Origin of the sequence: Streptomyces sp. NPDC058157, assembly GCF_042884105.1 — a bacterium.
GTDB lineage: Bacteria > Actinomycetota > Actinomycetes > Streptomycetales > Streptomycetaceae > Streptomyces.
Genome location: NZ_JBHVUQ010000048.1, coordinates 1 through 48,465, shown reverse-complemented (window position 1 = coordinate 48,465; position 48,465 = coordinate 1). Strand labels below are relative to the sequence as shown.

General features: G+C 72.7%; 49 protein-coding genes. 19 read left to right on the top strand and 30 right to left on the bottom strand.

The window, feature by feature from the left end; translation table 11 throughout:
- Nucleotides 1-510: 510 nt before the first annotated feature.
- Nucleotides 511-2,379 carry an AMP-dependent synthetase/ligase gene (locus ACFVXK_RS15045; RefSeq protein ID WP_389611948.1) on the bottom strand — a complete coding sequence of 623 codons (1,869 nt, stop codon included), beginning with the start codon at nt 2,377-2,379 and terminating at the stop codon, nt 511-513.
- Between the two features lie 236 nt (nt 2,380-2,615).
- On the opposite strand from ACFVXK_RS15045, the gene ACFVXK_RS15040 reads away from it, so the two are divergent.
- Nucleotides 2,616-3,389, top strand: coding sequence for a hypothetical protein (locus ACFVXK_RS15040; RefSeq protein ID WP_389611947.1), 774 nt, complete (start codon nt 2,616-2,618; stop codon nt 3,387-3,389).
- Here the strand turns inward: ACFVXK_RS15040 and ACFVXK_RS15035 are convergent.
- Together ACFVXK_RS15035 and ACFVXK_RS15030 are read right to left on the bottom strand one after the other, a co-directional pair.
- Entirely contained in the window at nt 3,374-4,330 is a 957-nt protein-coding gene (locus ACFVXK_RS15035) for a DUF1648 domain-containing protein (RefSeq protein ID WP_389611946.1), read from the bottom strand. The genes ACFVXK_RS15040 and ACFVXK_RS15035 overlap by 16 nt on opposite strands.
- Nucleotides 4,327-4,674, bottom strand: a complete 348-nt coding sequence (locus ACFVXK_RS15030) for a GntR family transcriptional regulator (RefSeq protein ID WP_389611945.1) — start codon at nt 4,672-4,674, stop codon at nt 4,327-4,329. Before ACFVXK_RS15030 ends, ACFVXK_RS15035 begins: the two co-directional genes overlap by 4 nt.
- Nucleotides 4,675-4,802: 128 nt before the next feature.
- On the opposite strand from ACFVXK_RS15030, the gene ACFVXK_RS15025 reads away from it, so the two are divergent.
- Nucleotides 4,803-6,872, top strand: coding sequence for a WD40 repeat domain-containing serine/threonine protein kinase (locus ACFVXK_RS15025; protein ID WP_389611944.1), 2,070 nt, complete (start codon nt 4,803-4,805; stop codon nt 6,870-6,872).
- 25 nt (nt 6,873-6,897) lie between these two features.
- A complete protein-coding gene (locus tag ACFVXK_RS15020) occupies nt 6,898-7,224 on the top strand; it encodes a hypothetical protein (protein ID WP_389611943.1) in 327 nt (108 codons plus the stop codon).
- A gap of 17 nt (nt 7,225-7,241) precedes the next feature.
- Here the strand turns inward: ACFVXK_RS15020 and ACFVXK_RS15015 are convergent, their stop codons facing one another.
- Nucleotides 7,242-7,676, bottom strand: a complete 435-nt coding sequence (locus ACFVXK_RS15015; protein ID WP_389611942.1) for a MarR family winged helix-turn-helix transcriptional regulator — start codon at nt 7,674-7,676, stop codon at nt 7,242-7,244.
- Between the two features lie 111 nt (nt 7,677-7,787).
- Here ACFVXK_RS15015 and ACFVXK_RS15010 point away from each other — a divergent pair, with 111 nt between their 5' ends.
- Entirely contained in the window at nt 7,788-8,639 is an 852-nt protein-coding gene (locus ACFVXK_RS15010) for an MBL fold metallo-hydrolase (protein ID WP_389611941.1), read from the top strand.
- Here ACFVXK_RS15010 and ACFVXK_RS15005 read toward each other — a convergent pair.
- Complete coding sequence (locus ACFVXK_RS15005; RefSeq protein ID WP_389611940.1) at nt 8,636-9,484, bottom strand: helix-turn-helix domain-containing protein; 849 nt, start codon at nt 9,482-9,484, stop codon at nt 8,636-8,638. The two genes, ACFVXK_RS15010 and ACFVXK_RS15005, sit on opposite strands and share 4 nt — an antisense overlap.
- A 411-nt stretch (nt 9,485-9,895) precedes the next feature.
- Between ACFVXK_RS15005 and ACFVXK_RS15000 the strand changes: the two genes are divergently transcribed.
- Together ACFVXK_RS15000 and ACFVXK_RS14995 are read left to right on the top strand one after the other, a co-directional pair.
- On the top strand, nt 9,896-12,022 hold the full coding sequence (locus tag ACFVXK_RS15000) for a WD40 repeat domain-containing serine/threonine protein kinase (RefSeq protein WP_389611939.1): 2,127 nt from the start codon (nt 9,896-9,898) through the stop codon (nt 12,020-12,022).
- A 66-nt stretch (nt 12,023-12,088) separates the two neighbouring features.
- Nucleotides 12,089-13,291 (top strand): hypothetical protein, encoded by a 1,203-nt coding sequence (locus tag ACFVXK_RS14995; RefSeq protein WP_389611938.1) that lies wholly within the window; start codon nt 12,089-12,091, stop codon nt 13,289-13,291.
- Nucleotides 13,292-13,300: 9 nt separating this feature from the next.
- Here the strand turns inward: ACFVXK_RS14995 and ACFVXK_RS14990 are convergent, their stop codons facing one another.
- From ACFVXK_RS14990 to ACFVXK_RS14965, 6 genes are all read right to left on the bottom strand, one after another.
- The gene (locus ACFVXK_RS14990) at nt 13,301-14,266 is read right to left on the bottom strand and encodes a glycosyltransferase family 2 protein (protein WP_389611953.1); all 966 of its coding nucleotides are present in this window, start codon (nt 14,264-14,266) and stop codon (nt 13,301-13,303) included.
- 116 nt (nt 14,267-14,382) lie between these two features.
- Complete coding sequence (locus tag ACFVXK_RS14985; RefSeq protein ID WP_389611952.1) at nt 14,383-15,708, bottom strand: dicarboxylate/amino acid:cation symporter; 1,326 nt, start codon at nt 15,706-15,708, stop codon at nt 14,383-14,385.
- A gap of 372 nt (nt 15,709-16,080) precedes the next feature.
- On the bottom strand, nt 16,081-16,389 hold the full coding sequence (locus ACFVXK_RS14980) for a DUF4229 domain-containing protein (RefSeq protein WP_389611951.1): 309 nt from the start codon (nt 16,387-16,389) through the stop codon (nt 16,081-16,083).
- A gap of 93 nt (nt 16,390-16,482) precedes the next feature.
- Nucleotides 16,483-17,007 carry a GNAT family N-acetyltransferase gene (locus tag ACFVXK_RS14975; protein WP_389611937.1) on the bottom strand — a complete coding sequence of 175 codons (525 nt, stop codon included), beginning with the start codon at nt 17,005-17,007 and terminating at the stop codon, nt 16,483-16,485.
- Nucleotides 17,008-17,122: 115 nt separating this feature from the next.
- On the bottom strand, nt 17,123-18,286 hold the full coding sequence (gene mqnE / locus ACFVXK_RS14970; RefSeq protein ID WP_389611936.1) for an aminofutalosine synthase MqnE: 1,164 nt from the start codon (nt 18,284-18,286) through the stop codon (nt 17,123-17,125).
- Nucleotides 18,287-18,346: 60 nt separating this feature from the next.
- Nucleotides 18,347-18,802, bottom strand: coding sequence for an Lrp/AsnC family transcriptional regulator (locus ACFVXK_RS14965; RefSeq protein ID WP_042811055.1), 456 nt, complete (start codon nt 18,800-18,802; stop codon nt 18,347-18,349).
- Nucleotides 18,803-18,923: 121 nt separating this feature from the next.
- Here ACFVXK_RS14965 and ACFVXK_RS14960 point away from each other — a divergent pair, with 121 nt between their 5' ends.
- Nucleotides 18,924-19,058 carry a hypothetical protein gene (locus ACFVXK_RS14960; protein ID WP_385528340.1) on the top strand — a complete coding sequence of 45 codons (135 nt, stop codon included), beginning with the start codon at nt 18,924-18,926 and terminating at the stop codon, nt 19,056-19,058.
- Here ACFVXK_RS14960 and ACFVXK_RS14955 read toward each other — a convergent pair.
- The gene (locus ACFVXK_RS14955) at nt 19,055-19,726 is read right to left on the bottom strand and encodes a UbiX family flavin prenyltransferase (RefSeq protein ID WP_389611934.1); all 672 of its coding nucleotides are present in this window, start codon (nt 19,724-19,726) and stop codon (nt 19,055-19,057) included. The two genes, ACFVXK_RS14960 and ACFVXK_RS14955, sit on opposite strands and share 4 nt — an antisense overlap.
- 82 nt (nt 19,727-19,808) lie before the next feature.
- On the opposite strand from ACFVXK_RS14955, the gene ACFVXK_RS14950 reads away from it, so the two are divergent.
- Nucleotides 19,809-20,417, top strand: coding sequence for a rhomboid family intramembrane serine protease (locus ACFVXK_RS14950; RefSeq protein ID WP_389611933.1), 609 nt, complete (start codon nt 19,809-19,811; stop codon nt 20,415-20,417).
- Here ACFVXK_RS14950 and ACFVXK_RS14945 read toward each other — a convergent pair.
- From ACFVXK_RS14945 to ACFVXK_RS14930, 4 genes are all read right to left on the bottom strand, one after another.
- A complete protein-coding gene (locus ACFVXK_RS14945) occupies nt 20,410-20,907 on the bottom strand; it encodes a Uma2 family endonuclease (RefSeq protein WP_389611932.1) in 498 nt (165 codons plus the stop codon). The genes ACFVXK_RS14950 and ACFVXK_RS14945 overlap by 8 nt on opposite strands.
- Before the next feature lie 64 nt (nt 20,908-20,971).
- The gene (gene mqnP, locus ACFVXK_RS14940; protein WP_389611931.1) at nt 20,972-21,895 is read right to left on the bottom strand and encodes a menaquinone biosynthesis prenyltransferase MqnP; all 924 of its coding nucleotides are present in this window, start codon (nt 21,893-21,895) and stop codon (nt 20,972-20,974) included.
- On the bottom strand, nt 21,892-22,362 hold the full coding sequence (locus ACFVXK_RS14935; RefSeq protein WP_389611930.1) for a hypothetical protein: 471 nt from the start codon (nt 22,360-22,362) through the stop codon (nt 21,892-21,894). The genes mqnP and ACFVXK_RS14935 overlap by 4 nt, the downstream gene beginning before the upstream one ends.
- Nucleotides 22,359-23,816 carry a menaquinone biosynthesis decarboxylase gene (locus ACFVXK_RS14930; RefSeq protein WP_389611929.1) on the bottom strand — a complete coding sequence of 486 codons (1,458 nt, stop codon included), beginning with the start codon at nt 23,814-23,816 and terminating at the stop codon, nt 22,359-22,361. Before ACFVXK_RS14930 ends, ACFVXK_RS14935 begins: the two co-directional genes overlap by 4 nt.
- Nucleotides 23,817-23,906: 90 nt before the next feature.
- On the opposite strand from ACFVXK_RS14930, the gene ACFVXK_RS14925 reads away from it, so the two are divergent.
- On the top strand, nt 23,907-24,266 hold the full coding sequence (locus tag ACFVXK_RS14925) for a PLD nuclease N-terminal domain-containing protein (protein WP_389611928.1): 360 nt from the start codon (nt 23,907-23,909) through the stop codon (nt 24,264-24,266).
- Here the strand turns inward: ACFVXK_RS14925 and ACFVXK_RS14920 are convergent.
- The 7 genes from ACFVXK_RS14920 to hemL are packed head-to-tail and all read right to left on the bottom strand — an operon-like array spanning nt 24,263 to nt 31,056.
- Nucleotides 24,263-24,754: an SRPBCC domain-containing protein gene (locus tag ACFVXK_RS14920; RefSeq protein ID WP_389611927.1), complete on the bottom strand. Its 492-nt coding sequence runs from the start codon at nt 24,752-24,754 to the stop codon at nt 24,263-24,265. The two genes, ACFVXK_RS14925 and ACFVXK_RS14920, sit on opposite strands and share 4 nt — an antisense overlap.
- Before the next feature lie 25 nt (nt 24,755-24,779).
- Nucleotides 24,780-25,865 (bottom strand): c-type cytochrome biogenesis protein CcsB, encoded by a 1,086-nt coding sequence (ccsB, locus tag ACFVXK_RS14915; RefSeq protein ID WP_389611926.1) that lies wholly within the window; start codon nt 25,863-25,865, stop codon nt 24,780-24,782.
- Nucleotides 25,862-27,577 (bottom strand): cytochrome c biogenesis protein ResB, encoded by a 1,716-nt coding sequence (locus ACFVXK_RS14910; protein ID WP_389611925.1) that lies wholly within the window; start codon nt 27,575-27,577, stop codon nt 25,862-25,864. The genes ccsB and ACFVXK_RS14910 overlap by 4 nt, the downstream gene beginning before the upstream one ends.
- A gap of 14 nt (nt 27,578-27,591) precedes the next feature.
- Nucleotides 27,592-28,368, bottom strand: coding sequence for a cytochrome c biogenesis CcdA family protein (locus ACFVXK_RS14905; RefSeq protein ID WP_389611924.1), 777 nt, complete (start codon nt 28,366-28,368; stop codon nt 27,592-27,594).
- A 4-nt stretch (nt 28,369-28,372) separates the two neighbouring features.
- Nucleotides 28,373-29,002: a TlpA family protein disulfide reductase gene (locus tag ACFVXK_RS14900; RefSeq protein ID WP_389611923.1), complete on the bottom strand. Its 630-nt coding sequence runs from the start codon at nt 29,000-29,002 to the stop codon at nt 28,373-28,375.
- 60 nt (nt 29,003-29,062) lie between these two features.
- Nucleotides 29,063-29,737, bottom strand: a complete 675-nt coding sequence (locus ACFVXK_RS14895) for a histidine phosphatase family protein (RefSeq protein WP_389611922.1) — start codon at nt 29,735-29,737, stop codon at nt 29,063-29,065.
- Nucleotides 29,734-31,056: a glutamate-1-semialdehyde 2,1-aminomutase gene (gene hemL / locus ACFVXK_RS14890; protein ID WP_389611921.1), complete on the bottom strand. Its 1,323-nt coding sequence runs from the start codon at nt 31,054-31,056 to the stop codon at nt 29,734-29,736. Before hemL ends, ACFVXK_RS14895 begins: the two co-directional genes overlap by 4 nt.
- A gap of 646 nt (nt 31,057-31,702) precedes the next feature.
- On the opposite strand from hemL, the gene ACFVXK_RS14885 reads away from it, so the two are divergent.
- Nucleotides 31,703-32,140, top strand: a complete 438-nt coding sequence (locus ACFVXK_RS14885; protein ID WP_045949392.1) for a hypothetical protein — start codon at nt 31,703-31,705, stop codon at nt 32,138-32,140.
- A gap of 234 nt (nt 32,141-32,374) precedes the next feature.
- On the opposite strand, the gene ACFVXK_RS14880 is transcribed toward ACFVXK_RS14885, so the two are convergent.
- Nucleotides 32,375-33,274, bottom strand: coding sequence for an NADP-dependent oxidoreductase (locus ACFVXK_RS14880; protein ID WP_389611950.1), 900 nt, complete (start codon nt 33,272-33,274; stop codon nt 32,375-32,377).
- 125 nt (nt 33,275-33,399) lie between these two features.
- Here ACFVXK_RS14880 and ACFVXK_RS14875 point away from each other — a divergent pair, with 125 nt between their 5' ends.
- Nucleotides 33,400-33,807: a winged helix-turn-helix transcriptional regulator gene (locus ACFVXK_RS14875; protein ID WP_389611920.1), complete on the top strand. Its 408-nt coding sequence runs from the start codon at nt 33,400-33,402 to the stop codon at nt 33,805-33,807.
- A gap of 41 nt (nt 33,808-33,848) precedes the next feature.
- On the top strand, nt 33,849-34,583 hold the full coding sequence (locus ACFVXK_RS14870) for a Mut7-C RNAse domain-containing protein (RefSeq protein WP_389611919.1): 735 nt from the start codon (nt 33,849-33,851) through the stop codon (nt 34,581-34,583).
- Between the two features lie 4 nt (nt 34,584-34,587).
- On the opposite strand, the gene ACFVXK_RS14865 is transcribed toward ACFVXK_RS14870, so the two are convergent.
- On the bottom strand, nt 34,588-35,037 hold the full coding sequence (locus ACFVXK_RS14865; protein WP_389611918.1) for a hypothetical protein: 450 nt from the start codon (nt 35,035-35,037) through the stop codon (nt 34,588-34,590).
- 248 nt (nt 35,038-35,285) lie between these two features.
- On the opposite strand from ACFVXK_RS14865, the gene ACFVXK_RS14860 reads away from it, so the two are divergent.
- A complete protein-coding gene (locus tag ACFVXK_RS14860) occupies nt 35,286-36,056 on the top strand; it encodes an SDR family NAD(P)-dependent oxidoreductase (protein WP_389611917.1) in 771 nt (256 codons plus the stop codon).
- On the opposite strand, the gene ACFVXK_RS14855 is transcribed toward ACFVXK_RS14860, so the two are convergent.
- Nucleotides 36,053-36,724, bottom strand: a complete 672-nt coding sequence (locus ACFVXK_RS14855; RefSeq protein WP_389611916.1) for a polysaccharide deacetylase family protein — start codon at nt 36,722-36,724, stop codon at nt 36,053-36,055. The genes ACFVXK_RS14860 and ACFVXK_RS14855 overlap by 4 nt on opposite strands.
- Before the next feature lie 146 nt (nt 36,725-36,870).
- Between ACFVXK_RS14855 and ACFVXK_RS14850 the strand changes: the two genes are divergently transcribed.
- On the top strand, nt 36,871-37,428 hold the full coding sequence (locus ACFVXK_RS14850; protein ID WP_389611915.1) for a Uma2 family endonuclease: 558 nt from the start codon (nt 36,871-36,873) through the stop codon (nt 37,426-37,428).
- Between the two features lie 60 nt (nt 37,429-37,488).
- On the opposite strand, the gene ACFVXK_RS14845 is transcribed toward ACFVXK_RS14850, so the two are convergent.
- Nucleotides 37,489-38,682, bottom strand: coding sequence for an RtcB family protein (locus ACFVXK_RS14845; protein WP_389611914.1), 1,194 nt, complete (start codon nt 38,680-38,682; stop codon nt 37,489-37,491).
- A gap of 190 nt (nt 38,683-38,872) precedes the next feature.
- Between ACFVXK_RS14845 and ACFVXK_RS14840 the strand changes: the two genes are divergently transcribed.
- The 3 genes from ACFVXK_RS14840 (at nt 38,873) to ACFVXK_RS14830 (ending at nt 42,296) form a co-directional block, all read left to right on the top strand.
- Complete coding sequence (locus ACFVXK_RS14840) at nt 38,873-39,739, top strand: DUF3558 domain-containing protein (RefSeq protein ID WP_389611913.1); 867 nt, start codon at nt 38,873-38,875, stop codon at nt 39,737-39,739.
- A 119-nt stretch (nt 39,740-39,858) separates the two neighbouring features.
- Entirely contained in the window at nt 39,859-40,671 is an 813-nt protein-coding gene (locus ACFVXK_RS14835) for a DUF3558 family protein (RefSeq protein WP_389611912.1), read from the top strand.
- A 77-nt stretch (nt 40,672-40,748) separates the two neighbouring features.
- Nucleotides 40,749-42,296 (top strand): DUF2637 domain-containing protein, encoded by a 1,548-nt coding sequence (locus tag ACFVXK_RS14830; RefSeq protein ID WP_389611911.1) that lies wholly within the window; start codon nt 40,749-40,751, stop codon nt 42,294-42,296.
- A gap of 70 nt (nt 42,297-42,366) precedes the next feature.
- Here ACFVXK_RS14830 and lysS read toward each other — a convergent pair whose 3' ends face one another.
- Nucleotides 42,367-44,106, bottom strand: a complete 1,740-nt coding sequence (gene lysS / locus ACFVXK_RS14825; protein WP_389611910.1) for a lysine--tRNA ligase — start codon at nt 44,104-44,106, stop codon at nt 42,367-42,369.
- 190 nt (nt 44,107-44,296) lie between these two features.
- Here lysS and argS point away from each other — a divergent pair, with 190 nt between their 5' ends.
- Nucleotides 44,297-46,060, top strand: a complete 1,764-nt coding sequence (gene argS, locus ACFVXK_RS14820) for an arginine--tRNA ligase (protein ID WP_389611949.1) — start codon at nt 44,297-44,299, stop codon at nt 46,058-46,060.
- A 57-nt stretch (nt 46,061-46,117) separates the two neighbouring features.
- On the opposite strand, the gene ACFVXK_RS14815 is transcribed toward argS, so the two are convergent.
- On the bottom strand, nt 46,118-46,516 hold the full coding sequence (locus ACFVXK_RS14815; RefSeq protein ID WP_389611908.1) for a type II toxin-antitoxin system VapC family toxin: 399 nt from the start codon (nt 46,514-46,516) through the stop codon (nt 46,118-46,120).
- Nucleotides 46,513-46,743, bottom strand: coding sequence for an antitoxin (locus ACFVXK_RS14810; RefSeq protein WP_385528273.1), 231 nt, complete (start codon nt 46,741-46,743; stop codon nt 46,513-46,515). Before ACFVXK_RS14810 ends, ACFVXK_RS14815 begins: the two co-directional genes overlap by 4 nt.
- A gap of 172 nt (nt 46,744-46,915) precedes the next feature.
- On the opposite strand from ACFVXK_RS14810, the gene ACFVXK_RS14805 reads away from it, so the two are divergent.
- Nucleotides 46,916-48,463, top strand: coding sequence for an alkaline phosphatase (locus ACFVXK_RS14805; protein ID WP_389611907.1), 1,548 nt, complete (start codon nt 46,916-46,918; stop codon nt 48,461-48,463).
- Nucleotides 48,464-48,465: the final 2 nt, after the last annotated feature.

The following is a 48,465-nucleotide window of genomic DNA, read 5'->3' as shown; positions in this document are numbered from 1 at the left end:
GCGCCTGCGGCTGCCGGGGCGGTCGCGCCTGCGGCTGCCGGGGCGGTCGCGCCTGCGGCTGCCGGGGCGGTCGCGCCTGCGGCTGCCGGGGCGGTGGAGATGGCGGCGGCCAGGGCTGCTGCGCAGGTGGCCGTACGTATGCGGGCGCGGGCAGGGCGCACGGCACGCTCCTCGGGTGGCCCCCCGAACCGGTCAGCCCACGATAAGCGGCCCGTGCCGACCCCGCCCGCCGGGCGGCATGCGCCGCTGCGCGGAGCCGTCTCCCCGCCCCGCCCTTCGCCCGTTCCCGCCTCAAGCGCCGGCGGGGCTGAAAGATCCGGGGCTCCGCCCCGGACCCCGTACGTGCGCTCCGCGCCCGTACGCTCGATCGCCGCGCGGGCTGGATTGCCCGCAGGGCAATTCCAGCCCCGCCGGCGTTTGAGGCGCGGGCGCGGTAGCGCCGTGCCTTGAGCCGCGCCCGGCGATTGAGGGCTGGGGGCATCTCCCAGCGGTAGCTGGGGGAGAACGGGGTCAGGAGGCGCGAGGGGCTCGGTACAGGGCCTCGATGTCGGACTCGTGGTCCCGCGCGACAGCGCCCCGCTTGAGCTTCATCGACGGCGTCAGATGCCCCCGCTCCTCCGTGAACTCCCCCGGCAGCACCGCGAAGCGCCGGATCGACTCGGCCCGCGACACCAGCTTGTTCGCCTCGTCCACCGCCCGCTGGAGCTCCGCCAGCAGCTCCGGGTCCGTGACCAGCTCACGCACCGGCACGCCCTGCTTCTTGTACATCTGCCGCCAGTGCGCGAGCCCCTCCGGCTCCAGGGTGATCAGGGCCGCGACGTAGGGCCGGTTGTCGCCGACGACCATGCACTGGCCGACCAGCGGATGGGCCCGCAGCCAGTCCTCCAGCGGGGCGGGGGCGACGTTCTTGCCGCCGGAGGTGATGATCAGGTCCTTCTTGCGGCCGGTGATGGTGAGGTAGCCGTCGGCGTCGAGTTCGCCGATGTCGCCCGTGGCCAGCCACTCCCCCGCCGGCTGCGCGGAGACGTTCCAGTACCCGGCGAACACGTGGCCGCCCCGCAGCAGCACCTCCCCGTCGTCGGCGATGCGCACCGCCGTCCCGGGCAGCGGCCAGCCGACCGTGCCCAGGCGGGGCCGCAGCGGCGGGGTGACGGTCGCGGCGGCCGTCGTCTCGGTGAGCCCGTACCCCTCGAAGACCTCGATGCCCGCGCCCGTGTAGAAGGCGGCGAGCCGGCGCCCGAGGGGCGAGCCGCCGCTCAGGACGTAGCGGACGCGGCCGCCGAGCGCGGCCCGGATGCGCCGGTAGACCAGCGGGTCGTACAGGGCGCGGGCGGCCCGCAGCGCCAGCCCCGGCGGGACTCCCTCGACCGCCGCCTCCCCCAGGCGCTGGGCGGCGCGGGCCGCACGGTCGAAGGAGGCGGCGCGGCCCATGCGTTCGGCGGTGGCACGGGCGGTGTTGTGGACCTTCTCCAGCACGTAGGGGATGGCGAGCAGGAAGGTCGGGCGGAAGCCGGCGAGGTCGGCGAGGAGCTCCTCGGTCGCGATGCTGGGGGCGTGCCCGAGCTTGACGCGGGCACGCATGCAGCCGACGGCGACCATCCGGCCGAAGACGTGCGACAGCGGCAGGAAGAGCAGGGTGGAGGCGGGGTCCTTGCTGACGGAGTCGAAGACGGGGTGCAGCAGGGCCACCGCGTTGTCGACCTCGGCGAAGAAGTTGCCGTGGGTGAGCGTGCACCCCTTGGGCTCGCCCGTGGTGCCGGAGGTGTAGACGAGGGTGGCGTAGGAGTCGGGCGTACGGGCGGCCCGGCGCGCCTGGACGACCGCGTCGGGGAGGTGTTCCCCGGCCTTGACCAGGCGGGCGACCGCTCCGGTGTCGAACTCCCACAGGTGGGCGAGGCCGGGCAGGTGGGTGCGTTCGGCGCTGATGAGGCGGGCCTGGACGGTGTCCTCGACGGCGCAGGCGACGGCCCCGGAGTCGTGGATGATCCAGCGGGCCTGGAGGGCGGAGGAGGTGGGGTAGATGGGGACGGTGACCAGCCCCGCGGCCCATCCCGCGAAGTCCAGCAGGGTCCACTCGTAGGTGGTCCGGGCCATGATGGCGAGCCGGTCCCCCTCCGCGAGGCCCTCGGCGATCAGGCCCTTGGCGACGGCGAGCACCTCGGCGGCGAACTCGGCGGCGGTGACGTCCCGCCAGGTCCCGTCGCGCTCCTTGCGGGCGAGCACGGGCTCGTCCGGCGCCTCCAGGGCGTTGAGGAAGGGCAGGTCCCCGAGCGATCCGCCGGCCGGCGGACCGGCGAGGGCGGGCACCGCCACCTCGCGCACCACTCCGGCGACGATCGTCTTGACGGGCTCGACCAGCTTCGGCTCGGCAGCGTCCACGGCTCGTTCTCCTCGGTCGATCGCGGGTTACCGCCGGTAATCTACGCACGCGCGCACTCCGCGAACACCCTTCGAACGAGCCCTCCTCCACAGCTCCACACCCCGCCGACGATCTCCACTCCTGGTCCGCACACCTCACGGACCGGTCCCGACGAGACGGAACGGCTGCGTCGGCGCGGGCGGAGGGGGAAGAATCCGGACGTCCGCCAGGGCACCGCCACCTTGAGGAGCAGCCGGTGTCGTCAGAGGAAATCCAGTTGACGCTCAGCCCCGCGCAGGCCGCCGCCGGAGCGACGGTCGACCTCCCCCTCCCTTCCGGAACCGTGCGGCTCCGGATACCGCCGGCCCGGGACGGCGACCTCGTCCGGGCCCGCATCGGCGATCAGGAGGTGCTGCTGCGCATACGGGTGGCGGGCCCCGCCGCGCACCCCGCCGCGCACCCCGCCGCGAACACGCCCGCCCCCGCCGGGAAGTCCGGCGCCCTCGGCTGCCTGCTGGCCCTCGGCGCCGTGGCCGCGCTGGTGGTCGGCATCCTGGTGGCGAGCAGCGACGACGACTCCCGCCCGGCCGTTTCCGCGTCCGCCTCGGCCTCCGCCTCCGCCTCCGCCTCCGTCACGCCTTCGTCGACGTACAGCCCGTACACACCGCCCACGCCGACGCCCGCCGACACCGGCACCGACGCCCCGGCCCCCGCACCGGCGTTCTCGCTCCCCCTGCCCGGCGCGACCACCGAAGCCCCCCGCCCCTTCGACGAAGGGACCTGCCTCAACGGCCGGTTGCCGGACTCCACGACGGCGACGCGCGTCACCGGCGTCCACGAGGTCTCCTGCGGGGCCGACGACGCCCACTACCGGGTGATCCAGCGCTTCCCCGGGACCTCGGACATGAGCCGCTGCGACGAGAACCCCGATACGCAGTACGGGTTCTCGTACCGCTACACGATCAACGGCAGCGTCCTCAACGAGTACGTCTACTGCCTGGTCGGCCTGGGCTCCTACGCCCGCGGCTGACCCGTTCCGACGGACAGCGAGTTGAGCAGGGCGGCGCCGCGTGCGGCGTCGTCCACGCTCACCGCGAAGTCGCGACCCTTCGCCCGGACGACCAGGCATTCCCCGCCGCGCAGCATCACCGTCGTGCCCAGCCCGTTGATCCGGTAGCCCCAGCCGCCCGCCCGGGCGGCCGTACGCACCTCCACGCGGGCCGACTCGACGTCCTCGGCGGCCCAGCGCCGCACCGGGTACCCGAGCGGGCCGAAGGCCACCTCCAGCCCCTGCCGCGTCACCCGCGCCCGGACCGAGGAGCAGCCCAGGACCGCCAGGGCGGCGAACGCGAGGCTCCCGGCGGCCGGCCACAGGCCCGCGGCCAGGCCCGCCAGCCCGGCGGCCAGGGCCCCCAGCGCGGCCAGTGCGAACAGGCCTGCCAGCAGCCGCAGCCAGGGGTTGGCGGCGCTCGACAGCCAGACGAGCCGCTCCCCGTCGGGGATCTCCATCCGGGGCCCCTCCGCGGCCGGCGGCTCCGCGGCCTCCTGCCGCCCCAGCAGCGCCGCCCCCGCGCCGGCCGACAGGGCCACCGCGACCATGACCGCCACGCCCCAGCCGGTCAGGTCCCCGGCCTGCCGCCAGTCGGCGACGTCCAGGTTGGCCCGGACGATCGAGGCCTGCGCCCCCGCGAGCATCACCCCGCCGAAGGCCAGCGCCGACCAGCCCCAGGCGCGCCGGGGTCCGCGCCGGGCCCCGATCAGCACGGCGGCCACCACGACCGACCACACCAGTGCCGGGAACGCCGCGGCCGCCCACAGCGGCGACGACCCGTCGGGCCCGTCCGCGTCCGCGCCCCAGTGGGTGGCCACCGGGTCCGGCAGCCGGCCGGCCGCCGCGAGCGGCAGCCCCACCAGCAGCGCCAGCACCCCGGCCCCCCAGCCGGCCGCTCCCCACACCCCGCGGTCCTTCACGGCATCCCCCTGATCATCTCGATGAGCTCGGCCCTGCCGTACCCCAGCCGCGCCCCGTCGGCGACCAGGGCGCGCACCCGCTCCAGCAGTTCCGAGCGTCCGTCGGCGCCACCGGCGACGGTCACCCCGCGGCCGCGCCGGAACTCCAGCAACCCCTCGTCGCGCAGGGCCCGCAGGGCGCGCAGCACGGTGTTGGCGTTGACCCCGAGCGCCTGCCCGAGCTCGCGCGCGGGCGGGATCCGGTCCCCCGGCGCGCATTCGCCGTCGGCGATGGCGCGCCGGATCGCACCGGCCACCTGCTCGTGCAGGGGGCGGGTGTCGGCGGTGTTCAGCCTCAGCAACATGGTGCCAATGACGCTAGCACCATTCACTCCACGGAGCCACCGGCCGTCGGCGGGGTGTTGCACAATGACCCCTGCCCCGGCGGCGGTTGACCGGGATCCGGCGACGGGCAGGGCGGGCAGGGGGAGCGATGCGGGAGGGAGAGGAGCTGGGCGGGCGGTACCGGCTCGACGTGCAGCTCGGGCAGGGCGGGGTCGGCGAGGTGTGGCGGGCCCGGGACCTGGAGCTGGGGCGGGCCGTCGCCGTGAAGGTGCTCCTGGAGTCCGACGCGTCCGGGGAGCAGCTGGGCCGGTTCCGGCGGGAGGCGGAGATCGGGGCGCGGCTGCGGCATCCGGGGATCACGGTCGTCCACGACACCGGACGGCACGGGAAGCGGCTGTTCATCGTGATGGAGCTGCTGGAGGGCATGGACCTCGCCCAGCGCCTCGCCGCGCACCCCGGGGGCGGCCTGCCGCTGCCGGAGGTGCTCGACCTGGGGCTCCAGGCGGCGGAGGCCCTCGCGGCGGCGCACGCGCAGCAGGTGGTGCACCGCGACCTCAAGCCCGCGAACCTGTTCCTGCTCACCGAAGGCCGCCTGAAGATCTGCGACTTCGGCATCGCCCGCACCGCCCACGCGACGGCCTCCCTGACCGCCACCGGCCATGTCTTCGGCACCCCCGCCTACATGGCGCCCGAGCAGTGGCGCGGCGAACGGGTCGGGGCGAGCTGCGACATGTACGCGCTCGGGGGCGTGCTGCACGCGCTGTCGACGGGTGCGCCGCCGTTCCCGGTCACCGAGGCCCCGTGGGTGCTGATGCGCCACCACCTGGACGAGACCGCGCCCGCGCTGGACGCCGTACGGGCGGACGTGCCGGGCCCGCTCGCGGAGCTGGTCGCCGGCCTGCTGGCCAAGGAGCCGGAGGCCCGCCCCGACGCCCCGGCCACCGCCGCCCGCCTGCGCGCCCTCCTGACCCCGACCCCGCCGTCGCCCCCACCGGACCCCCGCCCCGCCGCCCCGGCCGCACCGCCACCCGGCCCCCACGCCACGGGCCCGGCCGACCCCACACCGCCACCCGGCCCCCGCACCACGGACCCGGCCGCTCCGGGCCCGCCGCCCGGCTCCCGGACCACCGGCCCGGCCACTCCGGCCACTCCGGCCACTCCGGCCCCGCCATCCGCCCCCCGCACCACGGACGCCGCCGGCCCCCAGGACGCCCCCCGGGGCGGCGGTGGGCCGACGCGGCGGGGGGTGCTGCTCGGGGTGCTGGGCGCCGCCGGGGTCGCGGGCGGGGCCTACGCGGCACTGCGGCTGACCCGCTGGAACGGCGTCGGCGGCGGGACGGCCGGCCCCCGGGCGGGGGCGGTCGTCACCCACCACACCGGCGCCGTCGGGTCGGTGGCGTTCAGCCCGGACGGCCGCTTCCTCGCGAGCGGGGGCGGCGACCGCACGGTCCGGCTGTGGAACATGGCCGCGGACTCCGGCTCCTCCCCTTTCCCGGCCCGTTCCGCGACGGTGACGTGCGTGGCGTTCAGCCCCGACGGGAAGGTCCTCGCGAGCGCCGGCCTGGACCGCTCCATCACCCTGGCGGACGTCGAACGCCGCAGCGGCAAGGCCGAACTGAAGGCCGCGGCCGGGGTGTTGTCGGCCGCCTTCAGCCCGGACGGCACGCTGCTCGCCGACGCCGACGACCGCACCGTCCGCCTCTGGGACCTCGCCGCCGGCACGGTCGCCGCCACCCTCGACGCGCACGGCGGCACCGTCCGCTCCGTCGCGTTCAGCCCCGACGGCCGCACCCTGGCCGCCGGCGGCGAGGACGGCGCCGTCCGCCTGTGGGACGTCACGGCCCGCACCGTCGCCGCCACCCTCACCGGCCACACCGCGCACGTGGCCTCGGTGGCGTTCAGCCCGGACGGCCGCACCCTCGCCAGCGGCAGCGGCGACACCACCATCCGCCTCTGGGACCCCGCCACCGGCACCGCCGCCGCCACCCTCACCGGCAACAACAGCACGGTCCGGTCGGTGGCGTTCAGCCCCGACGGCCGCACCCTCGCGGGCGGCGGCGGGCGGACGGTCCGGCTGTGGGACGTCGCCACGCGCACCGCCGCCACCAAGCTCAACGGCCACACCGGCTCCGTCGCCGCCGTGGCGTTCAGCCCGGACGGCGTGCACCTGGCGAGCGGCAGCGAGGACACCACCGTCCGCGTGTGGCGGCTCGCCTGAGGGCGCCGACCGCGATGATGTGGGCATGACCTACCGCCGTCGCCGCGACAGCATCGACCTGCCCCAGGACCGGGGCTGCCTGCGGTGGGTCCTGGGCGCCCCCCTGGCCGCGTTCGTCTACCTGCCGGCCGGCTACCTCTGCTACGTCTCCCTGGCCCTGCGCCCGGACGGCGGCCCGTACGACCGGATCCGCGACGACGCCCTGTTCACGGCCCACGCCTGCGTCGCCCTGTGCTTCGCCGGGCTGCTGCTCACGGCCGTGCCCGTCTTCCACCGCACCCTGGGCCGCTGGTGGTACGCCGCACCCTTCACCCTGGCCTCGCTCGCCTTCCTGCGCGGCCAGACCCTCTGACGCCCGGCGGTCGGCCGTCAGGAACCGGTGACGGCCCGTTCCAGCAGGTCGCGCAGCACCCGCTGCTCCTCCGGCGCGAGGCAGGCCACCGGCGAATCCACGTGCAGGAGGTCGAGCAGCCGGGTCCGCAGCGCCTCGCCCCCGTCCGTCAGGACGAGGAGCTTGGCCCGCCGGTCGGTGGGGTGCGGATGGCGTCCGACCAGGCCCTGCTTCTCCAGCCGGTCCACGACGAAGGTGGCGTTGGAGGGCTCGCAGTTCATCCGCTCGGCGAGCTCCCGCATGGTCATCGCCCCGCTCAGCTCCCGCAGCGCGGTCGCCTGCGCGGCGGTCAGCCCCAAGGCGGCGGCCCGCTCCCGCACGTGCTCGGCGATCCGCTGGGCGAGCCCGTCGACCAGACCGCACAACTGCCGCTCGGCGACGGCCTGCGACTGCGGCTCGGGGGACTCGGTCATGGCGCCCACCCTAACAACTCCATCAAGCCGAAGCATTTACAGCTTGAATGATTCAAGCTTGATGCTTATCGTGATCGCCATCGCGCTCCGAAGGCCGCACCAAGGAGAAAAATGCCCGACTTGCCTGCTCCCACCCGCCTGAACCGCCCCTCGGGCATCCGCTCCCTCCGGCTGGGCGACACGAAGGTGTCCTACGCCCCGGACGGAGCCGTACGGCTGCGCCCGCTGCACCTGCTCCCCGACACCACCGACGCGACCTGGGCCGCGCACCCGGAGTACCTGGACGGGGCGGGCCTCCTCGCCGGCAGCGTCGGCGCCCTCCTCGTCGAGCACGGCGGCCGCGCCCTCCTCATCGACACCGGCATCGGCCCGCACGCCTTCGAGAGCCCGGACGGCCCCCTGCACTCGGCCCACGGCGGCGCCCTCCCCGACAGCCTGGCCGCACTCGGCCGCCGGCCCGAGGACATCGAGGCGGTGGCCTTCACCCACCTCCACCCCGACCACCTCGGCTGGGCCTGCGAACCCCTCCTCGGCCACGCCGAGTTCCTGATCTCCGAGCCGGAGTGGGCGGACCGCGACGCCCTGGACCCCCGTGCGGCGCAGGCCCTCGCGAAGAACGTCCGCACCATCGCCCACGACGAGGAGGTCTTCCCGGGCGTCCGCGTCCGCATCGCCCCCGGCCACACCGCCGGGCACGCCGAGTACGTCATCACCGGCGGCGGCCGCCGCCTGATCGCCTTCGGCGACGCGATGCACTCGCCGCTCCAGGCCTCCCACCCCTCCTGGTCCTCGGGCTTCGACCACGACCTCCCCGCCACCGCCGGCCACCGCCACCGCCTGGCCGCGGAACTCGCGGAGCCGGACACGATCGGCTTCGGCGTCCACTTCGCCGACGTGGTCTTCGGCCGGATCGGCGCGACCGCCGACGGCACGCCCCCGTCCTGGCGCCCGGTGGACGCCTAGGCTGCGGCGGCGGTGTGCGGCTCCTCCGGCGGGCAGGTGCTGCACCGGCCGGGCTCGGGGGCCCGGAAAGCCTTGTCGCAGCCGTCGCAGTTCTGGAGCGGATCGGGCCGCGACGGCACCGCCTTGGGCGCCTCGCGGGGCAGTTCGGGCGGGATCCCGACCCGCAGCCGGTAGCCGAGCACCCCGGCGGCGCTGCGCATGTCGTCCGGCAGCCCGGCGACGAGCGCCCGCCGCACGGCCTCGGGCTCGGCGCCCCGGTCCAGCCAGGCGGTCACCCCGAGCGCCAGCCGGAGCACGTCCCGCTCGCCGAGCAGCAGCCGGGCGTCGTCGACCCGCAGCCGGGCCAGCAGTTCCACGGCCTCCCGCCGCACGGGCCCCGACGGCCGCGCCCCCTCGGCCTGCGCCCCGACCTCCCCCACGGGAACGGGCCCCGCCACGGGAACGGGCGCCCGGCCGGCCGGGGGCCCGGGCGGCGCAGGGGGCGTGGGTGGCTCGGGCGGTGCAGGGGGCGCAGGCGGTGCAGGGGGCGTAGGCGGTACGGGTGGCGGCTCGGGCGGTGGCGGGGCGGTCCTCGGCCGGTTGTAGAACACCGTCCGGGTCAGCAGGCGCCCCTCCGGGCCCCGCACCCGGCTGCGCTCCAGGTACCCGGCCGCTTCCAGCTCCCGCAGCCCGGCGGCGATCCGGACCTCCCCCTCGGGGAAGCGGTCGGCCAGCACCTTGATGCGGATCGGGCTGCCGTCGGGGAGCGCGCGGATGTGCACCGCGAGGCCGATCGCCAGCAGCGACAGCCCGGGGTGCCGGGCGAGGTGTTCGCCCACCTCGACGGAGGGACCGGCGTCCTCCACGTTGACGTGGAGGACACCTGATGTGACGGTCCCGGCGGGAACACGGGACGCGGCGCGCGTGGGCGCGTTAGGCTGCGTAGGAGCCATTGGGAAGCGGATCTCTTCCTGGTTGGTCAGGCCCTCGGCCGGGATGCCAGTCCCGTCGGGGGCCGTCTCATGTCTGGAGTTGTCGCGGCGAGCATATGCCAGCCAACCACCCCGAAATCCAGTCGAGTTGGGATGGTTCACCCGTGTGAGTGACCAGCCGCCGAGCGGGGGGTCAGGGGGGGTGGTCGGTGGGTTTTCACCCACCGACCAACCTGGTTGGTTTTTACGTCGGGCGCCACCGGATCCCGGCGGGCCCGGTCCCCGCCGCACCCCGTGCTGAACAATGGCCCCTGCCACAGCTGTCGTTGGACAACGGGGGGAACGATGAGGGCGGGGGAACGCCTGGCCGGCCGGTACCGGCTGGACGCGCGGCTCGGGCAGGGCGGGATCGGCGAGGTCTGGCGGGGGTTCGACGCCGACCTCGGGCGGCCCGTGGCCGTGAAGGTGCTGCTGGAGTTCGACGCGTCGGACGAACTCCTGGGCCGGTTCCGGCGCGAGGCGGCCATCGGGGCGCGGCTCCAGCACCCCGGGATCACCGTCGTCCACGACATCGGGCAGCACGAGAACCGGCTGTTCATCGTCATGGAGCTGCTGGAGGGCGAGGACCTCGCCCACCGCCTGGCCCGCTCCCCCGGCACCGGACTACCGGTACCCGAGGCCCTCGATCTGGCGCTCCAGGCGGCGGAGGCCCTGGCCGCCGCGCACGCGCAGAAGGTGGTGCACCGGGACCTCAAGCCCGCGAACCTCTTCCTGCTCGGCGAAGGCCGCCTGAAGATCTGCGACTTCGGCATCGCCCGCACCGCCGACAGCACCGGCGGACTCACCGTCACCGGCCGGGTGTTCGGCACACCCGCCTACATGGCGCCCGAGCAGTGGCGCGGCGAACACGTCGACGCGCGGTGCGACCTGTACGCCCTGGGGTGCGTGCTGTTCGCCCTGCTGACCGGGGCCCCGCCGTTCCCGGGCGCGGAGCAGGTGTGGGTGCTGATGCGCCGCCACCTGGACGAGGCCCCGCCCGCGCTGGACTCCGTACGGCCGGACCTGCCGCCGGCCCTGGTGGAGCTGGTCGCCGCCCTCCTGTCCAAGGACCCCGCCGAACGCCCCGACGCCCAGGCCACCACGACCCGGCTCCGTACCCTGCTCATCCCGGCACCGCCCGCCCCGGCACAGCCCCCGGCACAGGTCCCGACCATGGCACCGACCCCGCCCGCGCCCCCGGCCCGGGATCCGGGACCCGGTGCCGTCCCCGCCCCGAGGCCCGAGCCCGCCCCGGCACCCGAGCCGGTACGCACACCGGCGCCGCATCCCGTGCCCGCAGCAGCCCCCGCCCCCGCCCCCACCGTCACCGCTGCCCCGACGGCGGGGCGGCACACCGGCTCCGCCCCCACCGGCCCCGGGCGGGGTCCGAGCCGGCGGGCGGTCGTCCTCGGCGGACTCGCCGCACTCACCGTGGCCGCGGGCGGGACGGCCGCCGTCCTCGCCCTCGACGGCGACGACGGAGCTCCCGCACTCCACCCCGCGGCCACGCTCACCGGGCACGAGGCCTCCGTCGAGTCCGTGGCGTTCAGCCCCGACGGCAAGACCCTCGCCACCGGCAGCCGCGACCGCACCATCCGGATCTGGGACCTCGCCAAGGGCACGGCCACCGCCGTCCTGCGCCACGACGCCCTCATCCGCTCGGTGGCCTGGGCCCCCGACGGCAAGACCCTCGCGAGCGGCGGCGAGGACGCGAACGTGCTGCTGTGGACGCCCTCCCAGCAGACCCCGCTCGCACGGCTGAAGGACCACACCGGCCCGGTCCGGTCCGTCGCCTTCGGCCCGGACGGCAAGACGCTCGCCAGCGGCGGCGAGGACATGGCCGTCCGGATCTGGGACCTCACCGCCGCACGTCATGCCTACACCCTCGCCGGACACACCTCCGGCGTCTGGTCGGTGGCGTTCGCTCCCGACGGGAAGACCCTCGCCAGCGGCGCCGGCGACCGTACCGTCCGCCTGTGGGACCTCGCCGCGCGATCCGCCGCCGTCCTCCCCGAGGCGACGGGGGACGTGATGTCGGTGGCGTTCAGCTCCGACGGCGGCCTCGTCGCCTGCGGGGTGAATGTCGGGTCCGGGGCCCCGCCGGGCAACGCCGGCAGCTTCGGGAACACCGCCATGGCCGGACCCCTCGGCGAGCTCCGGGTGTGGAACGCCCGCACCCGCGCCCAGACCACCTACCACCCCGACCTCCCCTACAACGTCGCCTCGGTCGCCTTCCGGCCCGGCAGCACCACCCTCCTCGCCACCGGCGGCTGGGACGACGCGGTACGCCTGTGGGACCTGGGCGGAAAGACCCTCCCGGGCCCGGCCAAGGGGCACACCAGCCCGGTGTGGTCGGTGGCGTTCAGCCCCGATGGCAAGACCCTCGCCAGCGGCGCGGGCGACGGCACGGTCCGCCTCTGGACGCTCGCCTGACCGGCTGAACCGTACGGCGGCCCTCCGGGTGCGGGCCGGCGGGGCCGTGCCCAGACTGACGGGGAGATGATCGAACTCCCCCGGCCCGGCCGGCTCCGCGCCGCGCTGCCGCCGGTCGTCGCCTGGCTGGTCTCCGGCCTGGTCACCTGGGCGGTGGCGAGCGCCTCCGTCGCCGGGGACGGCTCACGGGTGGCCTACTGGTCCACGGGCGCCCGCCGGCGCTGGGACTCCGAGCACTACCTCTCCATCGCGCGCGGCGGCTACGAGATGTTCCGCTGCCGCGACCGGTACGCGAACTTCCCCGACGTCATGTGCGGGAACGTGGCCTGGTTCCCGGGGTACCCCATGGTGGTGCGGGCGGTGTCGGGGACCGGGCTGTCCTACGAGCTCTCCGCCGTCGTCGTCACCGAGGCCGCGCTGCTCGGCGCGTTCGCGGTGCTGTGGTGGCTGCTCGGCGCCGTCCTCACCCGGGCCACCGCCCTGACCCTGGCCGTCGCGGCCGTCTTCCCGGGGGGCGTCTACTTCCACGCGGTGTTCCCGATCGCCCTCGCGACACTGGCCCTGCTCGTCTGCGTCGCCGGGGTGGGGCGCGGGTCCTGGTGGGCCGCCACGGCGGGCGGGTTCGTCGCGGTCGCCTGCCATCCGGTCGGGGCCGTCGCCGTCGTGCTGCTGCTGTCGAGCGCCCTGTTCGCCTGGCGCGGGGACGCATGGCCGCGGCGGTGCGCGAAGGCGGCGGCCTCGGCCGTCGTCGCCGGGTGCGGGGTGCTGTGGGCCAAGTGGCTGATGTGGCAGGCGACGGGCCGCTGGGACGCGTACGAGACCATCCAGCGCAGCAGCTACGGCCAGGGCGACCTGCACGAGCCCTTCGCCGAGATGGCCCGGGCCTACCGGGTGCCGTTCCGCGACTGGTACACGCCCGAGGGGGACCTGCCCTGGCTGGTGGGGCACGCCCTCGCCGCGCACCGTCCACAGCTGTGGGTGAACACCGCCTTCGTGCTGCTGGTGGTGGCGACGGCGGTCGTCCTGCTGGTCCGCGAGCGGCGGCTGTCGGTCGTGGAGTGGGCCGCTCTGGTGCTGACGGTGGCGGTGTTCCTGGTGCCGTTCGTCGCGGGGGCGCAGATGTCCTGGTACCGCAACCACGCGCAGATGTTCGTCGGGCTGGTCCTCGTCCGCCGCATGTCCCCGTGGGTGCAGGTGCCGCTGCTGGCGGTCTGCGCGGTCCAGTACGCCCTCCTGGGCGCGATGTTCTTCGCCGGGGTGCTGGTCTGACGACAGGGCCTAGGGCCCCTCCTCCCCGGTGTCGCGGGCCACGACGTACGTCGGCCGGGCCTGGACCGCCGTGTGGATGCGGGCCACGTACTCGCCGAGCATGCCCAGGCAGAACAGCTGGACGGCGCCGAAGAACAGCATGGTGATGATCAGCGAGCTCCAGCCGGGCAGCGGGTTCCCGGTGGCGTAGACGGTCAGGGCCCAGACGAGGAAGGCGAGGCAGACCACGGAACTGAGCGCGCCGACCGCCGTGGCCAGCCGCAGCGGGACGGCGGAGAAGCTGGTGACGCTGTCGAAGGCCAGCAGGACCATCTTGTGCAGGGGGTACTTGGAGGTGCCGGCCGCCCGCTCCGCGCGCCGGTAGGCGACCTGCCCGCTGGGGAAGCCCAGCCAGGGGATGAGCAGGCGGTAGATCTGCTGCTGGTCGGGGAGGGTCTTGAGGGTGTCGACGACGGCCCGGGACAGCAGCCGGAAGTCGCCCGCCTGGGCGGGCACGAAGGTGCCGGCCAGGCGGCGCATGAGCCGGTAGTAGACGCCGGCCGTGCGGCGTTTGAAGCCGCTGTCGGTGGAGCGGTCGGAGCGTACGCCGTAGACGATGTCGAGGCGCTCGGCCCGGGCGAGGGCGAGCATCTCGGGGATGACCTCGGGCGGGTCCTGGAGGTCCGCGTCGATGCTGACGACGTACGCGCCGCGGGCCCGGCGCAGCCCGGCGGTGAGGGCGGCCTGGTGGCCGCAGTTGCGGCGCAGGGTGACCACGCGCAGCTGCGGCCAGGCGGCGCGCAGCTCCTCCAGCAGGGCGGGGGTCCGGTCGGTGGAGCCGTCGTCGACGGCGAGGACCTCGTACGGTTCGCCGCACCCGTCCAGGACCGGCCGGAGCCGTGCCGCCAGGACGGGCAGCACTTCCTCCTCGTTGAAGACGGGGACCGCGACCGACAGGGCCGGCTCATCCCCGCGCTCGTCGTCCACAGCCCTCATCATGCGCGAAGCCCCCGCACCCGGCACGCGGAGGAGGAGCGGAGGGGAACGCGCCGCGGCCCCCGCCCGGACGGGGGCGGGGGCCGCGGTGTCGCGTTGCCTCGGACGGGGTCGCGTCAGGCGGCGACGGCGACCGGGGCCGGGGTGGCGGCGGGCTCGTCCAGCGGGGAGGACGAGGCGGCGGCGTAGGCCTCCTTGTCGAGGATCCCCTCACGGGCCGAGACGAGGACCGGGACGAGGGCCTGGCCGGCCACGTTGGTGGCGGTGCGCATCATGTCGAGGATCGGGTCGATCGCCATCAGCAGGCCGACGCCGGCGAGCGGCAGGCCCAGGGTGGAGAGGGTCAGGGTGAGCATGACCGTCGCACCGGTCAGACCGGCGGTGGCGGCGGAGCCGACGACCGAGACGAACGCGATGAGCAGGTACTCCTTGATGCCCAGCTGCACGTCGAAGATGTTGGCGATGAAGATCGCGGCGAGGGCCGGGTAGATCGCGGCGCAGCCGTCCATCTTGGTGGTGGCGCCGAACGGGACGGCGAAGGAGGCGTACTCCTTCGGGACGCCGAGGCGCTCGGTGACCTTCTGGGTGACCGGCATGGTGCCGACCGAGGAGCGGGAGACGAAGGCCAGCTGGATGGCGGGCCAGGCGCCCTTGAAGAACTGGACCGGGTTGACCTTGGCGACCGTGGCCAGGAGCAGCGGGTAGACGCCGAACATGACGAGCGCGCAGCCGATGTAGATGTCGGCGGTGAAGGTGGCGTACTTGCCGATCAGGTCCCAGCCGTAGCTGGCGATGGCGGTGCCGATGAGGCCGACGGTGCCGAGGGGCGCGAGGCGGATGACCCACCACAGGGCCTTCTGGAGGAGTTCCAGGACGGACTCGGCGAGGTTCAGGACCGGCTGGGCCTTGGCGCCGAGCTGGAGGGCGGCGATACCGGCGACGGCGGCGAGGAAGACGATCTGCAGGACGTTCAGCTCGGTGAACGGGGTGACGATGTCCTTCGGCACGATGCCGGTCAGGAAGTCGATCCAGGAGCCGTGCCGCTTGGGCTCCTTGCCGTCGGCCGGGGTGAGGCCGGTGCCGGCGCCCGGGTCGGTCAGCAGGCCGATCGCGAGGCCGATGCCCACCGCGATCAGCGAGGTGATCATGAACCAGAGCAGGGTGCGGGTGGCGAGGCGGGCGGCGTTGTTCACCTTCCGCAGGTTGGTGATGGACACCAGGATCGCGAAGAAGACGAGCGGGGCGACGGCCAGCTTGAGCAGCTGGATGAAAATGTCACCGACCTGTTCGAGGGTGGTCTTCAGCCAGCTGACGTCCTGGCTGCGGGCGATCCAGCCGAAGAGGACGCCGAGCGCGAGGCCGGCGACTATCTGGGCCCAGAAGGGGAACTTGAACGAGGCCTTGGCGGGAGCCTGGGCCTGGGGGGACGCGGACACGGCAATCTCCGGGGGACGCGCGGACGTACGGCGGAAGGTTTCTGCGGGGGATGCGGTACGGCGGCAGCCGGAAAGGGGCCGGGCCGGCCGGCGACCGCTGCTGCGGGCGCTTCAGCGGCAACAGCAACAGGCCGCGGACACGCGGCGGCAGAGGTCGACGTGCAGGCGCGCCACGAGCACGGGGCTCGGGCCCATCGGGTGCGCTGCGGAGGTCAACATGTTGAACACGCTAACACTTCTGCTTTGAGAAACCCAAAGAGATGCTTTGACCATGGAGCGCGAAGGGGTGGATCCGCGGGGCCCGCAGACCCCCGGGAACGCCGAAGCCCCAGCGTGGCGGGGGGTGTTCCCGTCGCTGGGGCTCGTGCGGAGGTGGGGTCAGGCGCGGGCGGCGTCGTCGGCCGCGTCCTCCTGGCTGCGGCTCGCGGCGAGCTTCTGCTTCGCACCCGCGACGCGTCCGGAGATCTGCTGGGACATCTCGTCACGCTGCTTGCGCAGCAGGACGAAGGAGAGCGGGGCGGAGAGCACCAGCGCGAGCAGCACGATCCAGGCCGGGTTGGCGGAGCCCAGGCCCTTGGGCACGACGCCGAAGTGGACCAGGAGGGCGACGAAGACCAGGCATCCGACGAAGATGCCCAGGCGCATCGCGGTGTAGCGGATCGTCGCACTCGGCTTGAGGGACACGATGACCCCTTCTTTCTCATCGGAAACGTCGGACACGTCGGGACGTACCCGTCCAGTGAAGCACGCCGGGCCTTCGCACACGGGCGTCGGGGGGCCTCAGTGCAGGGGGAGCAGCATCGTGATGCCGTCGCGGTCGTCACCGGGGGCCACGCGGATGGCGCCGGGGATGCGCCCGACCTCCTTGTAGCCGCAGGCCGCGTAGAAGTGCTCCAGGCCCATGCCGCCCCGGCACTCCAGGACGACGGCCTCGATGCCGTCGAGCGTGCGGGCCGCGTCGGCGAGGGCGGCCATCAGGGCGCGGCCGGCGCCACGGCCCTGGAGGGAGGGGCGGACCATGACCGTGTACGCGTAGACCCAGTGCTCCATCAGGCGGTGCGGGTTGAAGGCGAGGAAGCCGGCCGCGGCCACGGTTCCGTCCTCGTCGCGCCCGACCAGCAGCCGGTGGCGGCCCTCGGCCATCGCGACGAGGTGCTTGACGAGGGCGGGCCGGACGTCGTCGAGGGTGACGGGCGGGACGAAGCCGACGGCGCCGCCGGCGTTGGAGACCTCGGTCCACAACTCCGCGATGCCGTCGCGGAGGGCGGGGTCGACGACGGGATCGAAGGTAAAAGTAAGGGTCACCAGGCGAGGCTATCCATTACCCGCCCGCCGGGCAACGGGTTTCCGGCACGCAAGAGGCCCCGGTCCGCCGGGGATGCGGCGGACCGGGGCCTTCGCGGGGCCGGGCGGGGCGGCGTCAGACGCGCATCGCCTGCGGGGTCTCGCGCAGCGAGGCGTCCGGGCCGGGGTACTCGCGGATGATCTCGTAGCGCGTGTTGCGCTCGACGGGGCGGAAGCCCGCCTCGCGGATCAGTTCGAGGAGGTCGTCGCGGGTCAGCTTGTTCGGGGTGCCGTAGTTGTCCGCGTCGTGCGTGATCTTGTACTCGACCACCGAGCCGTCCATGTCGTCCGCGCCGTGCTGGAGCGCGAGCTGGGCGGTCTGCACGCCGTGCATCACCCAGAAGACCTTGACGTGGGGCACGTTGTCGAAGAGGAGGCGGGAGACCGCGAAGGTCTTGAGCGCCTCGGCGCCCGTCGCCATCGTCGTGCGCGCCTGGAGCTTGTTGCGGACCTTGCCGTCCTTCATGTCCACGAAGTCGTGCTGATAGCGCAGCGGGATGAAGACCTGGAAGCCGCCGGTCTCGTCCTGGAGCTCGCGCAGCCGCAGCACGTGGTCCACGCGGTGGCGCGGCTCCTCGATGTGGCCGTAGAGCATGGTCGCCGGGGTCTTGAGCCCCTTCTCGTGCGCCAGGCGGTGGATGCGCGACCAGTCCTCCCAGTGGGTGCGGTGGTCGACGATGTGCTGGCGCACCTCCCAGTCGAAGATCTCCGCGCCGCCGCCGGTCAGGGACTCCAGCCCCGCCTCGATCAGCTCGTCGAGGATCTCGGAGGCCGACAGGCCCGAGATGGTCTCGAAGTGGTGGATCTCCGTCGCCGTGAACGCCTTCAGCGAGACGCTCGGCAGCGCCTCCTTGAGGGCCGACAGCGAGCGCGGGTAGTAGCGCCACGGGAGGGAGGGGTGCAGGCCGTTGACGATGTGCAGCTCGGTGAGGTTCTCGTTCTCCATGGCCTTGGCCAGGCGGACGGCCTCCTCGATGCGCATCGTGTACGCGTCCTTCTCGCCCGGCTTGCGCTGGAACGAGCAGTACGCGCAGGAGGCGGTGCACACGTTCGTCATGTTGAGGTGGCGGTTGACGTTGAAGTGGACGACGTCGCCGTTCTTGCGGGTGCGCACCTCGTGGGCGAGACCGCCCAGCCACGCCAGGTCGTCCGACTCGTAGAGGGCGATGCCGTCCTCACGCGTCAGCCGCTCGCCGGAGCGGACCTTCTCCTCCAGCTCGCGCTTGAGCCCAGCGTCCATGCCGGTGTCTCCTCTGTCTTCCCTGTCCCAGCCTGCGTGCAACCGCCACCCACCGTACTCTCAGGCGTCCTCGGGCAGCTCGCCGACCCGGTTCTCCCACTTGGTGGAGAGCACGATCGTGGTGCGGGTGCGCGAGACGCCCTTGGTGCCGGAGAGCTTGCGGATGATCTTCTCCAGGCCGTCGACGTCGCTGGCGCGGACCTTGAGCATGAAGGAGTCGTCGCCGGCGATGAACCAGCAGTCCTCGATCTCGGCGAGGTCGCGCAGCCTGCGGGCCACGTCCTCGTGGTCGGCGGCGTCGGAGAGGGAGATGCCGATCAGCGCGGTGACGCCGAGGCCGAGCTCGGCGGCGGCGACGGTCGCGCGGTAACCGGTGATGACGCCGGCCGTCTCCAGACGGTTGATCCGGTCGGTGACGCTGGGGCCGGAGAGGCCCACGAGACGGCCCAGCTCCGCGTACGAGGCGCGGCCGTTCTCCCGAAGCGCCTGGATGAGCTGCCTGTCCACCGTGTCCATTACGTGGAGCCTTCCATTATTCGGCGATCCTGCAAGTTTAGGTATAGAATCAAAGGCACGCAGGGTCAACACCCTGTGAATCTTTCAACAGATCAAAGACGATCTTCAGGAGTGGTTCACCGTGTACACGATCGAGATGGCCTACGCGCACATGCGACAGCTCCAGGAGCTGGCCAACCGATCCCGCACCGACCAGCCCGCCGCCGCCCACCGCAACGACAAGTCCCGCCGGCCGATCCGCGCCAAGAAGCGCTAGTCACGGGGGCGGGCGCTGCCAAGCTCCCCCTCCCAACGGCGGTACAGACCGTGCGGGACACCCGCCGCGTCGAGCACCCGCCCGGCGACGAAGTCCACGAGGTCCTGGATGTGCGTCGCCCCCGCGTAGAACGCCGGAGAGGCGGGCAGCACGATCGCGCCCGCCTCGTCCAGCGCCACCAGATGCTTCAGCGTCTGCCCGTTCAGCGGGGTCTCCCGCACCGCGACCACCAGCCTGCGCCGCTCCTTCAGCGTCACGCTCGCGACCCGCTGGAGCAGGTCCTTCGACAGCCCGAGCGCCACGCCGGCCACGCAGGCCGTGGACGCGGGCACGATCAGCATCCCCTTGACCGGGTACGAACCCGAGCTCGGCCCGGCGGCCAGGTCCCCGGCCGCCCAGTACCGCACGTCGTCCAGCCCGGACACCGCGAAGGTCCCCGGCTTCCCGTCGGCGCCCCGCGCCAGCCACTCGGCCAGATCGTCCCGCCAGTGCGCGTCCCGGAAGGCGATCCCGGTCTCGTCCAGCAGGGTGAGCCGCGAGGCCCGGCTCACCACCAGGTCCACCGCCTCGCCCGCCGCGAGCAGCCCTCGGACCACCGAGGCCGCGTACGGCGTCCCGGACGCCCCGGAAACCCCCACCACCCAGGGGGTGCGCTTGCGCTCAGTCATACCTCCGAGACTATCCGGCCACCCCTGCGACCCACTCGTTAAGGTGTGCCGGACGCACGACACGCCCCGGGGGACATGGCACATGGGTACGAACACGCCGGACACGACCGTCCCGGAGTGGAGCCGGAGGGAACGCGCGCTGGCCGCCGCGAAGCTGATGCTGGGCTGGGTGGCGCTGCTGTGGGCGCTGGAAGCGGTCGACTACGCGACGGGCCACGCGCTGGACCAGTACGGGCTCCGGCCGCGCGACACCGACCATCTGATCGGCATCGTCGCGTGCCCGTTCCTGCACTTCGGCTTCGGCCACGTCGCCTCCAACAGCATCCCGCTGCTGGTCTTCGGCTTCGTCGCCGCCCTCGGCGGCATACGCCGGTTCCTCGCGGTCAGCGTGCTGATCATGCTGGCGGACGGGATCGGCTCCTGGCTGATCGCCCCGCCGAACACCATCGGGGCGGGTGCCTCCGGCCTGGTCTACGGCCTCTTCGGCTACGTGGTCGTCCGTGGCTTCGTGGAGCGCAAGCCGCTGAACGTGGTGGTGGGCCTCGTGATCGCCGCGTGGTGGGGTGGCTCGATGTTCCTCGGCATCCTGCCCACGGACTCCGGCGTCGCCTGGTACGCCCACCTCATCGGCCTCGCCGCAGGCGTGGCGACGGCCCTCTGGCACCGCCGCCCGGCACCCCGGCTCAGCTGACGGCCGAGGGGTCGACCCGCAGCCCGGCCGTGTCCACGGACAGCTTCCCGAGCCCGCTCTCCACGACGACCGTCCCGCCGTACGGGATCACGTCCCGGCCCCGGTAGCCGTCAGGGCCGGGGTTCCACAGGGTGGTGCACTGCGCCTTGTAGGGGTCGAAGATCAGGTAGTGCGGGATCCCGCGCCGGGCGTAGGCCCGGTCCTTGACCTCGTAGTCGTCCGTCTCCGAGCCGGGATCGATCACCTCCACCACGAGCGCGACCAGCTCGGCCGGGTAGGCGTCGCGGTTCTCGGCAGCCGCGGCCGCGGGGATGACGGCGAGGTCCGGCGCATGTTCGACGGGCTCCGTTCCGCAGGCAACGCCGCTCACGCAGCCCCATCCGCTCGGAAGACAGGCCTCCAGGGCGTCCCAGATGTCCATGCGGGTGTTCGCGTGGAAGGGCCGGGAGCCCTGTGGTTGCGGGGAGCCGGTCGCGGTCGGCGGGTTCATCGGCCAAACCAAGCAGGCAACGGCCCGGCCGGGACCCGGTCCGGGTACCGCCCACCCGTTCGGGCTACAGCGCGAGGCCCCGGATCAGCAGGTCCGCCAAGGCGCACACGAACAGGGCGATGCCGATGAAGCCGTTGACCGTGAAGAACGCCCGGTTCAGCCGCGACAGGTCGTGCGGCTTGACGATCGTGTGCTCGTACAGGAACGCCGCCGCGACGATGAGCAGGCCCAGCCACAGGAACGCGCCGCCGTCCGTGAGGAGGGCGTACCAGGCCAGCAGGGCCGTGGTGATCGCGTGGCAGGCGCGGGCGCCCCACAGGGCGCCCGGGACGCCGAAGCGGGCCGGGACCGACTTGACGCCCTCGGCTCGGTCCGAGTCCACGTCCTGGCAGGCGTAGATCAGGTCGAAGCCGCCGATCCAGAAGCCGATGGCCAGACCGAGGACGACGGCCTCCCAGGACCACTCCCCCGTGACCGCCAGCCAGGCGCCGACCGGGCCCATCGCCTGGGCCAGGCCCAGGATGGCCTGCGGGAAGTTCGTGAACCGCTTGCCGTACGGGTAGACCACCATCGGGACCACCGCGACCGGCGCCAGCGCCAGGCACAGCGGGTTCAGGAGGGCGGCCGACCCCAGGAAGACGACCAGCGCCATGCCCGCGCCCGTCCAGGCGGAGCGCACCGACACCGCGCCGGTGACCAGTTCGCGGCCGGCGGTGCGCGGGTTGCGGGCGTCGAGCTCGCGGTCGATGATCCGGTTCGCGGCCATCGCGAAGGTCCGCAGGCCCACCATGCAGACCGTGACCAGCAGCAGCTCCCGCCAGTGCATCCGCCCGTCCAGGCGGAACATGGCGGTGAGCGCGGCGATGTAGGCGAACGGCAGGGCGAAGACCGAGTGCTCGATCATCACCAGCCGCAGGAACGCCTTGACCTTGCCGGCGGGACGCGGCGCCTGTCCGGAGCCGAGCACGCCTTCGGCGGTGGTCATCATGCGAGGCTCCTGCGGAAGTCTTCGAGGTCGGCGCGGAGCACGTCGGCGTCCACGTCCGGGATGTCCAGGGTCAGCGGGGCCTGCTCCTCGCCCTCGGGCGGGGTGATCACGGAGACGAAGCGGCAGGCCTCACCGCCCGGGTAGGCCTGGATGCGGAGCACCTCGCCCGCCTCGACGGTGAACGGCCCGGACTCGAAGGACAGCTCGGCCAGCAGCCGGTCGGCGAAGTCCTCGGCCTCGGCGTCCCGCAGGGCCGGCAGCTCGAAGCCGCCGCCGTCCACCCCGTCCTGCTCCCACATCAGTGCCCAGACCGTGCCGGGACCGGCGAACTCCTCGGGGCTCACGCCCGCCTGCTCCGCCGCCTCCCGGACCTCCGGGTCGGCCGGGTCCAGGCGCGGGCGCACGAGCGCCACGTAGGTCTCGTCGGTGCCGATGAAGAGGGCGGGGCCGCCCATCGCCGTGCTCACAGGCCGTACTCCTTCCAGCGGCGGTCCACCAGGGCCGCCGTCGCCGGGTCGGACTCGACCATGTCGGGCCAGCCGCCGTCGCGGGTGTAGCCCTCCTCCGGCAGCTTCTTGGTCGCGTCGATGCCCGCCTTGCCTCCCCAGAACTGCTGGTAGGAGGCGTGGTCCAGGTGGTCCACCGGTCCCTCGACCACCGTGAGGTCGCGGGAGTAGTCGGTGTTGCCGAGGGCCCGCCAGGACACCTCGTGCAGGTCGTGGACGTCGCAGTCCTTGTCCACCACGATGATCAGCTTGGTCAGCGACATCATGTGCGCGCCCCAGATGGCGTGCATCACCTTCTGGGCGTGCTTGGGGTACTTCTTGTCGATCGAGACGATCGCGCAGTTGTGGAAGCCGCCGGACTCGGGCAGGTGGTAGTCCACGATGTCCGGGACGATGATCTTGAGGAGCGGCAGGAAGAAGCGTTCCGTCGCGCGGCCCAGCGGGCCGTCCTCCGTCGGCGGCCGGCCGACGACGATCGACTGGAGCAGCGGGCGCCTGCGCATCGTCACGCAGTCGATCTTCAGCGCGGGGAACGGCTCCTGCGGGGTGTAGAAGCCGGTGTGGTCGCCGAAGGGACCCTCCGGCAGCATCTCGCCCGGCTCCAGCCAGCCCTCGACCACGACCTCGGCGTTGGCCGGGACCTGGAGCGGGACCGTCTTGCAGTCGACCATCTCGATCCGCTTGCCCGCCACGAACCCGGCGAACAGGTACTCGTCGATGTCGCCCGGCAGCGGCGCGGTGGAGGCGTAGGTGACGGCCGGCGGGCAGCCGAAGGCGATCGCGACCGGCAGCCGCTCGCCGCGCGCGGCGGCGACGGCGTAGTGGTTGCGGCTGTCCTTGTGGATCTGCCAGTGCATGCCGATGGTGCGCTTGTCGTGCCGCTGGAGTCGGTAGAGGCCGAGGTTGCGGACCCCGGTCTCGGGGTGCTTGGTGTGGGTCAGGCCCAGGTTGAAGAAGGAGCCGCCGTCCTTCGGCCAGGTGAACAGGGCCGGCAGCTGGTCCAGGTCCACGTCGTCACCGGTGAGGACGACCTCCTGGACGGGCGCGGACTCGCCCTTCACCTTCTTCGGCGGCACGTGCACCATCGAGCCGAGCTTGCCGAAGGCCTCGCGGACGCCGATGAAGCCCTGCGGCAGCTCGGGCTTGAGGAGGCCGCCGATCTTCTCGCTGATCTCGCCGTACGACTTGAGGCCCAGGGCCTTCAGGAGGCGGCGGTCGGTACCGAAGACGTTCATGGCCAGCGGCATCGCCGAGCCCTTGACGTTCTCGAAGAGCAGCGCGGGGCCGCCCGCCTTGTTCACTCTGTCGACGATCTCCCCGACCTCCAGGTACGGGTCGACTTCGGCCTTGATGCGCTTGAGGTCGCCCTCCCGCTCCAGAGCCCGGAGCAGCGAGCGGAGATCGTCGTAAGCCATGGGCCCCAGTATCCGTCACCGAATACCCTGGGGACGTCACCGGGGCCCCGTGCGGGCCCGCCGCCACTGCCCGGGAGTCGGTCCCACACCGTGCTGCGCTATCTGCCGTTCCTGCTGATCATCGCGCTGACCATCTATGCCTTCATCGACTGCCTGAACACCCCGGAGGAGGAGGTCAAGAGCCTCCCGAAGGGGGTGTGGGTGATGATCATCCTGCTGTTCTCGATCGTCGGCCCGGTGGTGTGGCTGTTCGCCGGCAAGAAGCGCACGGCGGCCGGCGGCGCGGGCGGCTTCGGCGGGGGCTTCGCCGGGGGCGGCCGGACGCGCCGTACGCAGTGGGTGGCGCCCGACGACAACCCCGAGTTCCTGCGCTCGCTGCGCAAGGACGACGACGGGGACGGGGACGGGGAGAAGGACAAGGACGACAAGGGCCGCGACGGCCAGGGCTAGGCCGCGTACGAGGCCCTCAGCTCGGCCCAGCGGGCGTCGGTCCAGGACGGCCAGTCCGCCGGGTGCCCGGCGAGGGCGGCCTCCAGCAGTTCGAAGTGGTCGTGCCAGCCGGCCAGGCAGTCCAGGCGCTCGGCGTCGGAGCCCTCGCGCTCGTCCAGGAAGCGGATCACCGTCGAGTCGGTGCCGACGGGCTCCAGGTGGAAGCGCATCCGGCCGTGCTCGGAGACCGTGTACTCCACCACCCGCTCGGCGTCCCAGGCCGTGACCTCCCCCGACACCGTGGTGCCGGAGTTCAGCCAGCGCAGGGTGACGGCCCCGCCGAGCCTGCGTTCCAGCACGTCGGCGGCGGCCAGCCAGGTGCGCAGCCCGTCACCGGTGGTCAGTACGGGCCACAGGGCCTCGTAGGCGTAGGGGACGTGCAGCTCGAAGCGCAGCAGCCAGCGGCCGGGGCCGCGCGGCTCGCTGGTGGCATGGCTCACAGGAGACATACCACCAGCGTCCCACCGACCGGCGTCAGACGCCCGCGTAGGAGTGCTTGCCGCTGAGCAGGATGTTCACGCCGTAGTAGTTCCAGATCCAGCAGGCGAAGGCGAACAGCGCCAGGTAGGCGGCCTTGCGGCCCTTCCAGCCGGCGGTGGCGCGCGCGTGCAGGTAGCAGGCGTACGCCACCCAGGTCACGAACGACCAGACCTCCTTGGGGTCCCAGCCCCAGTAGCGGCCCCAGGCGTCTCCGGCCCAGATCGCGCCCGCGACGATGGTGAACGTCCACAGCGGGAAGACGGCCGCGTTGATGCGGTACGAGAACTTGTCGAGGGTGGCCGCCGACGGCATCCGCTCCAGCACCGAGGTGCGGAAACGGCCCGGGGTCTTCCCGGCCTCCAGGTCGCTCTCGTAGCTGTCGCGGAACAGGTAGAGGACCGCGCCGGCCGCACCGATGTAGAAGACGGCGCCGCAGAAGATGGCGGTGGAGACGTGGATCCACAGCCAGTACGAGTGCAGGGCCGGGACCAGCTGGTCGCTGGCGGTGTACAGCCAGGTGGTGGCGATGCCCAGGTCCAGCAGGACCGAGGTGACGAGGATCAGGCCGAGCCAGCGGACGTTCTTCTTCAGCGCCAGCAGCGCCAGGTAGGCGCCGACCGCGACCGTGGAGAACGTCAGGTTGAACTCGTACATGTTGCCCCAGGGGGCCCGCTCCACCGACAGCGCGCGCGAGACCACGCCCGAGGCCTCGATGAGGAAGCCGAGGACGGTCAGCGAGACCGCGATGCGCCCGTACAGGTCGCCCTTCTCGGTGCCGCCGGCCGCGCCGGGACCGTCCGGGACGTCACGGGCGCCGGAGGCGGCGCGGGTGACGACCTTCGGCTTGTCCAGGACGGCCGTGCCGCCGCCCTTGGTCCGCACCTGCACGGCGGGCGCCGAGGCGGCCGCGGCCGCCGGGGTCAGCGCGGCGGCCGTACGGCCCACCTTGCTGCGGCTGCCGAACACCCACTCCGTGATGTGCGCGAAGAAGGCGAGCATGTAGACCGCCATCGACGCGTAGACCAGCTTGTTGCTGAGATCGGCGAGGCTCTCGTTCGTGGCCGCCGCGAGCAGCGTCATGCGCGCTCCCCTTCTTCTTCTGTTGTGGTGTCGGCTTCCGCCGGCCCGTCTTGCGCCGGCCCGGCCTCCGCCGGGCTCGGCGCCGTCTCGTAGAGGGCGGCGGAGAGCGCCGAGAGCTCCTCGGGGAGCTTCGCGGACTCGCTGCGGCCCAGGCCCGCCATCTCGACGACGGTCACGCCGTCCGCACCGCGCACCGCACGGACCCAGATCCGGCGGCGCTGGACGAACAGGGACGCGGCCAGACCGCCGATGGCGATCACGGCGCCCCCGAGGGCCAGCCCGGAGGCGGGCTGGTGGGTGACGGAGAAGGTGGCCCAGCGCTCGATGCCCTCGAACTTCACCGTGCCGGCGCCGTCGGGGAGGGTCATCGTCTCGCCGGGGAGCAGCCGCTGCTTGAACAGCTGCCCCTCCGGGTCCTTGAACTCCTGCATCTTGGAGGTGTTCAGCTGGTACACGTTCTGCGGCAGACCCGAGTCCATGCCCAGGCTGCCGTGGTAGGCGCTGAGGGCGAGGACCGGGAAGTTCAGGTCCGGGAACTGGGAGAGCATCGTGCCCTTGCCGGCGCCCGCGAACGTCGGCACGAACATGGCGTTGAAGCCGAGCTGCTCCTTGTCGCCGTTCTTGTTGACGTAGCCGTCCGGCACCTTCACGGCGCCCGACGAGCTGAGGTTGCCGTCGAAGGGCAGCATCGGGACGGCGTCGCGGTAGACCACCTTGCCGGCCGGGTCGGTGACCGAGATGACCGGGGCGTAGCCGTGGCCGAGGAGGTAGACCTTCGAGCCGTCGACCTCCAGCGGCTTGTTGACCTCGATCTCCGCCTTCTTCGGCGCGCCCTCGGCGCCGTCGCGGTAGGTGACGTACGCCTTGAAGTCGCGGGCGGTGCCCTTCTGGGGGCCGGCCTTCTCGTAGCTGGCGTCGAACTTGTCCAGGGTGAACGAGAACGGCACGAGGTCGTCGGCGGAGAAGAGGCTGCCGGACTTGAAGTCGTCGTACTGGGTCAGCGTGTTCGAGAAGCCCTTGCCGCGCAGCACGAGCTTGCCGCCCTCGGACTTGAACAGCTGCCCGCACGCGAACGCCACGAGCATCACGATCAGGGCGATGTGGAAGGCCAGGTTCCCGGCCTCGCGCAGGTAGCCCTTCTCGGCGGCGACCGCGCCGCCGGAGGCCTCGGTACGGAAGCGGCGCCCGCCGAGCAGCCCCTTCGCGGACGCGAGGACCTCCTCCGGGTCCTTGTCCGTACGCCACGTCGCGTACGCCGGCAGCCGGTCCAGCCGGCGCGGCGCACCCGGCGGGCGGCCGGTGAGCTGGCCGACGAACTGCCAGGTGCGCGGCACGATGCAGCCGATCAGCGACACGAACAGCAGGATGTAGATCGCGGAGAACCACACCGAGCTGTAGACGTCGAACAGCTGGAGCTTCTCGGCGACCGGCACCCAGAACCCGTGGGTCTTCTTCCACTCCGCGACCTTCATCGCGTCGACCTGGGTCTGCGGGATGAGGGAGCCGGGGATGGAGCCGAGGGACAGCAGGAACAGCAGGATCAGCGCCACCCGCATGGAGGTGAGCTGCCGCCAGAACCATCGGGCCCAGCCGACGACCCCGAGGCCGACGGGGGCGGCGGGGCCGTCCTCGACGGGGGCCGTGGACAGCTGCGCGCGGGCGGCCTCGTCCTCGTTCGGCGCCTCGGCGGGCGCCTTGTCGGTCGTACTCATGTGCGTGTAGTCCCTCAGATCCCGACCGAGAAGCCGTCGGTCCAGCTCCGCATGTCGTCCACGATGCCGGCCCACATTCCTGTGACGAGCAGCAGACCGGTCAGGATCAGCATGCCGCCGCCGATGCGCATCACCCACGCATAGTGCTTCTTCACCCAGCCGAACGCGCCGAGCGCCTTGCGGAAGGCCAGCGCCGTGAAGATGAACGGCAGGCCCAGTCCCAGGCAGAACACCACGGTGAGCAGGGCCCCTCGGCCCGCGGTCGCCTGCTGCATCGACAGCGTGTTGACCGCCGCCAGCGTCGGCCCCATGCAGGGGCTCCAGCCGACGCCGAACAACACGCCGAGCAGCGGCGCCCCGACCAGTCCGGCGGCCGGCTTCCGGTGGAAGCGGAACTCGCGCATCGTCAGGCCGGGGATCCACCCCAGGAAGAAGAAACCCATCAGGATCACCACGCCGCCCAGCACCCGGGAGATGACCTCCCGGTTGTCGGCGAGGGAGTCCCCGAAGAAGCCGAACAGCGCGCCGGTGGAGGCGAAGACGGCCGTGAAACCGAGGACGAACAGGCTCGCGCCCGCCAGCATCCGCCCCCGCCGGGCCTCGGCGAGGTCGGCCCCGCCGACACCCGTCACGTAGGACAGGTAGCCGGGGACCAGCGGCAGGACGCAGGGGGAGAAGAAGGAGACCAGCCCGGCCAGCAGGGCCAGGGGCAGGGCCAGCAGCAGGGCGCCGTTGAGGACGGTGCCGTTCACGCCGGTCGACTCGGCGGCGAGGAGGTGCTCGACGACCACGAGGTCACTGCTCCGCGAGGAGCGGGTCGATCATCGAACGCAGCTGCTTGTCGTTGATCGCGGCCAGCGTGCGGGCCGCGATCCGGCCCTGCTTGTCGAGGACGATCGTGGACGGGATCGACTGCGCGTTCAGCGTGCCCTTGGGGAAGCGCAGCATCAGCTTGCCGTCCGGGTCGTACAGGCTCGGGTAGGTGATCCCGAAGTTCTGCTCGAAGGCCGCCGCGTTCTGTGTGCTGTTGTCGCGGGTGTTGATCCCGACGAACGCGACGTCCTTGCCGGCGTCGCCCAGCTCCTTGGACACCTGGGCGAAGTACGGGGCCTCGGCCCGGCAGGGCGGGCACCAGGAGCCCCAGACGTTGAGGACGACGACCTTGCCCTTGAGGGTGGTGGTGTCCAGCGTCTTGCCGTCGACGGTGGGACCGTCCAGCTTCGGCGCCTCGGTCCGGTCACCCGCGGCGACGGTGGAGATGCCGCTGGGACCCGTCACGTAGTTGCCGCCCGCGGACCCGGACGACTTGCTGCTGCTGTCGTCGCACGCCGTCAGGGTCAGGGCGCTCGCGAGGGTCACCGCAGTCAGCAGGAGGGCGCGGCCGCTGGTCGAGCGGCTGCGGCGGGGGGCGCGGCTAAGGCTCATGTGAAAAGTTTCGCATGAGCGATTTGCCGATCTTCGGCACCCCCCGCCGCCGACCGCGACCTAGGCCCCGAACGCCTTCGACTTCCCCTTCACCGGCTTCGCACCGGCCAGCAGGTGCGCCGGGACCAGGTCCCGCGCCGGCTCGCTGTAGCCCACCGACACCAGCTTGTCGTCCTGGTACGTGAACGAGGTCAGCGACGCGAGCGTGCACTGCCGGCGCCGCGGGTCGTGCCACAGCCGGCGCTTCTCCGCGAAGCTCCGCACGATCCAGATCGGCAGCTGGTGGCTGACCGCCACCGCCTCGTGCCCGCGCGCCGCGTCCCGCGCCGCCTCGATCGCGCTCATCATCCGCACGACCTGCTCCACGTACGGCTCGCCCCACGACGGCTTGAACGGGTTCGTCAGGTGCTTCCAGTTGCCCGGCTTGCGCAGCGCCCCGTCACCGACGCCGAAGGTCTTGCCCTCGAAGACGTTGCCCGCCTCGATCAGCCGGCCGTCGGTGGCCAGCTCCAGGCCGTGCGCCTTGGCGATCGGCGCGGCCGTCTCCTGCGCCCGCTCCAGCGGCGAGGCCACCACGTGGGTGACGTCCCGGTCCTGGAGGTGCTCGGCGACCCGGTCGGCCATCTGCCGGCCCAGCTCGGAGAGGTGGTAGCCGGCCCGGCGCCCGTACAGGACCCCGTCGGGGTTGTGGACCTCGCCGTGCCGCACTACGTGGACGACGGTGATGTCGCTCATGCGGTCGCCTCCGCGGCGGCTCGGGCGGCGGCGGGCAGCGCCGCCGCGACGCGCTCGATCGCGCGCGCGTCGTGGGCGGTGGACACGAACCAGGACTCGAACGCCGACGGCGGCAGGTAGACGCCCTGCGACAGCATCGAGTGGAAGAACGCGTTGAAGCGGAAGCCCTCCTGCTTCTTCGCGTCGTCGTAGTCGCGGACCTCGTCCGGGGTGAAGAAGACGGAGAACATGTTGGAGGCCGTCTGCAGCCGGTGCGCCACGCCCTCCTTGGCCAGCGCGCCCGTCACCAGGCCCTGGATCTCCTTCGACACCGCGTCGACCTTCGCGTACGCCGCGTCGTCCAGCAGCCGCAGCTGCGCCAGACCGGCGGCGGTGGCGACCGGGTTACCGGAGAGCGTGCCCGCCTGGTAGACCGGACCGGCCGGGGCCAGGTGGCCCATGACGTCGGCGCGGCCGCCGAAGGCCGCCGCCGGGAAGCCGCCGCCCATGACCTTGCCGAAGGTCATCAGGTCGGGCTTGACGCCGTCGACCCCGTACCAGCCGGCCCGCGAGGTGCGGAAACCGGTCATCACCTCGTCGGAGATGTACAGCGCGCCGTTCTCGCGGCAGAGGTCGGCGAGACCCTGGTTGAAGCCGTCCAGCGGGGTGACCACGCCCATGTTGCCCGGGGCGGCCTCGGTGATCACGCAGGCGATCTCACCGGGGTGCGCGGCGAACGCCGCCCGCACCGCGTCGAGGTCGTTGTAGGGGAGCACGATCGTGTCGCCGGCCTGCGCGCCCGTCACGCCGGGGGTGTCGGGCAGGGCGAAGGTCGCCAGGCCGGAACCGGCGGCGGCCAGCAGCGCGTCGACGTGACCGTGGTAGCAGCCGGCGAACTTGACGACCTTGGCGCGACCGGTGAAGCCGCGGGCCAGCCGGATCGCCGACATGGTCGCCTCGGTGCCGGAGGACACCAGGCGCACCTGCTCGACGGGCTCGATCCGGGCGACGATCTCCTCGGCGAGGGCGACCTCGCCCTCGCCGGGCGTGCCGAAGGACGTGCCGCGGGCGACGGCGGCCTGGACGGCCTCGATCACCTCGGGGTGGGAGTGGCCGAGGATCATCGGCCCCCACGAGCAGACCAGGTCGACGTACTCGCGCCCGTCGGCATCGGTCAGGTAGGGACCGGTACCGGACACCATGAACCGGGGCGTACCGCCCACGGCACGGAAGGCGCGGACGGGAGAGTTCACGCCGCCGGGGGTCACGAGGGACGCGCGCTCGAAGAGCGTCTGCGAAACTGGGGCTTCATACGGGTACGGGTAGCTCACACCAGCCATGGTCTCAGAGGCCGCGACAGACTTGCGGAGGGGCGTTTCACCGCGCCGCCTCGGGGGAGGTCACTGCCATGATGATCAGGCTGCGTGGCGGGGGCCGCGAAGCCGGTGCAGGCAATACCAGTCGGGTGGAGATATGCAACGCGGTGGTGGACCGGGCGAGGGTACGGACGGCCTGGACCCGCAGCGCGCCCGCGAGGCCCGCCGCCGAGGCAAGCACCGACGCGCCGCGGAAGCCGCGGAGGCCTCCGGCCCCGGCCGCACCCCGGAGGACCCGGACCACCACCACGACACCCCGCCCGACCGGGACGCCGCAGAGCGCCGGGGCGGCGCGGAGCGGCCGGGTGCACCGGAGCGCACGGGCGGCACGGAGCGACCGGGCGGCACGGCCCCGCGGGACGGCGCCCACCGTGCCGGCGGGTCGGAGCGGCGGGACGTGACGGGGCGTGCGGGTGGCGCGGATCCGGACGGCACCGAGCGGCCGGGCGGGCCGGACCGGCGCGACGGCGGCCCTCACCGCCGGGACGGGGCGGAGCGCCCGGAGGGCCGGTCGCGCAAGGACGGCCGGGGCCGCCCCGAGCGCACCGCCGGCGCCGCGGGCTCCCCCGACGCCGAGGACCCGGACGGCACCCCCAAGGGCGGCCGCGGCATGGGCGTGACCTACAAGTACTTCGGCGCCCCCGACGGCGCGACCGCCGCACGGGTGCCGGTGACGATGCGGCCCGAGGAGCTCGGCGGCGACGAGCTCGGCATGGGCGGCATGTTCACCAAGATCAAGCCGGAGACGATGGCCGCGATGGTCCTCACCGGCATCGAGGGCATACCGCTGCACAAGGTGCCGCCGCTGGAGCTGGTCGTCCTGCACCCGGACTACGCGGTCGTCAAGCTGCCGATGACGGTGGTCGACCCGCTGCGCGACGTGGGCGAGGAGTCGGTCGGCGCGGCCGCCTTCATCTGGTCGACGGTCCCCGACCGGGGCGGTCCGCGCGACGCCTTCAACGTCTACCAGCTGCTCCACGAATGGCAGGACTTCTCCCACCGCCTCCACGAGAACGGCCACCAGGCGTACTGCCTCGTCTGGCCGTGACGGCCGACGGCGCCGGGGCCGGCCCCGGACCCCGATACCGGGCGCGGAGCGGGCGACCGGCCGCGGCTGAACGCCGGGCCGAGCCGAAAACCAGCCCCACCGGCGATTGAGGCGCGGGGGGCCTGGGGGCGGAGCCCCCACAGAGAACGGGTGAAGGGCGGGGCGGGGAGACGGCTCCGCGCAGCGGCCCCCCGCCCCGCCCGCCCCGGCCCCGCCCCGCCCGGCCCGGCCCGGTCAGGCGACCGTGAGGACCACGCGCCCCCGCGTGCCCGGCTCGGCGAGGGCCGCGTGCGCGGCCGCCGCCTCCGCGAGGTCGAACGTGCGGGCCACGCGGAGGGTCAGGGCGCCCTCGTCGACCAGGGCGACCAGCCGCGCCAGCTCCGCACCGTCGGCCGCGACCTCCTGCTCCACCACCCGCACCCCCCGCTCCGCGCCCGGCGCCGCCCCCGGGATCAGTCCCACGTACGCACCCCCGTCCCGCACGAACCCCAGCGCGGCCGCCCCCAGCACCGCCGCGTCCAGCACCCCGTCGACCTGCGCGGCGGGAGCCGACCCGCGCGGGACGAACTCCTTCGCGCCCAGGGACCGTACGAGCGCCTCGTCCCCCTCCCCCGCGAGGGCCGTCACCACCAGCCCGGCCCGCGCCGCCAGCTGGACGGCGATGCCGCCCACCGACCCGGCCGCGCCGGTGATCAGCACCGAGTCCCCCTCGGCCAGCCCCAGCAGGGCCAGCGCACGCGCGGCCGTCAGCCCGCTCAGCGGCAGCGCCGCCGCCGCGGCCGGGTCGACCGACCCGGGCGCCGCCGCCACCGCCGAGGCGTCCAGCACCGCGTACTCGGCGTGCGTACCGAGCGGCTTGACCGTGCCGTAGTGCAGCCCGACCACCCGGCGGCCGGGAGTCCACCCGTCCACCCCCGCCCCGACCTCGTCGATCTCCCCCGCCACGTCCCAGCCGAGCCCGATCCGCTGCCCGGCCCCGCCGAAGACGCCCGCGCGCACCGCCCCGTCCACCGGATTCACCCCGGCGGCACGGACCCGTACCCGGACCTGCCCGGCCGCCGGGCGCGGCAGCTCCACCTCGGCCACCCGCACCTGCTCCGGCCCGCCGAAGGCGTCCACCACCACGGCCCGCATGGTCTCGATCCCCGTCATCGTCTCTCCCCGTTCGCTCGTTCCGATGACCACTAACTTAGGGAGAGGTACTCTCTTTCCGTAAGTACGCACTCGAAGGTGCGTACCCGACCCGGAAGTGGGGCCCCATGGCCACCCAGACCGCCGCCGCCCGCCGCGAGGACGCCCGCGCCGCCTACGACGCCTTCGTCAAGGAGTGCCCCACCTCCCAGCTCCTGGCCCGCATCAGCGACAAATGGGTCGGGCTCGTCCTCAGCGCCCTCGGCGGCGCCGAGAACGGCTCCATGCGCTACAGCGAGATCGGCCGCAAGATCCCCGGCGTCAGCCAGAAGATGCTCACCCAGACCCTCCGCTCCCTCGAACGCGACGGCATCGTCACCCGCTCCGTCACCGCCTCCGTCCCCGTCCGCGTCGACTACCGCCTGACCGAACTCGGCGGCAGCCTCGGCTGCCTCCTCTCCTCCGTCAAGCTCTGGGCCGAGAACCACTTCGACGAGGTCAGCGCCCACCGCCAGGCCTACGACGAAGGTCGTTAATTCGGCCGCGCCACCCCCACCCCCGATGGCATGCTGGGACCGTGAACGGCCCCGGCATCGAACTCACCCTCGCCCCCGAACTGCGCCTCTTCGCGCCGCCCAGCCGGCGCGTGGACCGCGTACCGACCGCCACCGACGGCGCCTCCAGCCTCGGACACGTCGTCGAATCCGCCGGAGTCCCGCTCACCGAGGTGGGCCGCCTCCTCGTCGACGGCCGCCAGGTGCCCGTCTCGTACGTGCCCCGGGCCGGCCAGTCCGTCGAGGTGTTCGGCGTCGACCGCCCCCAGCAGGTCCCCGGCGCCCCGCTGCGCTTCCTCCTCGACGTCCACCTCGGCACCCTCGCGCGCCGCCTGCGCCTCCTCGGCGTCGACGCCGCCTACGACAACGAGGACCCCGGCGACCCCGCCCTCGCCACCCGGTCCGCCGCCGAGAGCCGCGTCCTGCTCTCCCGCGACCGCGGACTGCTGCGGCGCCGCGAGATCTTCGCCGGCGCCTACGTCTACAGCGACAACCCCGACGAGCAACTCCGCGACGTCCTGGGCCGGTTCGCCCCCGCCCTCGCCCCCTGGACCCGCTGCACCGCCTGCAACGGGCCCCTCCACGCGGCCGACAAGGACAGCGTGGGCGACCGGTTGGAGCACGGCACGCAGCGCTCGTACGACGTCTTCGCCCAGTGCACCGACTGCGAACGCGTCTACTGGCGCGGCGCCCACCACTCCCGCCTGGAGCGGATCGTCGACGAGGCCCTCGCCGAATTCGGCGCCGCCGGCGGCTGACGCCTCAGAACGCGTAGGCGTCCCCGGTGTCCAGCGCCAGCACCACGTGCTCGTCGTTGCCGTGGTTGCGGTCCGCCGCCCCGCCGTTCCACCAGGTGTCGATCCGCACCGCCACCTCGGCCGGCCGCTCCCGCAACCCCAGCACCAACCCGATGTGCCGCCCCCGCCCGTGCTCGGGCAGCGGCCCCGTCTCGCACACCACCTCGCGCTCCCCCGCCCGCGCACACCCCGCGGCCAGCTCCTGCGCGTCCGCCAGGTCCGCCGACAGCCGCAACCGCACCGTCGCGTTCGCCAGCCCCGACGGCCCCTCGTTCCGCGGCACCAGCCACACCCGCAGCTGCCCCCGCTGCAAGGACACCCGCCCGTGGTACGCCACGTCCGCCTCCGGCCCGGCCCCCGCCCCACCCGCCGCACCCGCCGGCCCGGCCCCGGCCAGCACCATCAAGCCCGCCACCACCACACTCCGCACGGCACCACGGCGCACCGCCACCACCTCCTCGCGCGGACGGTAACCACCCCGGCGAACCGCTGATCGGACCATCACACGAACGAGGGCGAGCCCACCCCCATTCGCCACCGCTCCCGCACGCGCCCCGTCAGCCCCCCGGCCTATGCTGACGAACGTCCGCACGCAACCCACACGGACGAACGCACACGCACACGCACACCCCGCCACGAGCGACCGAACGAGGAGCCCCGCCCATGAGCACGCCGCGCACGGCCACCCGAACCGCCGTAGTCACCGGCGCGAGCAGCGGAATCGGCGCGGCCACCGCCCGTCAGCTCGCCGCCGCCGGCTACCACGTCGTCCTCACGGCCCGCCGCAAGGACCGCATCGAGGCCCTCGCCGCCGAGCTCACCGCCGCCGGGCACGAGGCCACCGCCCACGCCCTCGACGTCACCGACCGCCCCGCCGTCGACGCCTTCGCCGCCTCCCTCGCGCGCTGCGACGTGCTCGTCAACAACGCCGGTGGCGCCATCGGCGCCGAGCCCGTCGCCACCGGCGACCCGGCCGACTGGCGCACGATGTACGAGGTCAACGTCATCGGCACCCTCAACCTCACCCAGGCGCTGCTCCCCGCGCTGGTCGCCTCCGGCGACGGCACGGTCGTCGTCCTCTCCTCCACCGCCGGCCACGCCACCTACGAGGGTGGCGCGGGCTACGTCGCCGCCAAGAACGGCGCCCGCGTCCTCGCCGAGACCCTCCGCCTGGAGATCGTCGGCCAGCCGGTCCGGGTGATCGAGATCGCCCCCGGCATGGTCAAGACCGAGGAGTTCGCCACCACCCGCTTCCGCGGCGACGCGGAGAAGGCGGAGAAGGTGTACGCGGGCGTCGCGCACCCCCTCTCCGCCGACGACGTGGCCGACACCATCACCTGGGCGGTGACCCGCCCCAGCCACGTCAACATCGACCTCCTCGTGGTCCGCCCCCGCGCCCAGGCCTCGAACACGAAGGTCCACCGCGAGCTCTAGACCAGCCCGGCACTCCTCAGGTACGGCATCAGGGGCGCGGGCTTCAGCCCCGCGGCCCTGGCCGCACCCAGCGCCCGGTCCAGGTCCGCCGCGAGCGTCGGCGTGAAGTGCAGCAGCACGACGTCCCCGCCCTTGAGCTGCGGGGTCGGGGGCGTCTGGCTCCAGGTGGTGAAGTCGTACGTCCAGGTGACCAGCGCCTTCACCCCGCACGCCTTGGCCGCCAGCCGCACCTCGTCGTTCACGGCCCCGAACGGCGGCCGCAAGAGCTTCGGCACCTTCCCGAACGTCCCCTCCAGCCGCTCCCCGGCCCCGCACACCTCGGCGTCCTTCCCGGCGGCGTCGAGGGTGGTCAGATCGGGATGGTTGACGGTGTGGTTCTCCACCGCGACCCGCCCCGTGTCGACCAGGTCGGTGAAGTAGCCGGTGTCGTAGTCGGTGGCCCCCGGCAACAGGAACAGCGACGCGGGCACCCTCTTCTCGACGAGCGTCCGGGCCGCCTCGGCGTCATGCGTCCACCCGTCGTCGATGGTGATGAACACGACCTTCTCGGACGTCGGCACATGCGCCACGACGGGCGGCAACCCCACGGCGGCCTGAGCCGACCCCCCGACCCCGACCCCCAGCGACAACGCCGCGAAAGCGGCGACGAACACACGAGTTCTCCCCATGCCGCCCACCTTGGTCTAGACCAACTCCGACCGTCAACCCCCGTGCGACAAGCGGAAGTTACGCCTCACCCGTGCCAGGCGGGCCCGTACGGGTGAAAACCGCCGGGAACTCCACCGCCGACTCGCCACCTCGCCACTCTGAGGCCGTGAACATCGCAGCCGCCGCCGACCGTCTCACCAGAGACCTCCCCTGCCACCGCGTGGAGATCCTCCAGGGGCGGCTCACCGCGACACCGCACGACGATGGAACCCACGCGCTCATCCTGACCAGACTGACCGAGGCATTCCACGCCGCCGGAGCGCGCGCGGCGGGCCTCAGCCACCTCCAGGGCCTCGGCCTGTGGCTGCCCTCCGGGCCCGAGGACTACGCCGTTCCCGACTTCTCCGTCGTCGAACAGACCTTCATGGAATCCGAGCCGCGCGAGCACTGCTACGCACCCGCCGCCTTCCGCATGGTCCTGGAGGTCACCGGAGACCACTGGTCCGACGACCTGGACATCAAGGCCGCCTGCTACGCCCAGGCCGGCATCCCCGTCTACCTAGTGGCCGACCGCCACCACGGCGAGGCGGTCCTCCACACCGAGCCGCGGGGCGGCACATACCGCTCCCGCGAGCCCTACAAGCGCGACGGGTCCGTCCCCCTCCCCGAATCCGTCGGCGTGACGCTCGACCTCCCGGTGGACCTCCTCCTCGACGGCGAATGAGGAGCGGACGGCGCGCGCGAAGGGGCCCGGACCGCAGCCGGTCCGGACCCCCGCGCCCCGTCAGCCCTTGACGCAGATGACCTGCTTCAGCTTCGCCACGACCTTCACCAGGTCGGTCTGCTGGTCGATGACCTGCTCGATCGACTTGTAGGCCCCGGGGATCTCGTCCACGACCCCCGAGTCCTTCCGGCACTCCACGCCCCGCGTCTGCTCCGCCAGGTCCCGCGCGGAGAACCGCTTCTTCGCAGCCGTGCGGCTCATCTTGCGGCCCGCACCGTGCGAGGCGGAGTTGAAGGACATCTCGTTCCCGAGACCCTTCACGATGTACGAGCCGGTGCCCATCGAGCCGGGGATGATCCCGTACTCCCCGCTGCCGGCGCGGATCGCGCCCTTGCGGGTGACCAGCAGGTCCATGCCGTCGTACCGCTCCTCCGCCACGTAGTTGTGGTGGCAGCTGATCTCCTGCTCGAAGGAGACCTTCGCCTTGCGGAACTCCCGCCGGACGACCTCCTTGAACAGGCTCATCATCGCCGCCCGGTTGTACTTGGCGTACTCCTGCGCCCAGAAGAGGTCGTTGCGGTACGCCTCCATCTCCGGGGTGGCGGCGAGGAAGACGGCCAGGTCCCGGTCGACCAGGTTCTGGTTGTGCGCCAGGCCCCGGGCCACGCCGATGTGGTGCGCCGCGAGCTCGTTGCCGATGCCGCGCGAGCCGGAGTGCAGCATCAGCCAGACCGAACCCGACTCATCGAGACAGAACTCGATGAAATGATTTCCGGATCCGAGCGTTCCGATCTGCTTCACCGCACGGTCCTGACGGAATTTGAGCGCGTCGGCGATGTAGTCGAAGCGCTTCCAGAGGTCCGCGTACCCGGTCTCCGAGAACCCGTACAGCCTCCCCGGATCCACCGCCTCCCGGTGCATCCCCGCCCCCACGGGAATCGCCTGCTCGATCCGCGACCGGAGCTTCGACAGGTCGCCCGGCAGGTCGTTCGCCGTGAGGGAGGTCTTGACCGCCGACATGCCGCAGCCGATGTCCACGCCCACCGCCGCCGGGCACACCGCGTCCTTCATCGCGATCACCGAGCCGACCGTCGCGCCCTTGCCGTAATGGACGTCCGGCATGACGGCCAGGCCCTTGATCCACGGGAGTCCGGCGGTGTTCTGCAGCTGCCGCATGGCGCTGTCCTCGACCGACGCCGGGTCCGTCCACATCCTGATCGGGACGTTCGCCCCAGGCACCTCTACATACGACATAACAGAACAATCCCCCGGAAATCAGCAGAAAGGTAGGAGTACGCGAAAAGCCGCGCTCATACCCCCAAACCAGACAGGGAACCGGCGCCGGCACCAACGTGTGCGATAGACATTGTGTCCATCCGTGTCCGAGTCGCGGCAACGGATTTTCCCGAGGACGCCAAGGAAGTCAGGGGAGCGAGTGAAGCCGATGGGTGACGTGGAGCGCACGCGGACACGGGTACGCCGTCGATTCCTGCCGGGCATCGCGATGCTCACCGCGCTCGCGGCCGGCGCGACCGCCTGCACCGGCGGCAGCGGGATCGGGATCACCAGCGACCAGAAGAACGGCGGCGGCAGCGCCGCCCCCGCGCAGCCCGGCAAGTACCGCAGCCTCCCCCAGCCCTGCAAGGCCGTCGACGGCAAGCGGCTGCGGGCCCTGCTCCCGGCCTCCGACTCCCTCACCACCGAGCAGCGCGAGCAGCTCTACGCCGGGACGGCCGAGCCCTCGTACGACGCCGACCGGCACGTCGGCTGCCGCTGGAACACCCAGACGCCCGAGGCGGCCCTGCTGCTGTCGGTCACCTTCGAGCGGGTGGTCTCGTACGACCGCGCCGCCGCGAGCGACGACGACAAGGCGCGCCAGGTCTACCTGCGCCGGCTGACGGACGCGCACCTGCCCTCCCCCGGCCCGTCCACCACGTCCACCACGTCCACCAGCCCCAGCCCCGGATCCGGTCCGAGCACCGGCGCCGGGCCGGCCACCGGGGGCCCGCAGGCGCCGGCCGCCACCGGCGCCGCCACCCCCTCCCCTTCCCCCACCGGCTCCCCCGAGCTCGGTTCGCGGGTGCTGGAGGGGCTCGGGAGCGAGGGGTTCCTGGAGGACAAGCTGGGGGCGGCCGGGGCCACCGCCGCGCAGGCCCGCACCGTGCGGATCGTGTTCCGGACCTCGAACGTGATCGTCACCGTCGAGTACAGCGTCCAGCCCTCCGCTCCGGGCAAGGTCCCGCCGGCCGCGGAAACGCAGGACAAGACCCGTCAGTTGGCCGAGGCCCTGGCGGAGCGCTTCAGCGAGTGAGTGCCGGCGTGACGGCGCGCACAGCAGGCCCGCTCCGGATCGGGCTACCGTTGCGGGAGTCCCACACCCCTGAAGCACGACCCCGAAGCACCGAGATGTCCCCAACGTCTGAAGGAACCATGCACCGATCAGCCTCGCGCCTCACCCGCGTTCTCGCCTGCGCAGCCGTCCCGGTGATCCTCACCGTCGCCGGCTGCTCCTCCGACTCGGGGAAGTCCTCCTCGGGCTCGGATTCCGGCAAGAAGTCCTCCTCGTCCTCCTCGTCCAAGCCGGGTACGAAGGGCTCGACCTCGCTGGAGAAGGTGGCGTTCGAGAAGCTGCCGGACCCCTGCAAGGCGGTCCCCGCCAAGACGGTCGAGTCCCTCGTCCACGACGCGAAGGACAAGAACGGCACGGCCGCCAAGTCGAACGACCTCGCCAACCGCGCCAGCTGCTCCTGGAACGGTCTGGAGACGGACGGCACGAAGGGCTCGCAGTACCGCTGGCTGTCCGTGTCCCTGGTGCGCTACGACTCGCACGCCTCCCTGGGCAGCGGGAACAAGCGCGCGGAGGAGCAGTACAACAAGCAGATCGAGCTCGCGAAGACCACCAAGGACGCGCACGACGTCAAGGTCGAGAAGGCCGACGGGGTCGGTGACCAGAGCACGTCCGTGGTCTACGGGGTCAAGAAGGACGTCGACTTCTTCAACACCACCATCGTGGCCCGCACCCAGAACGTCGTGGTGACCCTCGACTTCAACGGTGCCGCCTACGAGGGCGCGGGCGCGCCGGACCAGGGCAAGATGCTGCAGGACGCGATCGCCGCGGCCAAGGAGGTCGTGACCTCGGTGGCCAACGGCGGCGGCGACCAGGCGCCTTCCGGCGGCGAGTCCCCGTCGGCTTCCGCTTCGGCTTCCGCCTCCCCGTCGGGGTCGGCCTCGCCGAAGCAGTAGGGGTCTGCGGCGCGGGTGACGCAGGGTCACCCGTACGCTGTGCCTGCCTGTAGCTTCGCAAGGGGAGGGGATCGCGAGTGGCCGCGATGCAGCTGACTCGTACGCACCGGATTCTGGTCGGTGTCGTGGTCGCCGGAGCGCTCGTCATCGCGGGGATCGGTTTCGCGGGTTCGTACGCCGCGGTCCGTGCGCTGGCGTTGAAGAAAGGCTTCGGCAGCTTCTCTCTGGTGTTCCCGATCGGTATCGACGCGGGCATCTGCGTGCTGCTCGCGCTGGACCTGCTGCTGACGTGGATCCGGATCCCGTTCCCGCTGCTGCGGCAGACGGCCTGGCTGCTGACCGCGGCGACGATCGCGTTCAACGGTGCCGCGGCCTGGCCGGATCCGCTGGGCGTGGGCATGCACGCGGTGATCCCGGTGCTGTTCGTGGTGACGGTGGAGGCGGCGCGGCACGCCGTGGGCCGGATCGCGGACATCACCGCGGACCGGCACATGGAGGGGGTGCGGATCACCCGCTGGCTGCTGTCTCCCGTGCCGACGTTCAAGCTGTGGCGGCGGATGAAGCTGTGGGAGCTGCGTTCGTACGAGCAGGCGGTCGGGATGGAGCAGGACCGGCTGATCTACCAGGCGCGGCTCCAGGCCCGGTTCGGGCGGGCGTGGCGGCGGAAGGCGCCGGTGGAGGCGCTGATGCCGCTGCGGCTGGCGCGGATCGGTGTGCCGCTGGCGCAGACGGCGCCGGAGGGGCTGGCGGCGGCGGGTATCGACCCGGTGCTGCTGCCTCCGGCGGCGGTCGCGCAGGCTCCGGCCGTCACGGCGGCTCCGGCGGCGGTGACCGGTCCGCAGGCCGTGGCTCCGGCGGCGGTGGCCGGTCCGGCCGTGGCTCCCGCGGTCGCCGGGCCGCAGGCCGTGGCGGTCGCCGGGCCGGCGGCGGTGGCGGCGGCCGGTCCGCAGGCGGGTGCCGCGCCGGCGCTGCCGGTGGCGCCGGGGGCCGGTCAGGGCGTCGCCGCGGCGGTGCCGGCTCCGGCCGGGGCCGTGGCTCCGCAGGCCGCCGCCGGGGTCGCGGGGCCGCAGGGGCCCGAGGGTCTCGTGGAGCCCGAGGGGGCCGAGGGCGCCGAGGGGGCCGTCGTTCCCGAGCAGTGGGAGGGGCTGGACCGGGCCGCGGCGCGGCTGGGGCAGGCGAAGCTCGCCCACGCGCCGCAGCCGTTCGCGGTGGCTCCGGAGGCCATGCCGGCCGCGCACGACAGCGCCTGGTTCGCCGGGCCGAAGGCTCCGCAGGCGATGTACGAGGGCGGCTACAACCCGCAGTACGTCGAGGGTCTGGAGCCGACCCCGGTGATGCCCCCGGCGGGCCCGGAGGAGCAGCCTTCCCCGGAGGCCCCCACCGGGGTGGCCGAGTCCGACGAGGCGCACGACGTCCTCGACCAGGAGAAGTTCGAGGAGGCGGCGTACGAGGCCTACCACGCGCACGTGGAGGCGAACGGCGGCCACCCGACCGCCCAGCAGCTGGACCAGGCGCTCTCCGCGAACTACGGGTTCTCGCACCCGGACAGCGTCTCGGTGATCGACGCCATGCTGCCGGCGCTGAAGCAGCGCTACCAGCGCGACCTGGAGAACAAGTTCATCTGACCCTCGCACGCGGAAGGGCCCGCACCCCCGGTGATCCGGGAGTGCGGGCCCTTGCCGTTCGACCGGTGCCTCAGCCGGCGAGCAGCGCCCGCACCCGGTCCGCGCCGACCGCGAGCAGCAGCGTGGGCAGGCGGGGGCCGGTCTCGCGGGTGACGAGCAGGCGGTAGAGCAGGGCGAAGAACTCGCGCTGGGCGACCTTCAGCTCCGGCGTCGGCTTGGCGTCGGGCTCCAGGCCCGCCATGACCTTCGGGACGCCGTAGACGAGGGTGGTGAGCCCGTCGAGCGACCAGTGGGTGTCGAGGCCCTCCAGCAGCATGGCCAGGGAGCGGCGGCCGTCCTCGTCGAGGGAGGCGAGCAGCTCGGCGTCGGGCTCCTCGCGGACGAGGGTGCGCTGGTCGGCCGGGACCTGGGTGGTGATCCAGTTCTCGGCGCGGTCCAGGCGCGGGCGGACGTCCTCAAGGGAGGTCAGCGGCTGCGACGGGTCCAGGTCGGAGAGGATCCGGAGCGTCTGCTCGTCGTGCCCGGCGGTGATGTCGACGACCGACGCGAGGGTGCGGTACGGCATCGGGCGCGGGGTGCGCGGCAGCTCGTGGGAGGCGACGCGGACGGCGCGGGCGTGCGCGGCGGCGTCGGCCGGCAGCACGGAGCCGTCGGCGACCTTGCCCTCCAGCTTGTCCCACTCGTCGTACAGCCGCTGGATCTCCTGGTCGAAGGCGATCTTGAAGGACTGGTTGGGACGGCGGCGGGCGTAGAGCCAGCGCAGCAGCTGCGGCTCCATGATCTTCAGCGCGTCGGCCGGGGTGGGGACGCCACCCTTCGAGGACGACATCTTGGCCATGCCGCTGATGCCGACGAAGGCGTACATCGGGCCGATGGGCTGCTCGCCGCCGAAGAGGCCGACGATCTGGCCGCCGACCTGGAAGGAGGAGCCCGGGGAGGAGTGGTCGACGCCCGAGGGCTCGAAGACGACGCCCTCGTAGGCCCAGCGCATGGGCCAGTCGACCTTCCAGACCAGCTTGCCGCGGTTGAACTCCGACAGCTTGACGGTCTCGGTGAACTGGTCCTCGGTGCAGACGTAGGTCAGCTCGGTGGTCTCGTCGTCGTAGGCCGTGACCTTGGTGAAGTCCTTGTCGCACTGGCCGCAGTAGGGCTTGTACGGGAAGTACTCGGCGCCCTCGGCGCTGCCGTCGTCCTCGTTCGCGGCGCCGGAGCCCTCGGCGGCCTCGATCTCGGCCTCGTCGAGGGGCTTCTGCTGGGGCTTCTTGCCGCCCGGCTTCTGCTTGGTGCGGTACTGGTCGAGGACGGCGTCGATGTCGGCGCGGTGCTTCATCGCGAACAGGACCTGGTCGCGGTAGGCGCCGGAGGTGTACTGCTCGGTCTGGCTGATGGGGTCGTACTCGACGCCCAGCTCGGCCAGGGAGGCGACCATGGCGGCCTTGAAGTGCTCGGCCCAGTTCGGGTACGAGGAGCCCTCGGGGGCGGGCACGGAGGTCAGCGGGCGGCCGATGTGCCGGGCGTGCGACTCCTCGGTGACGCCGGGGATGCCCTTGGGGACCTTGCGGTAGCGGTCGTAGTCGTCCCAGGAGATGAGGTGGCGGACCTCGTGGCCCCGGCGGCGGATCTCGTCCGCGACCAGGTGCGGGGTCATGACCTCGCGCAGGTTGCCCAGGTGGATCGGGCCCGAGGGGGACAGGCCGGACGCGACGACGATCGTTTTGCCCGGGGCTCGGCGCTCCGCCTCGGCGATGACCTCGTCCGCGAAACGGGAGACCCAGTCGGTCTCTGTGTTGCTCTGCGCGCTCTGAGCCACGACACGTCCTTCTATCTCGAATGCTGGCTTCGGCCATTCTCCCAGACGGACGGGGCCGCTCCGGGGTTGCTTCCGTCTGGTGATACGGCGCCGATATGCCGAGGACCCGCCGCCCTCCCCGTGGGATACTCGGCACTTGTCGAAAGCGCCCAAGACCCACTCGGGCACCACCTCACAGGAACGGCAGCTCATGGCCTCGGTCCCTTCCCTCGCTTCCTCCGTCGAACAGCGCGTCTCGGACGCCCTCGCCTCCGCCCTGCCGGAGGCCGGTGCGACCGACCCGCTGCTGCGACGAAGCGACCGGGCCGACTTCCAGGCCAACGGCATCCTGGCGCTCGCGAAGAAGGCCAAGGCCAACCCGCGGGAGCTGGCGACGACCGTGGTCGAGGCCATCCCGACGGGTGACCTGATCAAGGAGATCGAGGTCTCGGGCCCCGGCTTCCTCAACATCACCGTCTCGGACGAGGCGATCGTCAAGACCCTCGCCGCCCGCGCCGCCGACGACCGCCTCGGCGTGCCGCTGTCCCCGACCGCCGGCACCACGGTGATCGACTACGCGCAGCCGAACGTGGCCAAGGAGATGCACGTCGGCCACCTGCGGTCGGCCGTGATCGGCGCGGCGATGGTGGAGATCCTGGAGTTCACGGGCGAGAAGGTGGTCCGCCGCCACCACATCGGCGACTGGGGCACCCAGTTCGGCATGCTGATCCAGTACCTGCTGGAGCACCCGCACGAGCTGGACCACAAGGACGGGGAGGGCGAGGCGTCCGGCGAGGAGGCCATGTCCAACCTGAACCGCCTGTACAAGGCCTCGCGCGCGCTGTTCGACTCCGACGAGGAGTTCAAGACGCGGGCGCGGGCGCGGGTGGTGGACCTCCAGGCGGGCGACGAGGAGACCCTCGCCCTGTGGCAGCGGTTCGTGGACGAGTCGAAGATCTACTTCTACTCGGTCTTCAACAAGCTGGACATGGACATCCAGGACCCGGACGTGGTCGGCGAGTCCGGCTACAACGACATGCTGGTGGAGACCTGCAAGCTGCTGGAGGAGTCGGGCGTGGCCGTCCGTTCCAACGGCGCGCTGTGCGTGTTCTTCGACGAGTACAAGGGCCCGGACGGCAACCCGACGCCGCTGATCGTCCAGAAGTCGGACGGCGGCTTCGGCTACGCCGCGACCGACCTGTCGGCGATCCGCGACCGCGTGGGCAACCTGAAGGCGGACACCCTCATCTACGTGGTCGACGCCCGCCAGTCGCTGCACTTCAAGATGGTCTTCGAGACGGCCCGCCGCGCCGGCTGGCTGAACGAGGACGTCAAGGCCGTGCAGCTGGCGTTCGGCACGGTCCTGGGCAAGGACGGCAAGCCGTTCAAGACCCGTGAGGGCGAGACGGTCCGGCTGGTGGACCTGCTGGACGAGGCGGTGGAGCGGGCCGCCTCCGTGGTCCGGGAGAAGGCCCAGGACCTCACGGAGGAGGAGATCGCCGAGCGTGGTGCCCAGGTGGGCATCGGCGCGGTGAAGTACGCCGACCTGTCGACGTCCGCGTCCCGCGACTACAAGTTCGACCTGGACCAGATGGTCTCGCTGACCGGTGACACGTCCGTGTACCTCCAGTACGCGTACGCCCGTATCCAGTCCATCCTGCGCAAGGCGGGCGAGGCCCGTCCGGCCGCCCACCCGGAGCTGGAGCTCACGGCCTCGGAGCGGGCGCTGGGCCTGCACCTGGACGGCTTCGGCGAGCTGGTGGCGGAGGCCGCGTCCGAGTACGCCCCGCACAAGCTGGCCGCGTACCTGTACCAGCTGGCCTCGCTCTACACGACGTTCTACGCGGAGTGCCCGGTCCTCAAGGCCGACACCCCGGAGCAGGTCGAGAACCGCCTCTTCCTGTGCGACCTGACCGCCCGCACCCTGAACAAGGGCATGTCCCTCCTGGGCATCCGCACCCCCGAAAAGCTCTGACGCCTCCGGCGGACAGACCGGCGAGTGGCCCCCTCCCTTCCGGGAGGGGGCCACTCGCTATGCCGCCCCGAACACCTCGATCTTGCACCGGGGGCTGCCCGACCGTGCGATCCTCGCGTCACAGGTGACCAGAGGGACCTGGAGTCCCTCCGCGAGGGCGACGTACGTGGCGTCGTAGGCGGAGAGGTTGGCGTACAGCTCGCGCACCCGTGGCAGGACGGGCAGGTGCTCCATCCGCCGGACGGGCAGAGCCGCGAAGTCGTCCCAGGCGGCGTCCAGCTGGCCGTCGGTGAGCTTGCCTCCCCGGTGGCGCCCGAGCAGGGCGTGGGCGACCTCCACGTCGAGCAGGTGCGGCGCCGCCAGCCGTTCGCCCAGCACCCGCTCCCTGAGTGCTTCACCGACCGGTCCCGCGTCGGCCACCAGCATGACGACCGCGCTCGCGTCGATCACGATCATTCGCGCCGCCGCCCCGCGTCCAGGTCCGCGAGCACCTCGTCCGCGCTCAGCCGCGCCGACACACGCGCCCGGATCCGGCTGACCACGTCCTCCATCGAGGGCGTGGCGGCTTCCTCCTCCAGCAGGGTGCGGGCGTACGCCTGGAGGGACTGACGGCTTCGGGCGGCTCGTATCTTCAGCTCGGCGAGCGCCTCGTCGGACAGATCACGCACGTAGAGAGTGGCCATGCGACAAGAGTAGTCGCATTGCAAGCAATCTGCTGGCAACGAGCTGGTGATGACGGTGTCCTGTCATGCCCTCCCTGTTCGGCCGGGCAATACCAAGCGGTAGCCGCCCGTTCACACAGCCCTCTTACGTTCGGCGCGACCGTGCCGAACACCCGAGGGGAATCTCCCGCACATGCGCCGCAGACCGTTGAAGACGCTCACCGTCCTGGCCATAGCCAGCGCCGTGGCCGCCGGCACCGCCGTCACCGCGAACTCCGCGCCCCAGCAGAGCGACTCGCACCAGGACATCCGGAACGTCATCTACCTCCTCGGTGACGGCATGGGCCGCACCCACGTGACGGCCGCGCGCGACCGGTTCGTGGGCGCCGGCGGCAAGCTCACCATGGAGACCCTCCCCACCACGGGCGCGGTCGCCACCTACGCCGTCGAGAAGGGCAGCAACCGGCCGGCCCTGGTCACCGACTCGGCCAGCTCCGCCACCGCCTGGGGCTCCGGCGTGAAGACCTACAACGCGGCCATCGGCGTGGACGCGTACGAGAAGAAGGTCGGCACCCTGATGGAGCAGGCCCACGCGGCCGGCTTCGCCACGGGCAACGTCTCCACCGCCGAGGTCACCGACGCCACCCCGGCCGCCCAGTACAGCCACGCGCTGCTGCGCGGCTGCCAGGGCCCCACCTACTCGGACGCCGCCTGCCTCCCCAAGAAGGACGACGGCACCTACGAGGCCGCCCCGGCCGACAAGACGCTGATCACCCCGATCGCCGAGCAGATCGCCCGCAACGGCACCGCCGACGTCATCCTCGGCGGCGGCCTGGCCCGCTTCGAGCCGGACGACCAGAAGGCCCTCCAGGCGCAGGGCTACCAGGTCCTCGGCAACTTCGGCGACCCGAAGCTCCCCGCGCAGACGGCCGCGAGCCAGAAGGTCGCCACCAAGGCCGACCTGGACAAGGCCAACGGCAAGAAGGTCATCGGCCTGTTCAACCGCGGCAACCTGACCGTGGAACACAACAAGGCGGCCCTGCCGGCCGACGCCCCGCAGAAGCAGGAGCCGACGCTCGCGGACATGACCCGCAAGTCGATCCAGCTGCTCACCGACCGCAGCAAGGGCGGCTCGTACGACCGGGGCAAGTCGAAGAAGGGCTTCTACCTCCAGGTCGAGGGCGCCCAGATCGACAAGCGCTCGCACGCGAACGACGCCGCGCAGACCCTCGACGAGGTCAAGGCCTTCGACGACGCGGTCAAGGCCGCCTACGAGTTCGCGAAGAAGGACGGCCACACCCTCGTGGTCGTCACGGCGGACCACGAGTGCGCCGGCTTCAACATCATCGAGAAGGGCACCTACACCAACGCCGAGGCCGTCGCCCCGCCGTCGAACACGGACTCCGGCAACCCCGCCAACAACAGCGTCCCGTCGCGTTCCTCCTCGGGCGCCAAGGACCCGGTCCGCTCCAGCGGCATCGTGAACGGCGCGGGCTCCGGTGACACGAAGAACTTCGGCCCGGCCACCTTCCGTACGCCGGAGGACCCGGCGGGCGTGAAGGACGGCAGCCCCGAGGCCAGCCTGTGGCTGACCTACCTGTCCGGCAACCACACCGGCGCCGACGTGCCGATCTTCGCCTACGGCCCGGGCAGCAACGTCTTCGCCACGAGCCAGATCAACACCGAGCTGTACGGCAAGCTGTACCGCTCGCTGTTCGGCCGCTCTCCGCAGCAGCACTGATC

Excerpts from the sequence above, each read along its gene's own strand:
- ACFVXK_RS14900 (WP_389611923.1), bottom strand. The coding sequence starts at position 29,002 with ATGAGCCTTAGCCGCGCCCCCCGCCGCAGCCGCTCGACCAGCGGCCGC.
- ACFVXK_RS14875 (WP_389611920.1), top strand. The coding sequence starts at position 33,400 with ATGGCCACCCAGACCGCCGCCGCCCGCCGCGAGGACGCCCGCGCCGCC.
- ACFVXK_RS14895 (WP_389611922.1), bottom strand. The coding sequence starts at position 29,737 with ATGAGCGACATCACCGTCGTCCACGTAGTGCGGCACGGCGAGGTCCAC.
- ACFVXK_RS14910 (WP_389611925.1), bottom strand. The coding sequence starts at position 27,577 with ATGAGTACGACCGACAAGGCGCCCGCCGAGGCGCCGAACGAGGACGAG.
- ACFVXK_RS14815 (WP_389611908.1), bottom strand. The coding sequence starts at position 46,516 with ATGATCGTGATCGACGCGAGCGCGGTCGTCATGCTGGTGGCCGACGCG.
- ACFVXK_RS15030 (WP_389611945.1), bottom strand. The coding sequence starts at position 4,674 with ATGTTGCTGAGGCTGAACACCGCCGACACCCGCCCCCTGCACGAGCAG.
- ACFVXK_RS14965 (WP_042811055.1), bottom strand. The coding sequence starts at position 18,802 with ATGGACACGGTGGACAGGCAGCTCATCCAGGCGCTTCGGGAGAACGGC.
- ACFVXK_RS15025 (WP_389611944.1), top strand. The coding sequence starts at position 4,803 with ATGCGGGAGGGAGAGGAGCTGGGCGGGCGGTACCGGCTCGACGTGCAG.
- ACFVXK_RS14860 (WP_389611917.1), top strand. The coding sequence starts at position 35,286 with ATGAGCACGCCGCGCACGGCCACCCGAACCGCCGTAGTCACCGGCGCG.
- ACFVXK_RS14835 (WP_389611912.1), top strand. The coding sequence starts at position 39,859 with ATGCACCGATCAGCCTCGCGCCTCACCCGCGTTCTCGCCTGCGCAGCC.
- mqnE (WP_389611936.1), bottom strand. The coding sequence starts at position 18,286 with ATGGACGCTGGGCTCAAGCGCGAGCTGGAGGAGAAGGTCCGCTCCGGC.
- ACFVXK_RS14920 (WP_389611927.1), bottom strand. The coding sequence starts at position 24,754 with ATGTCTCCTGTGAGCCATGCCACCAGCGAGCCGCGCGGCCCCGGCCGC.
- mqnP (WP_389611931.1), bottom strand. The coding sequence starts at position 21,895 with ATGATGACCACCGCCGAAGGCGTGCTCGGCTCCGGACAGGCGCCGCGT.
- ACFVXK_RS15010 (WP_389611941.1), top strand. The coding sequence starts at position 7,788 with ATGCCCGACTTGCCTGCTCCCACCCGCCTGAACCGCCCCTCGGGCATC.
- ACFVXK_RS14885 (WP_045949392.1), top strand. The coding sequence starts at position 31,703 with ATGGGCGTGACCTACAAGTACTTCGGCGCCCCCGACGGCGCGACCGCC.
- ACFVXK_RS14805 (WP_389611907.1), top strand. The coding sequence starts at position 46,916 with ATGCGCCGCAGACCGTTGAAGACGCTCACCGTCCTGGCCATAGCCAGC.
- ACFVXK_RS14810 (WP_385528273.1), bottom strand. The coding sequence starts at position 46,743 with ATGGCCACTCTCTACGTGCGTGATCTGTCCGACGAGGCGCTCGCCGAG.
- ACFVXK_RS14950 (WP_389611933.1), top strand. The coding sequence starts at position 19,809 with ATGGGTACGAACACGCCGGACACGACCGTCCCGGAGTGGAGCCGGAGG.
- ACFVXK_RS14945 (WP_389611932.1), bottom strand. The coding sequence starts at position 20,907 with ATGAACCCGCCGACCGCGACCGGCTCCCCGCAACCACAGGGCTCCCGG.
- ACFVXK_RS14930 (WP_389611929.1), bottom strand. The coding sequence starts at position 23,816 with ATGGCTTACGACGATCTCCGCTCGCTGCTCCGGGCTCTGGAGCGGGAG.
- ACFVXK_RS14880 (WP_389611950.1), bottom strand. The coding sequence starts at position 33,274 with ATGCGGGCCGTGGTGGTGGACGCCTTCGGCGGGCCGGAGCAGGTGCGG.
- ACFVXK_RS15020 (WP_389611943.1), top strand. The coding sequence starts at position 6,898 with ATGACCTACCGCCGTCGCCGCGACAGCATCGACCTGCCCCAGGACCGG.
- ACFVXK_RS15000 (WP_389611939.1), top strand. The coding sequence starts at position 9,896 with ATGAGGGCGGGGGAACGCCTGGCCGGCCGGTACCGGCTGGACGCGCGG.
- argS (WP_389611949.1), top strand. The coding sequence starts at position 44,297 with ATGGCCTCGGTCCCTTCCCTCGCTTCCTCCGTCGAACAGCGCGTCTCG.
- ACFVXK_RS14840 (WP_389611913.1), top strand. The coding sequence starts at position 38,873 with ATGGGTGACGTGGAGCGCACGCGGACACGGGTACGCCGTCGATTCCTG.
- ACFVXK_RS14845 (WP_389611914.1), bottom strand. The coding sequence starts at position 38,682 with ATGTCGTATGTAGAGGTGCCTGGGGCGAACGTCCCGATCAGGATGTGG.
- ACFVXK_RS14995 (WP_389611938.1), top strand. The coding sequence starts at position 12,089 with ATGATCGAACTCCCCCGGCCCGGCCGGCTCCGCGCCGCGCTGCCGCCG.
- hemL (WP_389611921.1), bottom strand. The coding sequence starts at position 31,056 with ATGGCTGGTGTGAGCTACCCGTACCCGTATGAAGCCCCAGTTTCGCAG.
- ACFVXK_RS14990 (WP_389611953.1), bottom strand. The coding sequence starts at position 14,266 with ATGAGGGCTGTGGACGACGAGCGCGGGGATGAGCCGGCCCTGTCGGTC.
- ACFVXK_RS15015 (WP_389611942.1), bottom strand. The coding sequence starts at position 7,676 with ATGACCGAGTCCCCCGAGCCGCAGTCGCAGGCCGTCGCCGAGCGGCAG.
- ACFVXK_RS14955 (WP_389611934.1), bottom strand. The coding sequence starts at position 19,726 with ATGACTGAGCGCAAGCGCACCCCCTGGGTGGTGGGGGTTTCCGGGGCG.
- ccsB (WP_389611926.1), bottom strand. The coding sequence starts at position 25,865 with ATGACGCTGCTCGCGGCGGCCACGAACGAGAGCCTCGCCGATCTCAGC.
- ACFVXK_RS14855 (WP_389611916.1), bottom strand. The coding sequence starts at position 36,724 with ATGGGGAGAACTCGTGTGTTCGTCGCCGCTTTCGCGGCGTTGTCGCTG.